Below are 57146 nucleotides of genomic sequence, written 5' to 3' on the forward strand. Positions count from 1 at the left end.
ATGTGCATACGCACCCCAGCCTGCCCGAGGCCATCCCCTACCGCACCAGCTACTACCAGCGCAGCTGGGGCTTCTGCGTGACGCAGGCCCAGGCCGAGGCCCTGGCCGCGGCGCCGGGCCCCCTGCATGTGCGCATCGCCAGCACGCTGCAGCCCGGCAGCATGAGCCTGGGCGAGCTGCTGCTGCCGGGGCGCCGCCGGCAGGAGATCCTGCTCTCTGCCTACATCTGCCATCCGTCCATGGCCAATGACAGCCTCAGCGGCGCCGTGCTGCTGGCCTTTCTCGGCCGCCATCTGTCCTCGCTGCCAGACCGGCAGTACAGCTACCGCCTGGTATGGGTGCCCGAGACCATAGGCGCCGTGGCCTACGCCGCCATGCACGCTGAGGCGATGAAGCAGGTCGAGATGGGCCTGGTCGTCACCACCGTGGGCGGGCCCGGGCCCCTGGGCTACAAGAAGAGCTTCGACGAGCGCCACCCGCTGAACCGCCTGATCGAGGCGGTGTTCCGCGAGCGCGGCGACGCCTTCAAGACCTATCCCTTCGACATCCACGGCAGCGACGAGCGTCAGTGGTCCTCGCCGGGCCTGCGCATTCCCACGGCCACGATCTGCAAGGACCGCTACTACGAGTACCCCGAGTACCACAGCTCCCTGGACGACCTGCGCCTGGTCACAGGCAGGCAGATGGCCGAGAGCCTCGATGCCTACGGCCGGCTGATCGACAAGCTGGAGTCGCGCGAGATCTACCGCAACACCGTCGGCGCGGGCGAGGTCATGCTGTCCAAGCACGAGCTCTACCCCAAGAGCGGCGGGGCGCAACTGCCCGAGCTGGGTGGGCGCAGTGAGCTGGATCTCATCCTCTGGCTGCTGTGGCATTGCGATGGCCGCACCAGCCTGCAGGACATCGCCGAGACCCTGGACCTGCCGCTGGAGCGCCTGCGGCCCCTGGCGCATCGCCTGAGCGAGAAAGGGGTGCTGGCCCATGTCTAAGCTGGACCTGCAGCCTTTCGAAGACCTGGCCGCCTGGGATGCGCTCGTGCAGCGCTCGCCCCAGGGCAGCCTGTTCTGCGAGAGCTGGTTCGCCGAGGCAGCCGGCGAGCCGGTGCAGCGCTGGGCGGTGATGCAGAAGGGCACGCTCAAGGCGGGCCTGTGCCTGCCGGTGTCTGCCGACGCCCGCCGGGTGATCGCCCCGGACCTCACCATCTACGCCGGCCTGCTCTACGACCTCGACCCTGACCGACAGCGCGTCAAGCGCAGGCACGACGAGTTCCAGATCGCCGAGTTCGTGGCCACCGAGCTGGCCGCGCGCTTCGACGGCATCGAGCTGCAGCTGGCCCCGCAGATCGAGGACCTTCGGCCCTGGCTGTGGCATGACTATCACGGCCCCGCCGGCAGCCGCTACCAGACCGATCTGCGCTACACCACCGTGCTGGACATCGGCAGCCTGCAGGGCCTGGGCGGCCAGGAGGACGCAGCCCAGCAGAGCGCCCTGTTCACCGAGATGGAAACCGTGCGCCGCTACAGCGTTCGCGAGGGTTGGAAGAAGGGCGGCCGCGTCGAGATCGTGCATGACAGCAGCGCCCTGCTGGCCTTCTACCGCGCCCTGATGAGCGCGCAAGGCCAGCCCCCCGAGGAATCCAAGCTGCAGGCCATGGCCGGCGTGATGCAGGGCTTGATCTCTCGGGGCCGGGGCGCCATCTTTCATGTGCTGGACGCCGACAGTGCGCTGCTCTATGCGGTGGCCTATGGCTGGGACGAACGACGCGCCTACTACCTGTACGGCGCCGGCAGCCCCGAGCGCAGCGCCCCCTGGCAGGGCACGCTGGCGCACTGGGTGGCCTTTCAGTACCTGGCCCAGGAACATGGACTCAGCGAGGTGGACCTCGAAGGCGTGAACAGCCCGCAGCGCGGCTGGTTCAAGCTGGGTTTCGGGGGTGATCTGGTGAGCTACTGCTGCGTACGCAGGGGAGAGGTGGCATGACGGATTCGAGCAGGCTGCAGCTGGAGCACCGGCTGGCGGAACTTCATCTGCGCGAGCATGCGGTGCTGGTGGGCAATGGCACCACGGGCCTGGCGCTGCTGGTGCGAGCCCTGGGGCTGCAGAACCGCGAGGTGGCGGTGCCTGACAGCGTCTGCCTCAATGTGCCGCTGGGCCTGCGCTTTGGCGGGGCTTGGCCGGAATACCTGGACAACCAATGGAATGACCTGGGCCTCGACACCCAGGCCTTGGCCGCGCCGCGTGCCGGGCGTGGCGCCATCCTTGCCGTGCATGGCTACGGCCAGATCAGCGAGATGGACCCGCTGCTGGCGGCGGCCCATCAGCAGGGCCTGCCCCTGATCGAGGACGCCTGCCTGGCCATGGGCGGCATCCACCACGGACGCCCGGTGGGCAGCTTTGGCCTGGCCTCGGTGATCAGCTTCGGCGCCGGCAAGCCGCTGAGCCTGGACCATGGCGGCGCCGTGCTGACCGATGACGCCGAGCTCGCCGCCGAACTCCGCACGCTCGACGCCGCCCTGCCTGCCTTCAGCGAATCGGCCCAGGCCCGCATCGATGCCCTGGGGTCGGCCCATACCCGGCTCTACAACCGCTGCTGGCCCGAGGGCCTGGCCGCCGAGGCCCCGGCCTTTGCGCAGGAGATGCTGGCGGCGTCCGACGCCTTTCTGCATCGCTTCGACCCACGCCGCCTGGCCCCGCTGCAGGCCTTGCTGCCGCGCCTGCAGACGGTGGTCCGGCAGCGCCGTGACAACTTCGAGCGCCTGAGCGCGCTGCTGCGCCCGCTGGCTGGCGACGCGCTGCAGCTGCTGCCCCTGACACCCGGTGCCGTGCCCTGGCGGCTCAACGTGCTGATGCAGAGCCGTCACGAGGCCATGCGGGCGCTGCATGCCCAGGGCCTGCATGCCAGCAGCTGGCATCCTCGCGCCTCGGGCTTCCTCCCCGGCACGGGCGCCGAGGCCGAGCATCCCGTCGCGCAGCGCCTCGGACGCGAGATCCTCAACCTCTGGGTCGACGAGCAGTCCACCGGCGCCTATGCGCAGGCCGTGCTGCGCACGCTCGAAGCCCATCTGCGGGCCAGGCAAGACCTGACCCTGACCGCCTGAGACACGGCCACGCAAGAAAATCTCCGGAGCAAGAAGACCATGGACAAGCTGCCCATCTCCGTCACCATCTGCACCTACAACGAGGAACAGGACATCGGCGACTGCCTGAAGAAGGTGTTCGCCAACCATCCGGCCGAGGTCATCGTCGTGGACGGCGGTTCCACGGACCGGACGGTGGAGATCGCCACCGCCGCCGGTGCCCGCGTGATCCAGCCTGGGGTCAAGGGCCTGTCCTCGCAGCGCCAGGCCGGCATTGACGCCGCCACCCAGCCCTATGTGGCCATCATCGACGGCGACGACCACGTCGAGCCCGACTTCCTCGCCACCCTGCTCAAGGAGATGCAGGACTATGGCTACGACGCCCTGCTGGGCCGCGAGGTCGCCTTCGAGCCCAAGACCTACTGGGAGAAGGCCATGGGCAGCACCAACTATGGCATCACCTTCACCGAGAAGCCGGTGGACACGAACATGGTGGGCCGGCCCTCGCTGTACCGGGCCGAGGCCATCAAGCACTGCGGCTTCGACAGCTTTTTCAACGGCGTGGGCGACGAGGACACCGACCTCTCCATCCGCATGGAGATCGCCGGCTTCCGCCAGGGCATAGGCACCGGGCTCACGCACCGCCAGCAGACGCCCAGCTTCCGTGGCATCGTCAAGAAGTTCGTCAAGTACGGGCGCGGGGATGCGCGCATCGTCTACAAGTACCCCTTCAAGGCCAAGAACCTGATCTACCACCTGGCCATCCGCTACCCCTTCGTGCGCGGCGGCAAGGCCATCGCCCGGGGCGACTGGAAGTACTGGCCCTTCTATGCCATGTATGGCTGGATCCGCTTCTTCACCATGCTGCCTGAGCTGGTGAAGCTGCTCTTCGTTCGTCCCAACCACGGGCCCTATCCCGCCAAGGTGCGCGGCTGATGTCGGCCTGGTGGGAAGGGCTGGAGCAGCGCGTCGCAGCCTGGCTGCCAGCGGTGCAGTCTCAGCAGCACGCGGGCTGCTACCGGCTGGCGCGGGAGGCCTTCCATCCGCGCTCCATCGACGCCACCTCGCTGGCCCTGGACCTGCGCCTGATGCTGGGCCAGCCGGCCGCGCTGCCCGGTGCACTGGACTTCTTCGACAGCTGCCAGGACCCGGTCACGGGCTTCTATCACGAGCCCCACCGCGAGGAGCTCGACGCCAGTGTGCCGCGCATCCACGAGATGTCCGGCACCTACTTCGGCTATCAGGTCGGCGCGGTGCTGCTGGCGCTGGGCCGGGCGCCGAGACATCCCTTTGCCTTCTACGAGGCACTGCGGCCTTCGGGGCGGCTGGAACGCTACATGGCCGAGAACATGCCCTGGGATCGCGCACCCATGGGGGCCGGCAATATGTGCGACCACGGCGCCACCATGATGCGGGCCAATGCGCGCTTCTTCGATTCCGCCTGGTCCGAGATGCTGCAGCGCATGCGCGACTGGCTGGACGCCCACCAGAACCCTGCCACCGGTTTGTGGGGTTCCGAAGCGCCCCAGGGCAAGAACGGCCTGGTGCAGGCCGGCTACCACCTGATGCGCGGCCTGCATTTCCACGACGATGCACCACCGGCCCGGTGTGAGCGCATCACCGACACCACGTTGGCCAGCCTGCAGGAGTGCGGCGTGTTCCAGGACGGGCAGGGCGAGGGCTGCCATGACATGGACCATTTCGTGGTGCTGGAGCGCATGCTGCGCTACACCAACGGCTACCGCGAGGCCGACATCCGCGCCGCCTGCGAGCGCCGTCTGCATCAGCTGCGTCATCTGCACCGGGAAGACGGGGCCTTTTCCTTCGAATCCCGGGGCAGCATCACCAACCATAATCGGCACGAGGTCACGGCCGGCCTGGCGCAGAGCGACCTGGTCGGCACCGTCTTCTTCATGGAGACCCTGCTGCGCCAGCTGCGCGTGCTGGGCCTGCCGGTGGCCTGGCGGAGTTCGGTCACGCATGGCGTCCCCCATTGACTTCAGGCCCCCATCACCCCCGAGGAATGCCATGAGCGATCTGGTCCAGCGTGCCTGCCCCGTCTGCGGATCCCGGCGGGCGCAGGAAGCCCACCGTCACCGCTTCAGCGCCCTGGCCGGCGTGGACCTGGACGGCTTCGAGCAGCGCCTGCTGCTCTGCGAGGACTGCGGTGCGCACTACGTGGGCGAGTACCTCTCGCCGGCCGCGCTGGCCCGCTACTACGCCCATTCGTCCAGCTACGAATACCTGGTCAGCGAGCAGTCCCTGCCGCGCGAGGAGGCCCAGCGCTCGCAGCAGCAGCACGCCTTCCTGCGGCCCTATCTGCAGCCCGGTGCGCGGGTGCTGGACGTGGGTTGCTCGACCGGCTACACGCTGTCCCTGTTCGCCGACGAGGGCCACCACGCCCATGGCATCGAGCCCTCGGCGGTGCTGAGCCAGATGGCCAGAGAGCGCTACGGCCTGGTGGTGGACACCTGCTTCGTCGAGCGCGCCGAGCAGCTGCCGCCGGGGCAGGACCTGGTCATGCTGTCCCATGTGCTGGAGCACCTGATGGACCCGGCGCAGATGCTGGCCGCCATCCGCAGCAGCCTGGCGCCCGGCGGGCGGCTGTTCATCGAGATCCCGGTGATCGAGCTCTTTGACGAGAGTGACCTCTTCCAGCTCTCCTTCGAGCACGTCAACTACTTCTCCCACGGCTCGCTGAGCAACCTGATGCACCGCTGCGGCTTTCGCGAGGTCGAGCATCAGGTCTTCGAGAACGACGACGGCACCTCGCCGCATTACCCGACCCTGGCCAGCCTCTGGGAGGCCACGGACGCCGTCTTCCCGCGGGCGCACCGCGGCCGCCATGACGGTGCCGTCGTGCGCCGTTACCTCCAGCTGGTGGCCCGCCACACCGAGCAGACGGACGCCGTGATCCGCCGTGTCATGGACGCCGGCCGCCGCGTGGCCATCTGGGGCGGCGGCACGCTGACGGCGCAGCTGCTGGCCAAGTCCGCGCTGGCCGGCTATCGCGAGCAGCTGCTGGGCATTCTGGATGTCGATCCCAAGAAGCATGGCCTGCAGATGCAGAACATGCCTGTCTGGCAACCGGACTCCGAGCAGGGGCAGGCCCTGCTCGCCGGGGCGGAGGCCGTGATCATCGGGTCCTGGTCCAGCCAGGAGGCCATCCATGCGGCGCTGCGCCAGCGCGGCGTGGCCGAGGGGCGCATCGTGCGCCTGTTCTCGACGCCGCATTGACCCTCTCTCCACGTCTTGTGCATGCAACACAGCATCCTCGTCAACCACCGCAGCGACTTCATGCTGGCCCAGCAACTGCTAGGTCAGTTGCCCGAGGCCGAGGTGCTGCTCTTCGACCCGCAGCTGCTGGAGCATGCCCGCAACCTGGGCCTGCCCCACGCGCGCCTGCAACGCTGGCCGGGCAATGACCTCAACTGGCGCGTCTACCGTGCCGTGCGCGAGGAAGCGGCGGCGCTGCAGGGCCGTGTGGACCATGCGCTGGCGGTCCTGGTGCCCGAGGCGCCCGGCTGCCAGTGGCACCACTACGGGCTCTTCTACCTGCTCTTCACCCTGCGGGGCTACACGGCCATCGGCGAGCAGTTGGCCGCGCAGAAGCCCGCTACGCGTTTGCATGTGCTGGGCCCTCAGCAGGCCTTCCGCTATGGCCAGCATTCCTTTGCGCCGGCCCTGGCGCTGATGCAGGCCTTCGGGCGCGCGGCGCTGTCCGGCCAGTTCTATTCCTATGAGCTGCCCGCACCGCCGGAAGACCAACTGCCGGACCTGCGCCAGGCCGCCGCCACGAGGCCTGACCTCCTGGTGCACCTGCCCACCTGCTTCTACGACCATGCCTACTTCGAGGGCGAGGTCCTGGCCTCGGGTCAGGCCGCCTTGAACCTGCCCTCTCCGTTCTACGACGTCGCCCTGCCGTCCCTGCCGGGCACGCCCCTGGAATCCCTGCTCGCGCTGGGGCAGCGCATCCCCGCGCAGATGCTGGATCGTGTCGAGGCCGTGCTCGCCACGCTGCGCCAGTTGCTCCACGAGGCCCTGGCGCCGCTGATGGCCAGCCCGGCCTTCCTGTCGATGCAACTGCAGGCCTTGCTGGAGGCCTACCGCCGGCAGCTGTTCTTCTTCGTGGCCCTGGAGCAGGCTTTCGAGGCGCGGCCGGCCCAGCAGCTGCTGATCTCCAACCACGACGCCGGCCTGCACGGCCCGCTGCTGAGCCATGCCCAGCGGCATCGCATGAAGGTGCTGCTGGTGCCGCATGCCAAGTTCTTCAATGCACCCGCGCCCGAGCTGCCCAATGCCCTGTGTCTCAGCCATGCCCTGCAGGGCACGGCGGTGGCCGGCCTCAGCGGCAAGCCGGTGGCCAGCGCCACGCTGGCCTTCCCGGAGCGTCTGAGCCTGCCCGAGACCCTGCCGCGCCCGCTCAAGGTCCTGGGCGTGCTGCTGGCCGGCGTGTCCTACAACAGCATGTGTGCGGCGGACATGGATGCCTATCTCGACGGCCTGCGCCGCCTGCAGCGGTGGTGCGATGCCCGCGGCATCGAATGCCGCCTGCGCTGCAAGCCGACCGACGGCTTTGCCAGCCAGATCGCCGAGCACCTGGGTCTGGACGTGCAGCAGATCCTGCGCCAGTTCCAGGGCAGCCTGGCGGACTTCGGCGGCGCCTGCGACCTCTGCCTGGGCTATGACGTGCCCACCAGCGGCGCCATCGAGCTGCTGCGCCAGGGCACGCCCATGCTGCATGCCCAGCTGCGGCCGCTGCTGCCCGAGGAGCTGTCTCTGCTCAACGGCCGCATCGTGCCCTTGCGCATGCTGGACGAGACCCTGGCCCAGTTGCAGCAATGGCAGCAGGACCCCAGCGCACTGTGGCGCTTCCGTCGCCAGCAGCATGCGGCCTACCTGAACCTGCAGGCCGAGGCCCGGCCCCTGCGAGACTTTCTGAGCTGAACAGGGCGGCTGACAGGGGGCAGTTCGCCGTCTTGTCCAGGCTGGATCGGCTTTAGCATGGGCACCTCACGACTGCAGGAAGCCGGACCTTGAATCCCACCGACTTGCCGGATGTCTTCATCCACAGCCACGCCCTGGTCGAATCGCCCTTCATTGGCCCGGGCAGCTGTATTGGTGCCTTCGCCCACGTGCTGCCCGGTGCCCGCCTGGGCGAGGACGCCGAGATCGGCGACCACGCTCTGATCGACGGGCAGGTGCAGTTGGGCTCGCGTGTGCGGGTTCGGCCGGGCGCGCAGCTCTGGGCGCCGTTGGTGGTCGAGGACGACGCCTGCATAGGCCCCAACACCGTGTTCAGCGGCAGCGCGGAAGCAGGAGGCCCGAGCAGGGTCGGCGCCGGTGCCGTCATCGGCGCCAATGCCACCATCCGCAGTGGCCTGAGCATAGGCCCGCGCGCCCAGGTGCAGGACGGCGCCGTGGTGACGCGCGACGTGCCTCCGCATGCCATCGTCAGTGGCAATCCGGCCCATATCGTGGGCTATGTGGACACGCCGCATCTGGACCTGCCGGCCACGCCGCGCGCGGCCAGCCAGCTCGACGCGCCGCCGGCTCTGCACGTGGCCGCCGCCCGCCTGGTGGCCTTGCCCAAGATCGTGGACCTGCGCGGTGCTCTGAGCTTCGGCGAGATCGGCGTTCACCTGCCTTTCACGCCGCAGCGCTTCTTCATGGTCTACGACGTGCCCAGCAAGGAAGTACGCGGCGAGCATGCCCACAAGGCCTGCCACCAGTTCCTGGTCTGCGTGAAGGGCAGCGTCAGCGTCGTGCTGGACGACGGCCAGGCCCGCGACGAAGTCACCCTGGACAGTGCCCGCATGGGCCTGCACATCCCGCCCATGGTCTGGGGAATCCAGTACCAGTTCTCGCCGGACGCCGTTTTGCTGGTGCTGGCGTCGGACACCTACGCCGCGGATGACTACATTCGCGAGTACGAGGACTTCCTCGCCGCCCTGGGCCGCCCCGGGGCTTGAGCATTCGAGGCCCGGAGCCTGCCCTCCGGCAAGGAGCATGTGTGATGGCTGAATCCAGCCTGCCTTTTCTCAATCTCCAACCGAGCTACGCGGCCAGCCAGCCCGCCATCGACGCGGCCCTGCTGCGCGTGGCCCGCAGCGGCTGGTTCTTGCTGGGCCAGGAGCTGGCGGCCTTCGAGGAGGCCTTTGCGCAGTCCGTGGGCGCCGGCCACTGTGCGGGCGTGGCCAATGGGCTGGATGCGCTGACCCTGGGCCTGCGCGCCCTGGGCGTGCGGGAAGGGGACGAGGTCATCGTGCCCTCCAACACCTATATCGCCACCTGGCTGGCCGTCAGCCAGTGCGGGGCCAGGCCGGTGCCGGTGGAGCCAGATCCGCGCACTTTCAACATCGATCCCGCCCGGGTCGAGGCGGCCATCACGGCGCGCACGCGGGTCATCCTGCCGGTGCATCTCTACGGCTTGCCGGCGGACATGGGCCCGCTGATGGACATCGCCCGGCGCAACGGGCTCAAGGTGCTGGATGACTGCGCGCAGGCCCATGCCGCGCGTTACCACGGCCGGCCGGTGGGCAGTCTGGCGGATGTGTCGGCCTGGAGCTTCTATCCGGGCAAGAACCTGGGTGCCATGGGCGACGGCGGCGGTGTGACCACCGACCTCGCTGCGGTGGACGAGCAAGTGCGCGTGCTGCGCAACTACGGCTCGCGTCAGAAGTACCACAACGAATGCAAGGGCGTGAACTCGCGCCTGGACGAAATCCAGGCCGCGGTGCTGTCGGCCAAGCTGCCCCAGCTGGAGGCCGCCACCCGCGAGCGCCGCCGCCTGGCCGCCAGCCTGCTCGAAGGCCTGGCCGGCGTGCCGCTGGAGCTGCCCCAGGTGCCGCAGGGCCTGGAGCCAGCCTGGCATCTCTTCGTGGTCCGCCACGAGGCCCGCGACCGCCTTCAGGCCGCACTGGCCCAGCAAGGCATCGGCACGCTGATCCACTATCCCGTGCCGCCGCACCTGCAGCCGGCCTATGCCGAGCTGGGTTACCGCGCGGGTGACTTCCCCATCGCCGAGGCCATGCACAAGCAGGTGCTGAGCCTACCCCTGTGGCCGGGCATGAGCGAGCAGCAGGTGGACCAACTGGTGCAGGCGGTGCGGCGCAGCGCCTGAGTGCGGTTCAGCGGCTCGGTGCCGGGCCTCTTGAGCGGGCCGGGTTGCCCACCCACAGCTCCCCCGCTGGCACGTCGCGCGTGACCACGCTGCCGGCGCCGATCAGCGCGCCTTCGCCGATGGTGATGCCACCCAGGATGGTGGCATTGGCGCCGATGGAGGCGCCGCGCTCGATGCGCGTGGTCTGGAAACTGGCCGGGTACTGCTTGGACCGGGGCGTGGGGTCGTTGGTGAAGGTGGCGTTGGGGCCGATGAAGACGTCGTCCGCCACCCGCAGGCCGTCCCACAGCTGTACGCCGCTCTTGACGGTGACGCGGTCGCCCAGCACCACATCGTTCTCGATCAGCACCTGGGCGTTGATGTTGCAATCCGCGCCGATGCGAGCGCCGGGGAGGATCACGCAGAACTGCCACACCCGGGTGCCAGGGCCGATGGCGCAGCTCTGGACGTCGGAGAGCGGGTGGATCTGGGGTGGAACGGCGTCGGTGGGCATGCGGCAAGCATACGCGAGCCCGGCGCCGGACGTCGCGTTCAGCCGCTGATTGAAATCGCGTCCAGCAACTCCCCCTCGATCTGTAGCTGCAGCTTGTTCTGCTGCAGCGCCGGGCCGTCGATGAGGAAGGTGTCTTCCACCCGCTCGCCCAGGGTCGAGATCTTGGCCAGCTGCAGATTGATGTGGTGGCGGGCCAGCACGCGGGCGATGGCGTAGAGCAGGCCGGCGCGGTCGCTGGTGCTGATGGACAGCAGCCAGCGCTGGGCGCGCTCGTCCGGGCGCAGGGAGATGCGCGGCGTATAAGGGAAGCTCTTGACCCGCCGCGAGAGGCGGCCGCGGCGCGGCTCGGGCAGCGGCCCCTCGGCCATCAGCGCGGCCAGCAGGCGGGTCTCGACCAGCGAGACCAGATCGCGGTGGTGCATGTCCAGGTCCGGGGCGATGACCTGGAAGGTGTCCAGCGCATAGCCCGTGCGTGTGGTGTGGACCTTGGCGTCCAGGATGTTGAAGCCCGCGCCATCGAAATAGCCGCAGATGCGGGCAAAGAGGTCGGCCCGGTCGGGCGAGTACACCAGCACCTGCAGGCCCTCGCCCACGGGGGAAGGGCGGGCGCGCACCACGGGCTCGGGGGTCTGCACATAACGCCACAGCGCGCGCGCGTGCCAGGCCAGCTCGCCGGCCTCCTGACGGGCGAAATAGCTGACATCCAGCGTCTTCCACAGCGGCTCCTCGGTACCGGGCAGCTGGGAGTGCAGGGCCAGGTCTTGCCTGGCTTCCTGCTTGCGGGCCTCGATCTCGGCCTCGCGGTTGATCTGTGTGCCGCCCAGGCGCCGCAGGGTGAGGCGGTAGCAGTCCTCCAGCAGCTTGCCCTTCCAGGCGTTCCAGACCTTGGGGCTGGTGCCGCGGATGTCGGCCACGGTGAGCAGGTACAGGGCCGTCAGGTGGCGCTCGTCGCCCACCAGCGTGGCGAAGGCCTCCACGACCTCGGGGTCGGAGAGGTCCTCCTTCTGCGCCACGCGGGAGAGGGTCAGGTGTTGCTGCACCAGGAAGGCCACCAGCTCGGCATCCGCCTTGGGCAGCTTGTGCGCACGGCAGAAGCGCCGCACTTCCTCGCCGCCGAGCTCGCTGTGGTCCCCGCCGCGGCCCTTGGCCACGTCGTGGAAAAGGGCGGCGACATAGAGCACATAAGGCCGCTCGAACTGCGCGGCCAACTGGGAGCAGAAGGGGTACTCGTGGGCGTGCTCGGGGATGAAGAAGCGCCGCACATTGCGCAGCACCATCAGGATGTGCTGGTCCACGGTGTAGACGTGGAACAGGTCATGCTGCATCTGGCCCACGATGGCCCGGAACACCCAGAGGTAGCGTCCCAGCACCGAGGTCTGGTTCATCAGCCGGAAGGCGTGGGTCTGGCCCTTGCCTTCCTGGAGGATGCGAATGAAGGTCTGGCGGTTGACGGGGTCGCTGCGGAACTTGCCATCCATCAGGCCGCGGGCGTTGTAGAGCGCGCGCAGGGTGCGGGCCGAGAGACCCTTGATGCCCGGTGCCTGCTGATAGACGAGAAAGGTCTCCAGGATGGCATGGGGATCACGCTGGTAGAGATCGTCGCTGGCCACCTCCAGCATGCCGCCGCGGTCCAGGAAGCGATCGTTGATGGGGTGCATGGCGGCGTCCTGCGAGCCGTTGATGCGCTCCTCCAGGTTGAGCATCAGGATCTGGTGCAGCTGGGTCACGGCCTTGGCGGCCCAGTAGTAGCGCCGCATCAGCACCTCGGAGGCGCGCTGGCCCTTGCTGCCTTCGTAGCCGAAGCTCTGGGCAACGGCGGTCTGCAGGTCGAAGACCAGGCGGTCCTCGCGCCGGCCGGCCACCACGTGCAGCCGGGCGCGGATCAGCTTCAGCACGCCCTCGTTGCGCTGCAGCTGGCGGCTCTCGAAGGGCGTGATCAGGCCCTTGGCGGCCAGCTGGGGCCAGGTCTTGCCCAGGCCGGCGGCGCGGGCCACCCAGATCAGCACCTGCAGGTCGCGCAGGCCGCCGGGGCTTTCCTTGCAGTTGGGCTCCAGGGCGTAGGGTGTGTCGTCGTACTTGATGTGGCGCTGGCGCGCCTCAAGCTGCTTGGCGCGCAGGAAGGCGCGCGCGTCCAGGGCCTGCAGGATCTGCTGCTCGAAGCGTTTGAAGAGGCTGCGCTCGCCCGCCAGGCAGCGGGCTTCCAGCAAGGAGGTCTGGATGGTGATGTCGCCCGCAGCCTCGCTCAGGCATTCCTCCAGCGTGCGCACCGAGGAACCGATCTCGAGGCCCACGTCCCAGCAGGCGGTGATGAAGCCCTCAATGGCGCTCTTGAGCGGCCCGGGCTGGTAGGCGTCCAGCCCCTCGGGCAGGAGCAGGAGGACGTCGATGTCGGAGTATGGGAAAAGCTCGCCCCGGCCATAGCCGCCCACTGCCAGCAGGGCGGCGCCGGGCGGGAGGCCGGCCTGGGACCACAGCATGGCCAGGGTGCGGTCCACATGCCCGGCCAGCTGGCGCATCAGGCGGCTGGCGGCCGCCACGGTGGGCTCCGCGGCGCGAAAGGCCTCCAGCAGGCTCTGTTTGCCGGACTTGAAATGTTGGCGCAGCTCAGCCACGCCCAGGACGGGCAGATCGCTCATGCGTGAGACTCCGGGCGCATGGGACGCAGAGGGCGCGCAGGATGGGGCCTGCGCAGGAGGGTCAGGCGCCGATGAAGGCGGGCGGCGGCGGGCTGCCGGCCGAAACGGTGAGCACCTCATAGCCGGTGTCAGTCACGGCGATGGTGTGCTCCCACTGGGCGGACAGGGAGCGGTCCTTGGTGACGATGGTCCAGCCGTCGCCCATTTCCTTGATCTCGCGTCGGCCGGCGTTGATCATGGGCTCGATGGTGAAGACCATGCCCGGCACCAGTTCCTCCAGCGTGCCAGGGCGGCCGTAGTGCAGGACCTGCGGCTCCTCGTGAAACTTCTGGCCGATGCCGTGGCCGCAGAACTCGCGCACGATGGAGAAACCGGCGTTCTCGGCAAAGGTCTGGATGGCATGGGCGATGTCACCCAGGCGCGCGCCGGGGCGTACCTTGGCGATGCCCTTCCACATGGCCTCGTAGGTGAAGTTGCACAGGCGCTTGGCGGCGATGGAACCCTCGCCGACCACGAACATGCGGCTGGTGTCGCCGTGCCAGCCGTCCTTGATGACGGTGACGTCGATGTTGACGATGTCCCCGTTCTTCAGCGGTCGTTCATTGGGAATGCCGTGGCACACCTGATGGTTGATCGAGGTGCAGATGGACTTGGGGTAGGGCGTGTAGCCCGGCGGGCAGTAGTTCAGCGGCGCGGGCACTGCCTGCTGGACGTTGACGATGTAGTCGTGGGCCAGCTGATCCAGCTGCTCGGTGCTGACGCCGGGCTTCACATGCGGTGTCAGGTAGTCCAGCACCTCCGAGGCCAGGCGGCCGGCGATGCGCATGGCGGCGATGTCGGCCGCGCTCTTGATGGTGATCGTCATGGGGCGAAATTATGGCCGAGTCGCCCCGGCCCTGCAGGACGCAGGGCCGAAGGCCGGGCGATGGCGGTGCTCAGTCAGCCCAGGTCACCACGCCGGTCCAGGCGGTGGCCAGCACCACCAGGCCGAAGGCGATGCGGTACCAGGCGAAGGGGACGAAGCTGTGGCTGGAGATGTAGCGCAGCAACCAGCGCACGCAGATCCAGGCCGACAGGAAGGAGAACACCAGGCCAACGGCGAACAGCGGCAGGTCTGCCACCGACAGCAGGGCCCGCTCCTTGTAGAGGCTGTACAGGCCTGCGCCGATCAGGGTGGGGATGGCCAGGAAGAAGCTGAAGTCCGTGGCGGCCTTGCGCGACAGGCCCAGCAGCATGCCGCCGATGATGGTGGCACCCGAGCGGCTGGTTCCCGGGATCATGGCCAGGCACTGGACCAGGCCCACCTGCAGGGCATGCAGAGGGCTCATGTCGTCCACGTCCTTCACCCTGACGGTGCTGGCTGGGCGGCGCTCGGCCCACAAGATGATGAATCCGCCGACGATGAAGCTGCTGGCCACGATCACCGGCGTGAAGAGATGGGCCTTGATGGCCTTGCCGAACAGCAGGCCCAGAACCACCGCAGGCAGGAAGCCGATGGCGACATTGAGCACGAAGCGCCGGGCCCGTGCATCGTGCCCCAAGCTGGCCGCCGTGTCGCGCAGGCGCTGCCAGTAGACCAGGATGACGGCGAAGATGGCGCCGGTCTGGATGGCCACGTCGAAAACCTTGCTCTTGTCGTCCGTCATGCCCAGCAGCGAGCCGGTGAGGATCAGGTGGCCCGTGGAGGAAATGGGCAGGAATTCGGTCAGGCCTTCCACGATCCCCATGATCGCGGCCTTGATGAGCAGGAGAAGATCCAAGACGGGCTCCGTCGGTTCGGGCGGGAAAAGAAGCGGCGGATGATAAGCGCTCCACCCGGCAGTCTCGGGCCGGGGCACGCAAGGACTGTAAATGCCAGGTAAAACCGGGGCGTGCCTGCCTTGACCCCCGCCGGGGCAGTGCATACAGTACTGACCGGTCAGTCAGTACACCATGAGCCCTCGCAAGAACGCCACCACTGTTGCATCGCCCGCTGCGTCGTCCACCAAGGGCGGCCCGGCCCGCACGGCTCCCGCCCCCAGGCAGCGGCGCAAGGAGGCGCGTCCGCAGGAGCTGCTGGCGGCCGCGCTGGAGCTTTTCGTGGAGAAGGGCTTTGCCGCCACGCGCTCCGAGGAAGTCGCGCAACGGGCTGGCGTGTCCAAGGGCACGCTGTATCTCTACTACCCGTCCAAGGAAGAGCTTTTCAAGGCCATGGTGCGCGAGAGCCTGTCTTCCCGCATTGCCGAGGCCAGTGTGCTGATCGCGCAGTACGAGGGCCCGACGCCGGACCTGCTGCACCGCGTGATGCACATGTGGTGGACCGAGGTGGGCTTGAGCCCGGCCGGAGGCATCACCAAGATCATGATGGCGGAGGCTCGCAATTTCCCCGAGCTGGCCAGTTTTTTCCACGAGGAAGTGATTGCGCCCACCCAGGCCCTGCTGGCCCAGGTGATCCAGCGTGGCATCGACCGCGGTGAGTTCCGCCCGGTGTCCCCGATGATGACGGTGCAGGTCCTGATCGGGCCCATGCTGCACCTCGTGCTGTTCCAGCATTCCTTCGGCGCCTGCGCCCTGCACCTGCCCTGTGAGAACCCGACGGATGTGCTGGCTCTGGAAATCGACCTGCTGCTGCACGGGCTGTGTCCACGGCCTGGCGCGGGCTGAGACGCCCGCCGTCCCTGCGAACGTTCGCTCCACCCCCCTTTACGCCCCGAGTGCCATGCCCCAGTCCCGCCTGAACTGTTCTCGCCCGCAGCGCTTCCAGCAGGGGCGCCTGCACTGGTCTGTGTGGCTGCTGGTGCTGCTGGCCGCGCTGATCGCGGCTGGCGTCTATCGCGCGCGTGCGGCGCGTCAGGCGGCCCTGCCTGCAGCGGCGCCCGCCACGCCCCAACTGCGTCTGGCCGCATCAGACCTGCTGCAGGTCCAGTCCGGCCGGCTGGCTCGTTCGGTGGATGTGTCCGGGGGGCTGCGGGCCGTGGATTCGGCCGTGGTGAAGGCCAAGGTCGCGGCGGAACTCAAGTCCCTGCTCGTGCGCGAGGGCGATGCCGTCAAGGCCGGCCAGTTGCTGGGCCAACTGGACCCTGCCGAGTACGAGATGCGGCTGCGTCAGGCCGAACAGACCGCCGCCGCGGCCAAGGCTCAGTTGGACATCGCCCGTCGCAATCTGGAGAACAGTCGCGGCCTGGTGAGCCAGGGTTTCGTGTCGTCGACGGCGCTGGAGAGCGCGGTGGCCACCGAGGCCTCGGCCGCTGCCAACTGGCAGGCTTCCAGCGCCGCGGTGGACCTGGCGCGCAAGGCACTGGCGGACACCCGCCTGATCGCGCCCATCGGCGGTCAGGTGTCTCAGCGCCTGGCCCAGCCTGGCGAGCGCGTGGCCCTCGATGGCCGCATCCTGGAGATCGTCGACCTCCGTCAACTGGAGCTGGAAGCCGCCATCCCCTCCGAGAAGGCTGCCGGTCTGGCCGTGGGCCAGACCGCTCAGCTGACGGTGGACGGCCTGGCTGAGCCGGTGACGGCCCTGGTGCAGCGCATCAACCCGGCCGCCCAGAGCGGCTCGCGCGCCGTGCTGGCCTATCTGCGTCTGCCTGCTTCGCTCCCCGGGCTTCGCGCCGGGTTGTTCGCGCGCGGCAGCGTGCTGATGGACGAGCGCGAGACACTCAGCGTGCCGCTCAGTGCCGTGCGCGTGGACCGCAGCGAGCCCTATGTGATCAAGATCGTCCAAGGCAAGGAAGGGCCTGAGGCGCAGTGGCAGACGGTGGTCCTGGGCGTGCAGGGTCAGGTCTTGCGCCATGGGCGCCTGCAGGCTGCGGTGGAGCTGAAGTCGGGCGTGCAGGCCGGTGATCGCCTGCTGTCCGGCACGGCGGGCACGGTGGCGGCGGGCACGCGACTGGTGCTGCCGGGCTCGGCCCCGGCATCGGCAGCAGCTTCCACGGCCTCGCACTGAGCACGGGAGCGCCCCATGTGGTTCACCCGCGTCTCCATCCAGAACCCAGTCATGGCCACCATGGTCATGCTGGCTTTTGTCGTGCTGGGCCTGTTCAGCTACCAGCGCCTGTCGGTCGACCAGTTCCCCAATGTCGACTTCCCCACCGTGGTGATCAGCATGGACTATCCGGGCGCCTCGCCCGAGATCGTCGAGGCCGAGGTGACGAAGAAGGTGGAGGAAGCCGTCAACACAGTGGCAGGCATCAACTCGCTGTACTCGCGTTCCTACGAGGGCACCTCGGTGGTCATCGTGGAGTTCAACCTTGACATCGATGGGCGCAAGGCCGCCGATGACGTGCGCGAGAAGGTCGCCCTGATCCGCCCCAGCCTGCGCGAGGAGGTCAAGGAGCCGCGCATCTCGCGCTTTGACCCGCAGTCCGTGCCCATCTTCAACGTGGCCCTGCTGTCTGACGACGGCCGCCAGAGCCCGCAGGCGCTGACCACCTGGGCCACCCAGGTGCTGCAGAAGAAGCTGGAGAACGTGCGCGGCGTGGGCTCGGTCGCCGTGGTCGGTGGCCTGCAGCGCCAGATCCGCGTCGAGCTGCAGCCGGCGGCCATGGAGTCCCTCGGCGTGGGCGTGGACCAGATCCTTGCCGCCGTGAAGAGCGAGAACCAGGAGCTGCCCATGGGCGCCCTGCGCTCGGCCGAGCAGGAGCGGGTGGTGCAGGTCAATGCCCGCATGAAGCGGCCGGAGGACTTCGAGGCCATCGTGGTCGCGCGCAAGAACGGCTCGCCGGTCAAGCTGGCCCAGGTCGCCCGCGTGGTCGACGGCCCGCAGGAGCTGGACAGTCTGGCGCTCTACAACGGCCAGCGCACGGTGCTGCTGTCCGTGCAGAAGAGCCAGGGAGAGAACACCATCGCCGTGGTCGACGGCCTCATGGAAGCACTCAAGGAAGCGCGCAAGCTCACGCCGCCTGGCGTGCGCCTGGAGGTCAACCGCGACAACTCGCGCGGCATCCGCGTCTCGGTAGCCAACGTCAAGCGCACGCTGATCGAGGGCGCGGCGCTGACGGTGCTGATCGTCTTCCTCTTCCTGAATTCCTGGCGCTCCACGGTCATCACTGGCCTGACCCTGCCCATCGCGCTGATCGGCACCTTCCTGTTCATGTATGCCTTCGGCTTCACGATCAACACCATCACCATGATGGCGCTGAGCCTGTGCGTGGGCCTGCTGATCGACGACGCCATCGTGGTGCGGGAAAACATCGTGCGCCACGTAGCCATGGGCGTGAACCCTCGCCAGGCCGCGCTGGATGGCACGGCCGAGATCGGCCTGGCCGTGCTGGCCACCACCTTCTCCATCGTTGCGGTGTTCCTGCCCATCGGCTTCATGGGCGGCATCGTGGGCAAGTTCTTCCATGAGTTCGGCATCACCATCGTCGCGGCGGTGCTGATCTCCATGTTCGTCAGCTTCACGCTGGACCCCATGCTGTCCAGCGTCTGGCACGACCCGGCCATCCACGGCCACGGGGCAGGGCAGGACGAGCCGAAGACGTTCTACGACAAGACCCTGGGCCGCATCACCGGTGCCTTCGACCGCTTCACCGAATGGCTGTCCGATGGCTACCAGACCATCCTGGGCTGGGCCCTGCAGCACAAGGGCAAGACCCTGGCCCTGGCCCTGGCCTGCTTCCTGGGCGGCTGCACGCTGTTCGGCGTGATGGGCAAGGAGTTCGTGCCCAAGGCGGACCTCTCCGAGACCCAGGTCAACTTCTACACGCCTGTGGGCTCCTCGCTGGAGCTGACCGAGGCCCGCGCCCGCCAGGTGGACGAGGCCCTTCGCAGCCTGCCGGAGGTGCTCTACACCGTCACGACCATCAACAGCGGCTTCGCGGCTGGCAAAAATTACGGCGCCATCTATGTGCGCCTGGTCGACCGCAAGGACCGTCAGCGCAGCGTGGTCGAGATGGCCACGCCCCTGCGCCGGAAGCTGGAGCAGATCCCGGGCATCACCGTCACCAACATCGGCCAGACGGACCTGGGCGGCAGCAAGAGCCTGCAGTTCTCGCTGCAGGGGCCGGACCTGAAGGAACTGGAGCGCATCGCCAATGGCGTGATGGCCCAGATGCGCAAGATCCCCGGCCTGGTGGACCTGGACAGCACGCTCAAGGCCAACAAGCCTACGGCCTCGGTGGAGCTCAAGCGTGAAGCGCTGGCGGATGCGGGGCTCAACGTCAACGCCGTGGCCACCAGCTTGCGAACCCTGCTGGCCGGAACCACGGTGGGCAACTGGCGCGCGCCCGATGGTGAGAACTACGACGTGGTGGTGCGCCTCCCCTTGGCCCTGCGCGACAACATGGAGCAGCTCGCCGGGCTGCCGCTGAACATCGCCGCCGCGCCCGATGGCGGCAGCCGCGTGGTGCGCCTGGGTCAGGTCGCAGTCCTGAGCGAGTCCTTCGGCGCGAACCAGATCAACCGCCGCGACATGAACCGCGAGATCAACATCGACGCCAATGCCCTGGGCCGCAGCGCCGGCGAGATCTCGGCCGACATTCAGAAGATCCTGCAGGCCACGCCCATGCCGCCCGGCTACCGCTACAGCTTTGGCGGCTCGACCAAGAACATGACCGAGTCCTTCCAGTACGCCGTGGGCGCCCTGGCCCTGGCCATCGTGTTCATCTACATGATCCTGGCCAGCCAGTTCAAGAGCTTTCTGCAGCCCCTGGCGCTGATGACCTCGCTGCCGCTGACGCTGATCGGCGTGGCCGTGGCCCTGATCAGCTTCAACTCCACGCTGAACATGTTTTCGGTGATCGGCATTGTGATGCTCATGGGCCTGGTGACCAAGAATGCCATCCTGCTGATTGACTTCGCCATCCGCTCCCGCGAGGGCGTGCATGCGCATGGCGTGGATGCCGAGCCCATGACGCGCGAGCAGGCCCTGCTGCACGCCGCGCGCGTGCGACTGCGCCCCATCCTGATGACGACGCTGGCCATGGTCTTCGGCATGGTGCCGCTGGCCTTTGCCATGTCCGAGGGCTCGGAGCAGCGCGCGCCCATGGGGCAGGCGGTGATAGGGGGGGTCATCACGTCCTCGCTGCTGACCCTGGTGGTGGTGCCTGTGGTCTATTGCCTGCTCGATGACCTGGCGCAATGGGCGCGGCGCCGCTGGCGTGGTGCCTCGGCCTCAAGCCCAGAGGTCACCCCCTCGTCCGGGAAATAGAATGCCCGGGTCGCGCCGGAAGCCCCGGCGCCCCTTCCTGATGAAACGCCGAGCATTGCCATGAATTTCGAACAAGCCCGCTTCAACATGATCGAACAGCAGATCCGCCCCTGGGATGTGCTGGACGCGAGCGTCCTGGCCCTGCTGAGCAGCGTCCGGCGCGAGGACTTCGTGCCTGCCGAGCTGCGCACCCTGGCCTTCACTGATACCGAATTGCCTCTGGGCGGCGCGCGCCGTGCGCTGGCGCCCCGCGTAGAGGCCCGCCTGCTGCAGGAAATGCAGCTGCAGCGCAGCGACAAGGTGCTGGAGATTGGCACAGGCATGGCTTACCTGACCGCCATGATGGGCCATAAGGCTCAGGCCGTGGTGAGTCTGGAATCGGATGCAGGCCTCGCCCGTGCAGCCGCCGAGAAGCTGCGCCGCGCCGGCCTGAGCAATGTGCAGGTGCGTGAGGCCGACGGCCGCCAGGGCGCCCCTGGCGAGGCACCGTTTGACGTCATCGTGCTGTCCGGCTCCGTGGCCGAGCTGCCGCAGACCCTGCTGGCCCAGCTCAAGGTGGGTGGACGCCTGCTGGGCATTGTTGGCGAGGAACCCATGATGCGCGCCGTGCTGGTGCGCCGCCTGGGTGAGCAGGAATTCCAGACCACCGAGCTGTTCGATACCGTGGCCCAGCGTCTGCCAGGCTTCGAGTCGCGCCCGGCCTTCTCCTTCTGAGTGGCATGGCCTGGCAACTCCCCCCCACGGAATTCTCGGCCTGGCTGGCCGAGGTGGCGCCTCAAGGGCGCCCGTTGCTGCTGGACGTCCGCGAGGACTGGGAGGTGTCGCAGGTCGCCCTGCAGCAGGAGGGGATGGACTGGCTGCACATCCCCATGAATGAGGTGCCGACCCGCCTGGGGGAGCTGGAGGCCGGGCGGGCCATCGTCTGTTATTGCCATCACGGGGTGCGAAGTCTGCAGGTCGTCGCATTTCTATCGGCCAGGGGCTTCGATTCCGTCTATAACCTCGCCGGCGGCATCGACGCCTGGTCCGTGCAGGTGGACCCCTCGTTGCCTCGATACTGATTTCCTACCGAACAACCATCAAAACCATTGCTGCAAGGAAGCTTCATGGCTGCTGATCATCGACTCTCTTCCTCTTTGCGTCCGCGCGCCAGCGTCCTGGCCGCCACCCTGGGCCTGTTGTTCGGTGGGGTGTCGATGGCCCAGGCCCAGAGCCTGCAGGAGCTCTATGACGCAGCCCGCGCCTATGACGCCACCTACCTGGCCGCGCGCGCCCAGGCCGAGTCGGCCGAATTCAAGGCCGGGCAGGCTGATGCGCTGGGCCGGCCCACGCTCGGTGCCGGCGCCAGCATCCACCAGACGCAGACCCGCACCCCCAGCTATGGCACGTTGACGGCCGCTGGCCCGGCGACGGTGCCGGCCGCCACGCAGAACTCCACGGCCACGCAACTTGGGCTCAGCGCCAAGTACGCGGTCTACAACCGCGGCAATGCCGTCACCATCGAGCAGGCCCAGCGCGGCCTGGGCGTGGCCCGCGCTGATCTTGAATCCGCCGAGCAGGACCTGATCGTCCGCGTGGCGCAGGCCTATTTCGATGTGCTGAACGCCCGCGACACCCTGGCCACCGCCCAGGGCAACAAGAAGGCCGTGGCCGAGCAATTGGCCTCGGCCAAGCGGAACTTCGAGGTGGGTACCGCCACCATCACCGACACCCGCGAGGCCCAGGCCCGCTATGACCTGGCCACGGCTCAGGAGCTGGCCGCAGACAACGATCTGCGCGTCAAGCAGGTGACGCTGGATCAGATCGTCGGCCGCGTGGGCGTCGACCCCAAGCCCATGGCCCAGCCCGTGGCCCTGCCGGCCCTGCCGTCTGACCAGGTCGAAACCTGGGTGAGTCAGTCCGAACAGCATCCGGTGATCCGCAAGGCCCAGCTCGGCCTGGAGGTCGCCCGCCTGGAGATCGAGAAGGCCAAGGCCGCCAACGGCCCGACGGTGGAAGCCAATGGCTCGCTGGGCGTGATCAACAATCGCGGTGACACGCCGATCCCCGGCAGCACCCGCCAGGCCAAGGTGGGGCTGGAGCTCAACATCCCGCTGTACACCGGTGGCTACAACGACAACCGCATCAAGGAAACGCTGAAGCTGGAAGAGAAGTCGCGTAACGATCTCGACTTCGCCCGCCGCAGCATTGCCGAGGCCACCAAGCGTGCCTTCTTCGGCGTGCAGTCTCTGCGCGCCCAGGTCAAGGCCTATGAAGCGGCCGAGGCCTCCACCAAGCTGGCCCTGGAAGCGACGCAACTGGGCTACAAGCTGGGCGTGCGGGTCAACCTGGACGTGCTGAACGCCCAGACCCAGCTCTTCTCCACCCAGCGCGACCTGGCCAAGGCCCGCTACGACGTGGTGCTCAACAGCCTCAAGCTTCGCCAGGCTTCGGGCCAGCTGCGACCGGAGGACCTGGCCACCGTCAACGCCCTGCTGGCCAAGTAATCGTCACGGGCGCAGCCCGGCAGCATCACCCAGGGCCCGCTGTCTTGCGCAGCGGGCCTTGTCATTGGCACTGCGACACAATGAGGGGCATCACCTGACCCCGCCTGAACGCCCACCGATCCATGCTGTTCCTGCTATCGCCTGCGAAATCCCTGGACTACGACAGCCCGGTCTCGCCGGCCGTTGACGCCCTGGCCACCGAGCCACAGTTCATCCCTGATTCCATTGCCCTGATCGAGGTGCTGCGCCGACAGTCGCAGGCGGACATCGCGCGGCTGATGGATCTCTCTGACGCGCTGTCTGCCCTCAACGTGGCGCGCTACCAGGCCTGGGCGCCGCGCTTCACGCCCCAGAACAGCAAGCCGGCCCTGCTGGCCTTCAACGGCGATGTCTACGACGGCCTGGATGCCAAGAGCCTGAGCTTGAATCAGTTGCGCTGGGCACAGGACCATGTACTGATTCTTTCCGGCCTTTACGGCGTGCTGAGGCCCCTGGATCGCATGCAGGCCTACCGCCTGGAAATGGGCACCCGCCTGGCCACGTCACGGGGGCGTAACCTGTACGCCTTCTGGGGTGACCGCATCGCCGAGCACCTCAATGCCCGGGCCGCTGCCTCGCATGTGCCGGTGATCGTCAATCTGGCTTCGCAGGAATACTTCAAGGCCGCGGATCGCAAGGTGCTGCATCCGCGTGTGATCGACTGCCAGTTCGAGGACTGGAAGGGCAATGGCTACAAGATCATCAGCTTCTTCGCCAAGCGCGCTCGAGGCCTGATGGCCCGCTTCTGCATCGAGCAGGGCGTGGATCGCCCCGAGGGGCTGAAGGATTTTGCCGTGGACGACTATGCCTTCGCCGCCGAGGCCTCCTCGCCGGAGTGCCTGGTGTTCCGCCGCAGGCGCTGAATCAAGGGGAGCAAGGAGAGGACGATGGGGCAGGCAGCATCTCCCGAGTTGTGCCGCTGGATCACCGAGCAGATCCGCGCCGGCGTGTCCGGCGACAAGATCCTGCAGGCCATGGTGCAGAGCGGCTGGGACGAGAAGGTGGCGAAGACGGCGTTCGCGCAGGTCTTTCAGGCCCATCAGAAGGAGGAAGCCCGGCGCGCCGGCAAACCCTTCAGCGATGCCTTGCCCGAACCGGACCTGGCGGGGCAGCCCACGGTGATCCGCGCCCTGGACCGTGATGTCAAAGTGCTGCTGACCCTGGCCCATCCCCGCGTCGTGCTGTTCGGCGAGCTGCTCTCGCATGAAGAGTGCGACGCGCTGGTCGCCTTCAGCCGTGACCGTCTCAGCCGCTCGGAGACGGTGGCGGTGAAGGTCGATGGCAGCGAGGTCAACACCGCGCGCACCAGCGACGGCATGTTCTTCGAGCGCGGAGAGAACGAGCTGTGCACCCGCATCGAGGCCCGCATCGCCGCCCTGCTGAACTGGCCGGTGGAGAACGGCGAAGGCCTGCAGGTGCTGCGCTACAAGCCGGGTGCCGAGTACCTGCCGCACTACGACTACTTCGACCCCTACCACGCCAGCACGCCCTCCATCCTGCAGCGGGGTGGGCAGCGCGTGGGCACCCTCGTGATGTATCTCAATACGCCGCGCCGCGGCGGTGGCACTATCTTTCCGGACAGTCACCTGGAAGTGGCACCAGTGAAGGGCAATGCCGTGTTCTTCAGCTACGGTCAGCCCGATCCCTCGACCCTCACCTTGCACGGCGGCTCGCCGGTGCTGGAAGGGGAGAAATGGGTGGCAACAAAATGGCTGCGTCAAGGCGTGTTCGAATGAAGAGCACGGCTTAGACTTCGCAGCAGTCCCTCGATTGGAATCCCGCACATGAAAAGCATCCTGACCCTCAGTCTTGCCAGCCTGCTGGCGCTGCCGGCCCTGGCTCAGCAAGCCCAGGGCATCGTGCAGCCAGCAGCCCCCTTGGTGACGCCGCAGCCGGCCGTGGCCCCTGCCGTGGCCGGCCAGCCCCTTCAGCAGCAGGCCGTTCAGCCGCCCGTGGTGAAGACCAAGAAGGCTCACAAGAAGTCGGCTGCCGCCGGCAAGAAGTCCAGCAAGAAGGTCAGCAAGAAGACCGCTGGCAAGCCACACAAGGCTGGCGCGCACGCCAAGGTGAAGGCCAGCCACAAGCGCGGCAAGTCCATGCATTGAAGCCCGCCCGGCGCGCACCGCGCCGCGCCCGACATCAACCGCCGATCCGCACCCGGGTCAGGCGGTTTTTTCTTGCATGCGCCCAGGCCCGTTCAGCGCTGCAGCGGCAAGTGGCTTTGCTTCAACTGCCGCAGCACGAAGCTGGACTTGCTGTGCCGGATGCCGGGGATCTTGTAGAGCCGCTCACGCAGCAGGCGTTCGTAGTCCCGCGTATCGGCCACGGCGATGCGCACGTAGTAGTCGTAGTCGCCCGAGACCAGGAAGGCTTCCAGCACCTCGGGGATCTGCTCCAGAGCCCGGCCAAATTCGAAGAGGGCTTCGTCCGAGTGACTGTCCAGGGTCACGTGCACGATGACCGTATCCCCCAGGCCCACGGCTGCTGGGTTCACCCGCACAGCATAGCCCTCGATCACGCCGGCCTGCTCCATGCGCTTGATCCGTGTCCAGCAGGGCGAGGTGCTGAGACCCACAGCCTGGCTGATGTCCTGCAGGCTCTTGCGGGCGTCCTTCTGCAGTTCGGAGAGGATGGCGATATCGAATTTGTCCAGCTTCATTCTTAAATTCTCTCTTCTGGAAGAAAGATTTGCTGAATATAGCCTTTGATGGCAAAAATTCAGAAAGTATTCCCGGGGGCCCTGTCCGACACTGGCAGCATGAATGCTCCGCTCGCCTCTGCCTGCCTCCTGCCTGCTGCCGCGCCTGCGCCTGCGCCTGCGCCAATCCCTGCCTTCAATGGTGCGGCGGCTCTGATCGAGACCCTGTTGAGCCTGGGTGTGGACACCGTCTTCGGCTATCCGGGCGGCGCCGTCCTGCCGCTCTACGACGCCCTGCACGCCCAGCCTCGCCTGCGCCATGTGCTGGTGCGTCACGAGCAGGCCGCCGTGCACGCGGCCGAGGGCTATGCGCGCACGACAGGGCGGGTGGGCGTGGTCTTTGTGACCTCGGGCCCCGGCATGAGCAACACCACGACGGGGCTGCTGGACGCGCTGTGCGACTCCATCCCCGTGCTGTGTATCAGTGGCCAGGTGGCCACCACCGCCATCGGCACCGATGCCTTCCAGGAGTGCGATGCCCTTGGCATCTCGCGCTCGGTCACCAAGTGGAACCACCAGATCCGCAGCGCCGAGGCCATCAGTGCGGCGGTGGTGAAGGCGCATGCCGTGGCCCTGGGTGGTCGGCCCGGCCCCGTGCTGCTGGACTTCCCCAAGGACGTGCAGCTGACGCCGCTACCGCACTGGCTCGGGCCGGCCCGCAGTGCCCTGTGGCGACCAGAGCAAGCGCCTGCGCAGCCTCTGGCACCGGTTGACCCGGCCGAGGTGCAGGCCGCGCTGGACCTGCTGCTGGAGGCTCGGCGCCCCGTCTTTTACGGTGGCGGGGGGCTGATCAATGCTGGTCCGGCCGCCTGCGATCGCTTTGCTGCGCTGGTGCGTGCCACAGCGGCGCCGTGCACGCTGACCCTGCTGGGCCTGGGCGCCTTCCCGGCCCAGGACCCGCAGAGTCTTGGCATGCTGGGCATGCACGGCACCCTGGAGGCCAATCTGGCCATGCATGAGTCGGACCTGGTGGTGTGCGTGGGCGCCCGTTTCGATGACCGCGTCACTGGCCGCCTGCAGGGCTTTTGCCCGCAGGCGCGCATCGTGCACCTGGACATCGACCCGCGCTCGCTCAACAAGGTTGTCAAGGCCGATGTGGCCCTGCTGGGTGACTGTGGCGAGAGCCTGGATCTGCTGCTGCAGGGCTGGCTCACGCGTCAGCCGGGAAGCCCTGAGACCCGGCGGGAGCGCCTTGCGCCCTGGTGGGCCCGCATCGCTCGCTGGCAGGCCCGGCAGTGCCTGAATTTCGAGGACAGGTCGGACGCCATCCTGCCCCAGGCCTTGATGCAAACCCTGCAGCGGCAGTTGCGCGCGCAGGCAACTGCCCGGGGGCGTGAACCCATCGTTGCGACGGATGTGGGCCAGCACCAGATGTGGGCCGCGCAATACCTGGCCCCGGCCGCGCCGGGCCGTTGGCTCAGCTCCGGCGGGGCGGGCACCATGGGCTTCGGCTTGCCGGCGGCCATCGGGGCGCAGGTGGCGCATCCGCAGGCGCTGGTGGTGTGCGTCAGCGGCGATGCCTCGGTGCTGATGAACATCCAGGAGCTGTCCACCGCGGTGCAGCACCGCACGCCGGTCAAGCTGGTGCTGTCCAACAATGGCTATATGGGCATGGTGAGGCAGTGGCAGCAACTGATCCACGGCAACCGCCTGAGCCACAGCTACACCGAGGCGCTGCCCGACTTCGTGGCCCTGGCGCGAGCCTTTGGCTGGCAGGCGCGCCGCGTCACCGAGCGGGCGGAGCTGGACGAGGCGCTGGCCGAATGTCTGACCTCGGACGGCCCCTTCTTCCTGGACGTGGCGGTGGCGGCGCAGGAGAACTGCTTCCCCATGATCCCGGCTGGCGCCGCCCACAACGAGATCTGGCTGGGGGAGGGGCGGCGCTGGGATGAGCCCACGAACTGCTGACCCCGCCTGCATCAAGCCAGGGCAGGGGCGCTTGACTTACCATTGCGCCCCATGACGATCAATGCCGACCCCCAAGAGCTGGCCAAATTCGGCGAGCTGGCCCATCGCTGGTGGGACCCAGAGAGCGAATTCAAGCCGCTGCACCAGATCAACCCCCTGCGCCTGGCCTGGATTGACAGCCTCTGCCCCCTGGCAGGACTCAAGGTGCTGGACGTGGGCTGCGGCGGCGGCATCCTGACGGATTCCCTGGCGCGCAAGGGCGCCGAGGCCCTGGGCATCGACCTGGCGACCAAGGCCCTGCGCGTGGCCCAACTGCATGCCATGGAAGCCGGCACGCCCAATGTCAGCTACCAGGAGATCGCCGTCGAGGAGCTGGCCGCGCAGCGTCCGGGCGAATTTGATGCCGTCACCTGCATGGAGATGCTTGAGCACGTGCCCGATCCAGCCTCGGTGGTCCGGGCCCTGTCCACCTTGGTGAAGCCGGGCGGTTGGGTGTTCATGTCCACCCTGAATCGCAACTTCAAGAGCTTTTTGCTGGCCATCGTGGGCGCGGAGTACGTGCTCAAGATGCTGCCCGCCGGCACCCATGAGTACGCCCGTTTCATCAAGCCCGCCGAGCTGGCCCGCATGGCCCGTGAAGCTGGCCTGGAGCTGCACAGCAGCAAGGGCCTGAGCTACAACCCCTTCACCCAGCGCTACAGCTTGGGCAGCGACACCGACGTGAACTACCTGTTCGCGTTGCGCCGTCCGGCGTGAGCGACCAGGCCATGGACAGTTGCAGGAGCCCCGACCTGGGCGCCGCGCTGCAGACCCGTCTGGCCGGCCTGCGCGCCGTGCTGTTCGATCTGGACGGCACGCTGATCGACAGCGCTCCCGACCTGGCTGGCGCCGCCAACGAACTGCGTGCCGCCCGCGGCCTGCCGCCGCTGGACTACGCCCTGCTGCGCCCCATGGTGGGCGCCGGTGCGCGCGGCATGTTGGCCGTCTCCCTGCAGGTGACGCCGACGCATGTGGAGTTTGAGCCCTTGCGCGCCGATTTCCTGGCGCGCTACGAGGCCCGCATGCTGCAGGAGACGGCGGTCTTTGAGCAGATCCACCCCTTGCTGGAGGCGCTGGAGCAGGCCGCCATGCCCTGGGGCATCGTGACCAACAAGGCCGAGCGTTTTGCGCTGCCGGTGACCGAGGGCCTGGGCCTGGCGGCCCGTGCGGGCACCGTGATCGGCGGAGACACCACGCCGCACGCCAAGCCGCATCCGGCGCCTCTGCTGGAAGCCGCCCGCCGTTTGGGTGTGGCGCCCGAGCAGTGCGCCTATGTGGGCGACGACGAACGAGACATCGTGGCTGGCCGCGCCGCAGGCATGATCACCGTTGCCGTGGCCTGGGGCTATCTCGGGCAGGGCGAGCCCATCGAGGCCTGGGGTGCAGATTTCATCGTTCAGACGCCGGATGCCCTCTTGAAGTCTCTGCAACTGGCATAATCTGAAGTTCTGAAAGGGGCCGACCTGGTTTCGACGTGGGTGCGGATCCGGAGTAGGGCATGCCGAGCACCAGTTCGCTCGTAAATCCACTGGAAAAAACTACCTGCAAACGACGAAAAGTTTGCCCTCGCTGCTTAATTAGCACGAGGCTCCGCAACAGTTGGCCTATGGGCTGGGGTGGCAACACCTGCGGAGTCATTCACATAGGCTGGTCGCCGGTTGGGCTGTACGGCAGGCGACGAGATCATTCAGCTGGCGGCGTCCAAAGCGTGCTCCTGCGCGTTGGCACCGTGAGAATCAAATCAGAGAGCTAAGCATGTAGAACTGCCCGGTGATGGCTTGCGGACGCGGGTTCAATTCCCGCCGGCTCCACCAACACAGCGTTCAGCGAAGTTCGCTGAGGCACAAAAGGCCCAAGTAAATCAACGACTTGGGCCTTTTTCTTTGTCCGCCGCAGTGCAAGAACTTCCACCGTCATCCGGTGGCTGACTGCAAGAACTTCTGCAAGAACCCTATGATCCAGGTTCTTGCAGGCAAAAGTTCTTGCACCCCGGGAGGTTCTCGCAGTGGCCAAATACCTGATTCCTTCAGACAAGACGCTCAAGGCCATCAAGCCTGGCGACGAGCGCAAGCGCATCAACGACGGGGAGGGGCTCTACCTCCAGCTGTTCGTCAAGGGAGGCTCGCACGGCTGGCGCTTCGCCTACAGCCTGGCCGGCCGGCGCAACATCCTGAGCCTGGGCACCTACCCGGACACCAGCCTGGCCCTGGCGCGGCAGAAGGCTGACGACGCCCGCCGCATGGTGGCGGAGGGCCAGGACCCCAGCGCGGCCCGGCAGGAGGCCAAGGCCGAGGTGCAGCGCAAGCGCCGGGCTGAGCGCCTGGCGGATGCTGGGTTGCCCCCTGAGGGGTCGTTTGAGGCGGTTGCCAGGGAATGGCTGAGCCAGGTGCATCAAGTCAAGGTGAGCCCAGGCCATGCGGAGCGCACCCGCATCCGCCTGGAGCAGGATGCCTTCCCGTGGATCGGGCGTCGGCCCATCGGCGAGATTGAGTCGCCCGAGTTGCTACAGGTCCTGCGGCGTGTGGAAGGGCGGGGCGCCATTGAGACGGCCCACCGCATCAAGGATGCCTGCGGGCAGGTCTTCCGCTACGGCATCGCCACGGGCGCCTGTGCTCGGAATCCGGCTGCCGATCTGAGGGACGCCCTGCGGCCGGTGCAGACCAAGCACCATGCGGCCATCACCGAGCCGGTGCAGGTGGCCAAGCTGCTGCGGGACATGCACGACTACCAAGGCAGCGCCGTCACGCGGGCGGCCCTGGCGCTGTCGGCGCTTCTGTTGCTGCGGCCGGGGGAGCTGCGCCACATGGAATGGGCCTGGGTGGATCTGGAGGCCGCCATGCTGACCGTGCCGGCTGAGGCCATGAAGCGCAAGAAGGCAGACAAGGCCGATGGGCCTCCGCATCACGTGCCCTTGGCCGCTCAGGCCGTTGCCGTGCTTCAGGAGCTGCAGCCGCTCACGGGGTCCGGCCGCTACGTCTTCCCGGCGCTGACAAGCAAGCAGCGGTGCATGAGCGAGAACACGGTGCGCAGCGCGCTGCGGCGTCTGGGCTATGGCAATGACGACATGACCGCGCACGGCTTCCGAGCCACCGCCCGGACCATGATTGCCGAGCGCCTGGGCGTGCTCCCAGAAATCATCGAGGCTCAGTTGGCCCATGCGGTGGGTGATGCGCTTGGGCGCGCCTACAACCGCACCCAGTTCGCCGATCAGCGGCGCAGCATGATGCAGGCGTGGGCGGACTATCTGGACAAGCTGCGCAAGGGGGCGGATGTCGTGCCGATCAATGGCAAGGCGGCATAGCGCGGATTCCGGTCTCACTGGCCGCCCGTGCCGGTCGGCTATGACCACCTCATTGCAGCGGGCCGGTCGGGTTCTGACAACTGGAAGATGCCTGCTCTAGGGTGCTCGGAGGCATTCGCCGCCGATAGTCAGAGCGACCGCTTCCGCTCTTACCGGTCAAGCGATGGGCGGGGCAAGTTTGACCGCTGCACAGCAAGACAGAGCAATCAATGCACGTGGGCCAGCGGTTCATTTCTTATTGTTCGCGTGTGACTAAACTGCTCCCGCACAAGACAGATACGAACAGTGGAGGGCGAGTTGGCCTATTACGATCTGAATCGACGTTTTGTCGAGCGCGAGAGCTACGACCAGGACGAACTTGTCGCTGCGCAAATGCGTGGCAAACAGGTGGCGTGGGCCAAGGTGCTCAAGAACCGCAGCAGCGTCATCGTTGCAGCGGCGAACTTCGGCAAGACCACCGAAATGCGCCAGCAGGCGGCGCAACTGCGTGCACATGGCGAGACCGCCGTGTTCGTCGCGCTGCGCCAACTCGCGGATCGCGGCAGTCTCGACAAGGCATTGACTGGCGCTGACCGCGACGCCTATCGCGCGTGGAAGGCTGCTCCAATCAGCCCCATCACGTTATTTGTCGACTCGTTGGATGAGGCCGCGGCCGGCGGCAAGGACGAAAGCATCAGCCACCTCGTTGGAGACGTTGCCGACGAAATGTGCTGGCCGAACGAGCATGTTCGGTGGGTGATTTCGACTCGGCCGGCTGTCCTCACTGCAGGCGTCTTCGAGAAGCTCTCGGAGCTGCTTTCCAAGCCGGCCCCGAAAACTATCGGGCGCCCGGGTGGATCGGGGGGGCTAGGCGCTGGCGGTGCGGCAAGCGTAGCAGCGGAAGCTGAGGCGCCGGAGCCGGTGCGCCTGTTCTCCATGGCCCCTCTGGAAGACCACCAGGCTGCGGTGTACCTCACGGGGCGCTACCCAGCACTGGATGCCAAGCAACTGATCGAGATTGCCAGTGAGCGTGGCTTGTCGGGCTTCGTCGGCAGCCCGGGTGGACTGGACGTCCTTGCTCGCATCGACATGGTGGCCAGCCCGCCGGAATCCTTGACCGAGGTGTTCGAGCGCGTTGTGAACGCCATTGGCACCCTGCGTGGGGCTGACCATCGGCTCGCTGCCGCCGGCAGCCCTGCACAGGAGGTCCTGACCGGTGCGGTTCAGCGCCTGGCCTCAGCATCGGTTGTGTGCCAGCTGGTGAACATCGAGATGCCCGAGGCGACCCTGGCGATTCCTGAAACGGCCTTGTCAGCCCGGTTAATTGCGTCGCCGATGCTTCACGAGGCGGGCATCAAGGCGCTGTTGAACTCCCAGCTCTTCATCGACGCCGGCTTCCATCAGGTCAAGGTCTATCCCGATGAGCTCGCGCCGTTCCTCGCGGCCAAACGCCTCGCCGGTTTGGTGGCCTCGCCGGATCAGGCAGAGCGGCTCCTTGAGAACTTCACCTGGGCTGCGACCAGCGGCGAGCAAGGCGTGCAGCGCGCCTTCTTGCCCATGTTGGGATGGCTCGCCACGCTGAACGCGCATTGCCGCGAGGTCATCCTGCAGAAGGACCCTCAGGCGTTGGCGTTCTTCGGTGACCTGCGCAATCCGGCCGTCCCGACCAAGGCGGCGCAGGACGCTTTGACGGAGAGCATCAAGCGCTTGGTGGAAAAGGGCGACCACATCGGCCGCACCATGTTCCGGCTGACGTCTGAGAACTTCTGGCAGGCGGGGCCCGACCGATTGGCTGGGACCATCGCGAGCCTTTACGACCAGTACCAGGACAACTACTCGGCGCGAGACGTCCTGCTCGATATTGCTACCGCGTGCAAGATCGAGCCTTTGCGGGCAAAGCTTCTCAAGCGTCACGGTTCGAAGTTTGACCGCGTCCTTTCTGACAGCAGTGACGTTGCCTACTTCCTTGCATTGCGTCGGCCCGCCGATCTTTCCGCTCTCGCCGCCGCTGCGGTGGTGAGCACCCCTGTCCGCGAAGGCGTCATCAGTCTCCTGTTGCGAGAGCTGGGATGGAGCTATTTCTCGCCCCGTGATGTCGCCGTGATGGTCGACAACCAGTTCCTGGCTGGTCCGCGTGGATTCCAGCTCTCCTATTCCCTCGAGAAGGGAAGCATGCTGGCCGATGCAACGGATGGCCAGCTGTATCAACTGGCGCGCGGGCTCGTTGTGCGCATGGTGAAGAGGGAGCTGACTCACAAGCGAAATCGAGAGGATCAGCAGTACGTCGACCTCGTTGCCACGGTTCTCGAAGCCTTGGTCGTGCGAACGGATGGCGCCCAGGCGGTCAAGGTCGCTCGCCTGTACCTCGTCTTGACCCGGGACATCCACGACCGCTATCTGCAGAGCAGCGCAATCGAGGAGCTGAGGTCAGCGGTAGAGGCAAATGCCGCCGTGCGCCTGGCAGTGCTACGGGCCACCCTCGATAGGCAGCTCAATGACGACGATCTGCTTCTCGCGGTTGTTGGCTTTCGCCGGCCCACCACGTACACGCCAGAGGACTTGGTTCAAGTGAACGACGCGCAGCTCACCCGCGTGTACGCAGAATGGCAATCTCAACGCGCGAGAGCCATCGCACAGCAGCCGGCGCCTAAGCCAGTCAAGCCAAAGAGCGAGAAGCTCACTGTCGACGCCAAGGTGAAGCGGCAGCTTACCAAGCGCTTGAGCGCACTGGCTAACGGAACGGATACCCGGGCGCTCGAGTGGATCGCCGGGTGGCTGCTTCAGACGAATCGCACCTCAAGATATGGCGAGGTCGACTTCGAGGCGTTCGAGAAGGCCGTCGGCGCAAAGATCGCTGTGGCTACCCGACAGGGCATGAGTCGCCTGTGGCGCGACCAGGCCCCGACCTTCAAAGAGAGCGAGCCGAACTCGACTTTCCACATCACTGCGGCCGGCCTGCAGGGTCTCAAGCTTGAACTTGCGGACGGGACGGCGCTTCCAGTCCTCACTGATCCTGAGGTGCGCCGGGCCCTGCGTTACGCTCTCTTCGAAATCAACGGCTATCCGAAGTGGTTCTGGGCCCTCGTCAAGGCATATCCGGCCGTTTCGGTTCCTGAGTTGGTATCAATCGCCGGTGAGGCAGGGAACGGCGCTACGTCCAGGGAGCATGCCGAAGAGCTGCTGGCATCCATTCCAGACGCACCTGCACCGGTCCAAGAAGCACTCGCAGGCCTCGCATGGACGCACCTGCTAAGCGTGAATCCATCCCGCGACTACGTCGTGAATCGGTTGCTGAAGGCGGCCCTGTCGGTGCCAGGCAAGGTCCCGCAAGATGACTTCGAGCGCTTGGCGCTTCACAAGATGAAGGTCGCCTACTGCTCGCCGCTGGATGACCCAGTCGACGAGGCCCTGCGCGCGCAGCGCGAACTTGCACTGACCTGGGCCACCCGCTGGTTCATTCAGAGTCCGTTGCGGTGGCGCAATGCCGTCAACGCCTGGGGGCCGTTGGACCCGCTGGCCGTCAAGACTTTCATCTTCGACCTTGCCGCTGCGTTCGGTCGTGACCGCGAGGGCATCGCGGGGCGAATTGCCATTGAGAGCGACCATGGCATCATGGCGCTGGAGGACCTGTACCTGTGGACGAGGTGGGCAGTCGACCCGAAGGATGATGTGGACAGGCCGCAGGGCGTTTCCTATAGCCCGGGACCTCGGGACAACGCAGAGCGATTCCGCGGCGTAATCATCAGTGGGATCGCTGCTGCTACGTCTCAAGCGGCGTACAGCGCGCTGGAGCGAATCCGGCTGGCGCTACCCGCAGGCGACTTCACCATCGAGTACATCAAGAAGACGCAGTTCGAACTTCGTGAGCGGCAGCTCACCCGGGAGCCCCTTGCGCAAGTGAACTACCCGAAGTTCGAGGAGAACTTCCGTGGAGATGTCACCGGTACGACCTCGTTCGCTATGGCCGTGCATGCTGACCTTCGTGCCGTTCAGTACGACGTCGAACGCGGTGAGCACAGCCTGCGCAGCTTCTTTAGCGAGGTCGACTTCACGCGAGTCAACAAGCAGGGAGAGGAAGGCGACAAGGCGGGCTTGGCGCTGGAAGCGCACTTCCAGAAGCTCCTAGCCAGCGAGCTGAACCATCATGCGCGCGCGCGGTACTCCGTGACTGTCGAATCCCACACCGCCGAGGCGAAGCGCAGGGACATCTTGTGCAGCAAGGATGAATGGCGAGCCTCCATCGAATTGAAGATGTCCGTGCGCTGGACGTTGGCCGACTACCTGGTCGCGCTGGAAAACCAGCTGGTTGGCCAGTACATGCGCCACCGAAAGGCGACCACCGGCTTCCTGGTGCTGGTCTTGCAAACCAAGGGGCGCGAGTGGACTGACCCGAAAACAGGGAAGACGCTGAACTTTCAACAGGTCCTGGCGATCCTGACGGAAAAGGCGCAGGAGCTCGAGGCCAAGGACCGAACGCGCTACCTGCGCGTCATCGGCATTGATGCGACAACGCCTGAAGATTTCCGAGCAGCCACCAAGAAAGGCCGTGCGAAAAAGACTGCTGCGACTAAGACCAACAAGAAGACAAAGTGATTGCAACCGCTCGGAACAGACCACTCAGGGACTCCCGCGTCGAGGGCCCATACATTTTGATTACTGCGGCTGTAGCGTTTTGCACAACGACCGAGCGAACAAGCACGCAGCGGTCGAGCGCGATGACCGCTTTGTCTCAGACAGCGCCAGTTTGACCAGCGGACATGAGCGACCGCAACCGCTGCATTTCCGTCGTTATCGGCGCAAGGCAGGCTTGAGGAAGCCGATGATTTGCTCCTCGGTGAATCTGCTCTTCTTCATGTTCGTCATTCTCCTGGCTGACGGACTTCACTACCTTTGCATTGGTATGGCTGGGAGGGGGCCGGTCAGCGTGAACAGCTATCGCGAAAGCAGCGCGTAGTGGCCCTGTTCAACCGGTGCTCTTGAAGACGCGGCGCACGCTGTTGGAAGGTCAACCCAGTTCGAGACCGCGAAGCTGTTGCGTCGTCACGGGGCTCCACACATAGTCGTTGAGAGGTTCTCCAAGCAGCGCGACGAGGAGCCGACTGATAAGGCCTTCCATCTCCAGCGTTATGTTCTGGTTCGAGTCAACGCCATGCAGCGCGAATCCAAGCGGCTGATCCATGAACAAAGCCTCGTGCACGGTGCCATTGCGAATGGAAGCGACCTCGGCGCCACCCGGCCGCGACGGGTCGGCCCAGTCCGGCAGCGGCATGCCGAACCGGCTGCACATCCATTCCACCCGTTTCCCATGGCCGATTACCTGCGCTGGCGGCTCAAGGGATTTGCAAAGCGCAAAGCATGCGTCGATGGCTGCATAGAGGAAGGTAAACCTTTCGAACTGCAGGCGCTGGGGATCCTTTCCCAGGAAGAGAGCATGGACCGTGGCGCCAACCAGCCGTGCGCGCTCCGGAACGGCGCGGTGGGTGTGCCAGAACGCCTCGGCGAGCGATAGCGCACGGCCGAGACCTTGGCCCACCAACACGAAGTCGGCCAGCGTCCCTGGCTTGATGGGCGTCGAGTCAATGAAGCCAGCTTCCGTCCCGGTGAGCCGCATGCCGGTGAAGAACGAAAGGCACCACAGGTGGAACGCCAAGTGGTCGTCTCCCTCGGAGGAAGCGTGTTCAAAAACGTGGGTCTTTGGCAGGCCGAACACTCGACTCGCATATGGCTTCTGAAACGTCTTGCCGCTGAAGTCGTGCACCAACTGCGGTGGGGCGTAGATCCAGTCCCCGTCAACGCCCATGTTGCTTTGCACCTTGAGCTTCGTTGTCTCCCGGTCGGATAGCGAGGAGATCGTGATCGGACCGGAGGTCAGGTCGAGAGGGGCGGGGTAGTACCCAAACTGAAGCTGCTGATTCATGGGCTCAGGGTACTCCTTTGCGAGACTTTCGCGGGGCAGGCGGTATGCGCCTCGACGAGGGCTTTGTGCGTTCGCCAGAGCAAGCCCGGCCGGCGCCCGGATGACCGGAAGACGCAGAGGGCCGGTCGCATGAAGCCCGGCGCCGACCGACCGAGATCGCTGCAAAACGGTAGGCCGGTTGAGGTCAACACCCGCGCCTCGCTCAACCCAAACCGGCAATGCAGTCAACTGCGACCAGCACCAGCACATAGCGCCTGAGGATGCTGCAGTGGGGCCAGTTGGCCTTTTTTCTTCTGGCCGCGTGGGGGCGGTGGCGCCGGGGCTTTCTATCGCGCTGCTGTTATTGGGTGCTGCTGCGCCAGCAGAAGACATGGCTTGCGCTTCTCCGGTATGTGACGCCTTAGCTCCCCAAGGTGCGAGCAAAAGAGAAAGCGCCGAAGTCGGCGTGGCGGGAACGCGGGAACGGATGCGCGTGCGATGGGTTGATCGGGGCTGAAACGCATGCGCTAGCGGTCTTGTCGGCAGTGGCAGGCTGCATCCGCTTAATGGGAACAGGGCGGGAACGAGGCGGGAGCACGGGAACAGGGATGGGATTGAAGATATCTAGTCTTTTCTCTTCCTCCATGAATGGCCGTAGTGCTCGCCATTGCGGATGGCCCCAGGTCGGACGGGCTATACCGGTCCGGGTGGCGAGGCGCGGCCTAGCCGGTGCTGAGTTGTCTGGGTCCCTCCTGGGCTTTTGCCACGTGGGGTCATTCGGGCCACGTCGCAAATGCCTTGGCTGCTCTCAGCACTTGGTTGACGGGATGGGGCCGCTCCATGGTTGACGGTGAACCATTTTGAATGGTGCAGCCAGTTGCCAGCAGGTTGCGGGCTGGTGCTGAACTGTGCTGGCGGTTGGTGGCAAATGGGCGCGAAAGGTTGCCCCGCGCCCGCACCCCAGGCGGGATCGGGCACAAAGGGCTCAAGCTGCCATGCCGGCGGCTGCATGCTCGCTATCTGACCGTCAACCGTGTATGCCGACGATTCATCAGATCGTGCCAGGGACAATCCCCGCGCTACTCCGCTGTGGCGCCTTCATGGCTGGCCGTCATTTCAGACATCTGGCTTTGCCCCTGCGGTTTGCCTACTAGGAATCAAAGGACCAGCATGAGTCTCAACAATAAGAAGGGTGCGGTGAGGGTTGACTGCAAAGCTGCCGAGGACACGGGGGCTTTGGGTGCAGACCCCATTGTTCACTCAGCACGGCAGCTGAATCGCCCCAAGGCGGCCAAAGATGAGAGCCTGTGGCTTCGCGTCCTGTCGGCATCACCGCAGGCCTGCAAGGTGTTTGGCAAGCGGAGGCGCGATGGCGGCTCGCACAGCAAAGCGCTGGCCGACGTTCGCCGACTCGTCGCGTTGTGTGACAACGGCGAGACTGCGGAACTGGAGGCTACGTTGTCGCGCGTAAGCCAAGAGGACTTTGCAAAGCTGTTCTGCTTGGCGGTTGCTCATGCTAGGGCCAACCTAGCACCTTCAGAGGCCAACGAGGCGAAGAGAACCCGCGCCCGCGAACTACGGGGGCAGGGATGGAGTAATGCCGCCATCTCTAAGCACCTCGGTATCTCCACGACGCGGCTGCACCAGCTCATCGGGCCGAAGACGTCGAAGTCGTCACGCGCCTCGCAAAGTCTGGCCGATGCGGGCTGAGTTCTGACCATGGATGCGCTTGACCGTCAGGGGCCTGACGGCTTTCTGATTGAGTCTACGGGGACTGCATTGGGCGTCCCTGACTCAGGTGGAAACTCAAATGCAAGCACATCACTTGGACGGCCAGACTCGCACTGGCCAAGCGCTTCCTTTCTCTGCACCGCCCCCGCGAGCGGTGCCCCTCGCGGCTCCTGCTGTTCGTCCGGTACTTTTGAGGCTGCCTGATGTCCTGGCCCGTACGGGCCTGGGAAAGTCCATGGTCTACGCCCTGATGGCAAAGGGCGACTTCCCCTCCAGCGTGAAGATCGGCCCGCGCGTAACGGCTTGGCTGGAAGGCGAAGTTGATGCCTGGGTGGCCGACCGCGTTGCCGCCGCTCGCGGAGGCAAGCTGTGAGCCGGGGGCCCTCGATGCCATTGGGGCTGGGCTCCGTCTACTCTCCCGCGCAGGCGGTAGCGCTGCGCTCGGAGACGCTGAGCGCCGACGAAGCTGCCTCGCTCGCTGGGCACGCCCGCGTGACCGTCGCCGTCAGGTGGACGTGCAGCTTGCACGTCCGTGAGTTCGAGCATATGGGCCTTGCCTACCTCACGAGCCTGCAGGTTGCCGCAGAGGCCCAGGGTGTGTGCATGCGCCTGGTGGTCCTTGATCGCCAGAGTCTGGCCGTCGTGACCAGATCCGTGCCTCTTCCCTGGGAAGACTTGAGACAAGCGAGCGAGGCGGACGACTCGCCATGCATCCTGGCGCGGGCTGCCTGGCATGCCTCCGCAGGTCTGCCAACTATTGCCAGCCAGATTCACGATATGGGAGCAAAGGCGATGGCCATGCCACGCCGCCAGCAGCTGCACTCCCTCTGCCTTATGGAGCATGGGCAAAGCGGCCTGTATGGCATTGAGCTGCTCAGCAATGGCGAAGACGCGGTGCGCCTGGCAGTGCTGCGCTATGACAGCGCTGGGGCGGGCTCCGCTGTGATTCAACTGCTGTCGCCCTGGTTCCCCTTGCGGAGCATTGAAGCAGGGGACTACGCCAGCATCGCGCCGGCCATGGCAAAGCCACGCATGCTAAATTCGTCGCCGGTGCTTGAAAACACCAAAGGTTCCGCGTTCGGCCGCCACGACAGTGCGGCATTGTCATGCCCAGACTTCAAGGTTTTGGGCGGGATGGGCCTACCCGTAAGGCTGGCCGCATGGCGGAATCCGTGTTTTCAACATCCCGCCCACCCCCCGCGCTTGAGAACGCAGGGAGGTGGTTCCCAGTCGCTCATTCCGGAGCCTGTGACCATGAACCGAACCTACACCCGCGGCCTCTTCACCGTCTCTCTGCCCGCCTCGGGCCGACCCCTCTCTACCGTGCTGCTCGGCGCTGCTCGCCGCCTCGTCCTTCGTGCAGCCTTGCAGGGCTCCATCCAGTGGACGACCGCGATTGCCACGATGGCGAAGCTGGATTCGCTCTCGCCCCTGCCGAGTTCTCAGCCTGCAATGAGTGATGCCGAGCGCAATGCGCTGTCCCAGCTGGAAGGAGCCGCAGCATGAATGATCGACTGAACCTGACGGCAGGCGCCGCTCCCGCTCCGGCTTTCGAGGCCTTCTCCTGGGTCAGCCCAGAGGCTGCCGCTGCGAATGATCAAGAGTTGCTGGAAGCGGTGTGCGCCGCTAGGGACGTTGCCCACGGTGCCGCACTTGTGCTGGCGATGCTGGAACGCGAGGAGATCGACGCCAGCGGCGCCGACGAGGAAGGCCGGCCTTTGCCCAAACTGTTCTCCAGCGTCGAACGAGGGAACCTGCAGCGCTTCGCAATTGCGAGCCTGCAGCTTCTAGGTGAACGCGCCGATGCCATCATCGATCGCGTCAACGCCAGAGCAGGAAAGCAAGCCGAGACATGACCACAGCCCGCCCCAGCAAGTCTGCCGGGGTGGTGCCAGTTCAGCGAGTCATCACGCCCGCATTGGTGCGTGATGCGCTGTCCTGCGTCCCTCCGGACATTGATCGTGAAATCTGGGTGCGCCTCGCCATGGCCATCAAGGCTGAACTTGGCGCCGATGGCTTCGAGCTGTGGGACAGCTGGAGCCAAGCCGGCGCAGGCTACAGCGCCGCTGACGCCAAGGATACGTGGCGCAGCATCAAGGCTGGCGGCCGGGTGACGGTCGGCACGCTCTTCGGCATTGCCAAGGATCACGGCTTCCGATTTCCCGATGTGGGCGAGGGCAGCGTTGCCCCCAGCCCCGAAGCGCTCGCTGAAGCGGCCCGCTTGGCCGAGCGCAAGCAGCAGCAGCGCGATGCGGAGGCCGCCGAGTACCGCGAACGCGCTGAGCGTGCGGCGCGGGATGCCCAGGCGCTATGGGCCGAAGCGAGTGAGCAGGGTTCCAGCCCCTATCTCGCCAGGAAGGGCGTGAAGGCCTACGGTGTGAGGTTCATGCATGACGGCACCTTGCTTCTCCCGATGCGCAATGCCGCTGGCGAGCTGCACAACGTCCAACGCATCGCTCCTGCAAAGCCGTCCGTCGAGCAAGAGGCGCGAGGCATGCGCGAGAAGCGCTTTCTGGCCGGCGGCCGGAAGTCCGGTCTGCTGCATTGGCTGGGCGATCCTCAAGGGGCGGCCGTGCTTTGCCTGGCCGAAGGCTACGCCACGGCGGCCAGCGTGCATGAGGCGACCGCTCTGCCAGTGGCCGTGTGTTTCGACGCCGGCAATCTGGCCCATGTGGCCAAGGAGCTGCTGCCGTTTTTCCCTGGCGCTGCCTTCCTCGTTTGCGGTGATGACGACACCAGCACCGCCGAGCGAACCGGCAAGAACCCTGGCCGTCTCGCTGCTGCCCAAGTGCTGCGCGCGGTGCGCCGCTCCGGCGTCTTGGCCGGTGAGGTGTTCACCGATGCTGCGGCCACGGGTTGCAATGACTTCAATGACCTGGCGTTGGCACAGGGCCTTGCTTCAGTGTCCGCACTGGTAGGCGCCGCCGCGGCTTCGCTCATGGGAGGCAAGGCGGTTCCTCCAGCAGAGAAGAGCGAGCGCACGCAAGAGGCTGGGGCCTCGGCAGTTGCCGCGCCCCAGGCTGAAAAGGCCAAGACTCCCGTGGTTCAAGATTCTTTAGATCCCTTCTTCGTGACCGATGGCAGCGAGTCCTTCCTACCTGGCGTGTACTTCGTGGCCCGTGATGCTGATGGGAACGAGCGCAAGCCCGAATGGGTGTGCGCTCCTTTGCGAGTGACCGCAAGGACCCGCACCGAGGGCGCCGAAGCCTGGGGCTTCCTGCTGGAATTCACCGACCCGGACGGCAATGCCAAGACCTGGGCCATGCCGGCCCAGATGCTGGCAGGCGAGGGCAGTGAGTGGGCAGGCTATCTGCGGGCCATGGGCCTGCAGATGGCGCCCGGCACTAAGGCCCGCAATCTGCTGGCGCGGTATGTCGATACCCGGCGGGTGCAGGCCCGCGCCATCTGCACGGATCGCGTGGGCTGGCATGGCAGCGTCTACGTGCTCCCCTCGGGCAGCATCGGCCAGGCTTCGGATCTGCGCTACGTGTTCCAGAGTGAGGGCGGCATTGATGACCAGTACAAGCAGCGCGGGGATCTGAACACCTGGCGGGCCGAGGTGGCTGCTCTTGCGGCCGGCAACTCTCGGCTGATGTTTGCGCTGTGCTGTGCATTTGCCGGGCCGCTGCTGCGACTGGCCGGCGTGGAGAGCGGCGGCTTTCAGTTCCGAGGCGACTCCAGCGGCGGCAAGACGACTGCGCTCAAGGTGGCCGCGTCTGTCTTTGGTCCGCCTGGCTACATGCAGCGCTGGCGCACCACGGACAACGCCCTGGAGGCCACGGCGGTCCAACACAGCGACTCTCTGCTGATCCTCGATGAGTTCGGACAGCTTGACCCCAAGGTGGCGGGGGAGTGCGCCTACATGCTGGCGAACGAGCAGGAGAAGGGCCGGGCCACCCGAGGCGGCTTGGCCAAGCGGCGGCGCACCTGGCGCCTGCTCTTCCTGTCATCTGGCGAGCTGGGGCTGGCGGACCACATGCGCCAGGCCGGCAAAGAGATTCGTGCTGGCCAGGAGGTCCGCTTTGTGGACATCCCTCTGGATGCTGGCGTCGGTATGGGTGGTCTGGAGTGCCTGCATTCCTTTGATACGCCTCAGGCGCTCGCAGAGGGCGTGACGCAGCGCGCGGCTCAGCACTACGGCACGGCGGGTCGGGCCTGGGTTGAGTGGCTGTCTGAGCGCTTCGACACCTTGCCGGCTGAGCTGGGGGCCGACATCGAGCGGGCGAAAGCGAGCATGGTGCCGGAGGCTGCCGCGCAGCAGGTCTTCCGGGTGGGCAATCGCTTTGCAGTAGTGGCCGTTGCGGGAGAGCTGGCCACGCGGGCGGGCATTACGGGTTGGCGGGCTGGTGCAGCTACTGCAGCCGTTCGATCATGCTTCAACGCCTGGCTGGGTGCTCGCGGGCACATGGACAACGGCGAGGAGGCCACCATGCTGCGTCAGGTGAAGGCGTGGCTGGAGAAGAACGGGGACGCGCTGTTCACGTGGAGCCATCGGGCGCTGGACGATCACCGAGGCAATACGCCATACCGAGCGGGGTTCAAGCGATTGGTGGACGAGAACGGGAAGCCTTTGAAGTTCGACGCGGCGGCTGACTACATCGAGAGGCGCAGCACGCCTGAGTCCAGCGAGAGGCTGGCGGCTTCGATTGAGTACATGCTGCTGCCGGAAGCGTTTCGCCAGGAGGTGGCGAAGGGGTTCGACGCGGGAGCCGTTGCTTCTTTGCTTAAGCGGCGAGGACACCTGATTCATGAGAAGGACAGGATGACTAGTAAGCAGCGATTGCCTGGTATCGGCCTTGCACCGATCTATCACATCAAACCCAGCATCTTCGCAGACGACCTGTAGGGCATTACTGTCCTTGCTTTAAACCACGATTCCAATTGCAAGGAAAGCTTCCCAGTTGGGGCGCAACAACTGTCGCTGCTGTTCGCTCGGCACCAGCTTGGCACGACGCGGCCAAAATCTGGGAGGGCGCTCAGTGCGACTGTACTTTCGATGCTGGATACCTAACTGATGCGATTTGCGCGGACAGGCTAGCTAGCTTGCCACTCAGTTTCGCCTGACACTGTCGCCTGGGCTCTATCCAACATCCGCTGCATAGTCATCACGGTGTTGACGTATGCCCAACTTCGTAACCCAGAGGATTCGGCTCTCTACATCGGGCCGGGCACATGGTCGGTTGTAGCTGCGCAGTCGGCAGCGGAGCCACATTGCCAAGCCAGCTTGCCAAAGCTGTCCTTGAGTCAGGAACATAGGGCTTTCGAGGGCTCCCAGGGTGAGATGTGTCACCCGTTGAGACATGCCGCGAAGCGCAGTCACAATTGGCAGCATTGCAAAAAAAGTGCGCTGGTTGCAAATTGCGCGTTATGAGTGAATTTTCGATCTTATTAATAAGTATTAAATAATGACTAGGCTATTGCGCAAAAGATTTGAAGAATTGGTGGTTCAAGGTGATGAAGTTGCCAAAACTAGATCAGTGAATCAGGGTATCAATGGCGGCGTTGAGGAAAATGTTCACCGAGAGCAGTACCTCGCTTGGCGTGTCAAGGTTAGAAATCTTTTGGTCTTAGCCTGCGGTCCTGACTCTGTCCACTTTAAGGCGTTTGAAGAGGCGGAAAATAGAGCCAATTGGTCAGGTAGCTTTCGAAATTTCCTGAGTGCCCAAGCAGTTTTCGGTGCGGCCAAGGAGGATTTTGATGGGGGCTATCTGGTCTCTATGAAATATCTTCTGCAAGCTGAATTGTTTGAAACAGAGTTGGAGCAGGCGAAGGAGCTTTTGGCGGCTGGTTATCATCCTGCAGCAGCAGTTATTGCCGGAGTGGTGCTGGAGACTTCGCTCAGGCAACTGTGTGTTGAACTCGGTCTGCCAATCGGAAAACTTGAAAGAATGAACGCCGATCTAACTAAAGCTGGTCGATACAACTCACTAGTTCAAAAGCGAGTCACGGCACTTGCCGCTATTCGTAACAGTGCGGCGCATGGAGATCACCTAGCCTTTAGTAAGGCCGATGTCGTGGCGATGGTGGAGGATGTCGGGCGCTTGGTGGGGGAATGGCTATCGCAAGGCCGAAGTTGATTGAAATCGTGGTTTCTTGATCCGTGCTGGGTATTGATGAACGGTAGGCCGGTGGCGAAGAGATGGTGCAACTCGCTATCGAGACAGATTTATGGAGCCAATGAATGTCGTATCAAGTATTGCTGACTATATTTTCTTCATGCTTTGGTTTTGTGTCCGCGCTTTGGTTTGGTATTGGTGCGTTGCTAATGGGGCCATCAAAAATCATCAAAACGTCTGACGATTCATGGGATGCAAATCCTGGGATGGCGGAGGCTCTCATTTCTCAGTCGGCGGAATACCTTGCGGGCGGAGCGCTTCTTGCGCTCTCATTTGTTTTTCAGATTTTGTCGACGCAAGCCTCTATAGATGTAATTCGCTGCGGTGGTCCATTCCTGGGTTCGCCATGGGTGATTGCCCTGGTTGGTATATTTTTTGGCTTTGTCATTTCATACCCGATCTTTCTTTTGCGTAGAAGCAATCTTCGCCGACGTGTAAGTGCGCAGAAGCCTGGAACCTCGCTGGTTTAGGCGCCCAGTAGTCCTTGGTAGGATTGGTGTCTGTCGAGTTGAACAGCATTCTTGGAGGTGGATTAAATGATTGAGAGACAGCTGGCAAGCTACAAAAAAGCGGATAGAGATGTGACTGCATTGGGTTGTGTGGTTGCTCTATTTCTCGCTCTGCTTGTTGGGTATGCTATGTGGCTGGGCTTTGAGCGCAAATATGATGAGTTATTGAAGCTGATGCCGCAGGCGATTCCGCTATTATCTGTTTTGGTGGTTGTCAGGGTCGCCAATAGGGCGTTGTTGAATGCTGACATTATTCGGATTGATGATCGGCGGCAAGAGATTGTGCGCACTACGCATCACTTAATTGCAATTGCAACGGACCTTAAGGAACGAGTGGGTTACGCCAAGGCGATGTTTATAGAGGGAGGTAGGCCAATTATTGCTTTTGTGCAAATATCAAAGTCCATTGAGGATCGATATGAAGCGCTATTGGATCGCGATGCCTATAAATATCTTCCAGGGCCTTGTGTTGATCTGATATCAAAGATGTCTGCAGATATTTTTGGAATAAGTACCCTGGCCGGATTGGTTGGGCTGAAAATTTCTGAAAAATCAGAGTTGGCGACCAGTCTGATGCCGGCGAACATCGCTCCTGAAGTGTCTTTGAGGTTCGACTCCTTGTTGGCGGAAATTGCAGAAGTTATTGGCCATTTGTTTGCGCTCAGATCCTCTATTGAGCCGGCGAAGAATAGATAAAAGCCATCAAATGGATTTTTTGGGGCGGACTGCGCCGGTCCCGGGTTCAGAGGTTGAATGTTAAAGTTGCGTAAACGTATCGTCGTGGATAGTCCGAGCGTAAGTTGGATGGCTTTCATGCAGAAAAATTAGCCTGGGTACGAAGCATCATCGTTCCAGTGACGCGGGTATTGGTGATGTTCCCGCTGTATTCGGACGGGAACATGCGGAAGTCACCAATGGGAACGGGAAAGTTCTTTACCGACAATGGCTTAGGGTTGCTGTTCCCGTTTTCACGTTGTGCCCGTGGCTTCATCATTCGGTGGAGGTAAGTTCGATGCCTGCTCTAGTTCACAGGCTCGGCAAAAGAACGCTTAGGCTTTGACGGCGCAACTTGCGATGTAACTCGCAGGGCAAGTTTGCAAACGAGGGGGATTTCGATTGGCAGTTGTTTCGCTGACGTCGTTAGGTGCCATCGGCCGACATCGCTAAATCTGATGGCAGCAAGGCGCTCCGCGCTGCGAGAACTGGGAGCCTAGTCCTCGCTTGATTGGAAAGCCTAGAGGTGGTTTGGCACCGTCTGATTGCCTACAGGCTATCTCCCCGATGCTATGCAACTTCAGCTGCAAGAACTTTTGCAAGAACTTGTGCTGGTGGAAACCAAAGAACCAAGCATCCATGCGGCTTCCCAGCCACAGTTCAAGTGACGCCGGCTCCCAAAATACCCGAGTGCGCTGCACTCGGGTATTTTTTTGCCCGTACCAGCACCCCGCCTCCAGTGGCTCACGCCCTGAGCCACCCGCCGTAGAGCATGGCGTCCATGAAGCAAATCCAATTCTGGCAATGGACCCTGCGCGACCCTGTGACCCGACGCGTGGGACGCACCCAGCGCAAGATGTGCGCCGAGGAGGCGCGGGCGTTGGATGCGATGGCGCAGCGGGTGGATGGCACGCTGGAGTGGCGCCTGGACGGCAGCACTCCAGACCCAGGCGGCGGCGCCGATCAGCCCGTGGCGCGTGAACGGCGGCGTAGCGTGGCCGGCATCAGCAAGCCCATGGCGCCCAATCCGCCCAGGGTCAGCCAGAGCGAGGCTGGCTCAGGCACCTCGGAGCAGCCCGGGGTGCTGGCAGTGCAGGCGAGCTGCGCGGCGCGGCCCATGAAAATCTGCTCGTAGCCGTTGTTGAGGTCGCGGCCGAAGGGCACTCCGCCCTTGAGGTCGCCCGTGCAGTTGCCGGGCGTGGTGGCCGCATCGCAACCCAGGCGGATGTCGGCGTGGAAGGTGTACTTGGCCAGGTCGGTGTCCAGCACGGTGCTGAACAGGCTGTTCATCTGCGCGTTCAGCTCGGGGAAGAGGATGGCGTAGGCCGTCTCGTTGGCGCCCAGGTTGTGGTCCACCGGCTTGTTGCTGGTGGTGCTGCAGGAGACGGGAATGCCAAAGTTGTTGCGGCAGATGGCGCCGCCCGAGAGCACGTAGTCGGTGGCGCTGTTGTCGCCCGCCAGCGGCCCGCCGCCACCTGAGGTGTAGCTGCCCACGTCACCCATGAAGGTGCCGCCGCCGCCCTCTGTGAACAGGGCATAGCGGCCACCGCGGTTGGTGAAATCGTAGTAGCCGAGGTTGGCGCCCTGGTCGTCGGTGATCCACACGCGGGCCCAGGCGGCCAGGCTCTCGGTGGCGGTGCCGCCGCTCTTGGTCTGGTTGTTGTTGAAGAAAAAGACCATCTGATCCGAGCCCAGGAAGGACTTCAGGGAACTCAGTGAGGCATCCCAGGTGTTGGTCAGATTGCCGGTGATGGCGCCCTGCGAGCCCCGGGAATTGCTGGCGTCTGGGCGAAAGAAGGGCGCGCCGCCCGCGCCATCCGGCGTGCGGTAGGCGTTGTCCATGCCCAGGAAGTTGGTGGTGGTGGGGCCGTTCTCGGTGCCTGTGGCCAGGACCACCAGGTTGTCGATCTGCCCCGGCGCGGAGGGCAGGTAGTACTGGCAACCAGCCTTGGTGCCGCCGCATTGGTCAATGACGGCAAAGGGGAGTGAGTAGGACTGTCCGTCTCCGTATTGCACGTACTGGACGCTGCTCAGATTCATGGCGGGGCCGGCCCATGCCGAGGGGCACAGGGCCAGGCAGGCAAGCGCAGCGGAGGACAGCTTCGAAACCAGGTGAAGACGGCGGCCCATGGCAACTCCATGATGTCTTCCCGTCCATGACTGTGCTGTGCGGGCGGAGGTCAACTGACGGACCTGTCCTGCCTGCGCGACGAATCATGCCGATCCATCCTCGTCAGGCAGGGGCATGCATAGGCCATGCCCGGCCCCAAATGCGCGCCTGAATCAAGTATTTACCAGCAGGGGCCGATCGCATGGCGAACGCTGCAGGCAGCGATTGTCAAGAATGCCGACAGCAGGTGCCGGGCCCATGCTGGCTATGCGGCAGACGGACCCGCGGAATGGCTGCCTGTGTCCCGGAGGGGCCGGCGGGCTTGCGTCGGGCACTACCATGGGCGACATGAGTGAACACGAGAGCAAGCCCTGTACCGCTGTTGCCCCCCGGATTCTGGCTGAAGGTCTGTGCTGGCAGCCAGGCACGGAGGCCGGCGCACCGACGCCGCTGCTGGACACGCTGGGCTTTGCAATGGGCCCAGGCCTGCACCTGGTCCAGGGCGGCGAAGGGCGGGGCAAGACGGCTCTGCTGAGCCTGCTGGCGGGGGCGCTCCGTCCAGTCGCGGGGCGGCTGGAGCGCCGGCTGGCGACCCTGGCCTGGCCCGAGCCGCTGGATGCTGCTCTGGATGGTCAACTGGCCCGGGATTGGCTGGCATCCGAACAGGGTCGCCACCCCAGATGGAATGCCGAAGTGGCAGCCCTTCTGCTGCGGGCCTGGGCCCTGGAGCCGCACTTGACCAAGCAGCTGCACATGCTTTCGGCCGGTAGCCGACGCAAGCTGGGCCTGGTGGCTGCGGCCGCTAGCGGGGCCGATCTGGTGCTGTTGGACCTGCCTTTCGCGGCGCTGGACGGCAGCTCTCGGCGCGTGCTCCTGGAAGTGCTGGAGGAGGCCGCCAAGCAGCGCCAGCAGATCTGGGTGATGGCCGACTACGCTGCGCCCGCCGGGCTGGATGCCTCTGTGTTCGCTTCGCGCATCGATCTCGGGGACTGAGGGCGTCCAGCCCGGCCCACATGGGCTAGCCTCGCGGCATTGACAGCTGCCTGGGCCAGGCCCGGAAACTCCATGAACCAGCGTTTGCGCCTGCTGGGACGATCGTCCTCCATCAATGTCCGCAAGGTCCTCTGGACGCTTGACGAAACCGGGCTGCCGCACGAACACGAGCCCTGGGGCGAAGGGGCGCTGTCGCTCCAGAGCCCGGAGTTTCTGGCCCTCAATCCGCTGGGCATGGTGCCGGTGCTGATCGACGGCGATCTGGTCTTGCGGGAATCCAACACCCTGTGCCGTTACCTGGCCCTACGCGCCGCACGCAAGGACCTCCTGCCGGACGATGCCAGGGGGCGCGCCCAGGTCGAGCAGTGGATGGACTGGCAGGCCACAGAGCTCAACAACAGCTGGCGCTATGCCTTCATGGGCCTGGTTCGCAAGAGCCCGGTTCATCAGGATGCGGCCCTGATCGCCCAGGGCCTGCAGGGCTGGAATGCCCAGATGGCCGTGCTGGAGGCTCAGCTCCAGCATACCGGCGCCTATGCGGCCGGGCCGCGCTTCACGCTGGCGGATGTGGTGCTGGGCCTGTCGGTGGAACGCTGGCTGCGCACGCCGCAGGCGCAGCGGCCAGACTTTCCCGCCATCGCGGCCTATCACGCGAGCCTGTGCGAGCGTCCGGCCTTTCTGCGCCATGGGGCCAATGGCCTGCCCTGAGGCCATGGACGGGCACAGGACCTTGGGCGGTCTTGTCGGCGCTTGACGACCCGCGGGCCGGCCGCGACAGTCGTCGCATGGCATTCGACACTTGGCTTCTGTACCTGCTGGCCGCCACCGGCCTGTCCCTCTCCCCCGGCCCCAACGGCCTGCTCGCGCTGACCCATGGTGCCCTGCATGGCCGGCAGCGGGCGCTATGGACCATCCTGGGCGGTGCCCTGGGCTTCGTGGGCGTGATCGCGCTCTCGCTGTTCGGCATTGGCGCCTTGTTGAAGAGCTCGCTGCTGTGGCTCACGGTGCTGAAGTGGGTGGGCGGGGCCTATCTGTTCTGGCTGGGCGTGCAGGTCTGGCGCTCGCCGCCCATCGGGGTGGAGCTGCCCGAGACGGCGGCGCCACGCAGCGGCTGGTCGCTGTTCCGCCAGGGGGCCTTGTCGGCCCTGACCAATCCCAAGGGCCTGCTCTTCTTCGCGGCCTTCCTGCCGCAGTTCATCGACCCATCGCGCAGCCTTTGGCTCCAGTTCGCCATCCTGGCCGGCACTTTTGCCGTGGTGGAGTTCCTCACCGAGTGGGGGTTGGCCAGCGCGGCGCATCGCATCAGCCCCTGGCTGAAGCGGGTGGGGCGGCGCTTCAACAAGGGCTGCGGCGGGATCTTCATGGCCCTGGGGGCAGCGCTGCCCTTGCGCGGCTGAAGGCGCCGCCGCCAAAGAAAAAACGGACGCCGAGGCGTCCGTTTCTCTTGGGGAGCGCGGGCTCAGTCCTTGATGGTCTGCAGCCGGCGGTTCACGCGCAGGGCCAGCAGCGTGGCCGCCACGCCCGAGAGCAGGTAGAGGCTGACCGAGATCAGGCCGAACTCCGCCGACAGGCCCAGGGCCACCAGCGGTGCAAAGGCGGCGCCCAGCAGCCAGGCCAGGTCGGCCGTCAGCGCGGCGCCGGTGTAGCGGAACTGGGGCAGGAAGTTGGAGGTCACCGTGCCGGCGGCCTGGCCATAGGACAGGCCCAGCAGGATGAAGCCCACCAGGATGAACATGTCCTGGCCCAGGGCGCCGCCCTTGAGCAGGGCTGGCGTCGCCAGGGCGAAGAGGCCGATGGCGATGGCCACGGAGCCCAGGGTGCGGCGGCGGCCGAAGGTGTCTGCCAGCAGGCCGGACAGCGGCATGGCCGCGGCGGCGAGCAGGGCGCCTACCACCTGGACCACCAGGAAATCGCCCACGTCCTGCTTGGCGAACAGCAGGATCCAGGACAGCGGGAAGACCGTGACGATGTGGAAGAGGGCATAGCTGGACAGCGAGGCGAAGGCGCCGATCAGCACGTTGTGGCCCTGCTTGCGCATCAGCTCGGCTTCGTTGCAGGGCTCCAGCTCGTGGGCCTCCAGTTCGCGCTCGTACTCGTGCGTCACCACCAGGCGCAGCCGGGCGAAGAGGGCCACGACGTTGATGGCGAAGGCCGCGAAGAAGGGATAGCGCCAGCCCCAGGAAAGGAAGTCCGCGCTGCTGAGGTGCGTCCAGAGGTAGGCGAAGAGCCCGCTGGCCACGAAGAAGCCCAGGGGCGCGCCCAGCTGGCCCAGCATGGCGTACCAGCCGCGCTTGTGCTCGGGGGCGTTCAGGGCCAGCAGGGAGGGCAGGCCGTCCCAGGAGCCACCCAGGGCCAGGCCTTGCCCGAGGCGGAAGGCGGCCAGCAGCCAGATGGCCGTGGACCCCAGGCTGGCATAGCCCGGCAGCATGGCCATGCCCGCGGTGGATGCGCCCAGCAGGAAGAGGGCGACGGTGAGCTTGACGCTGCGGCCCCAGCGGCGCTGGATGGCCATGCTCAGCAGCGAGCCGATGGGGCGCACCACGAAGGCCAGGGCGAAGAGGGCGAAGGCGTAGAGCGTGCCCGTGAGGCGGTCCGCGAAGGGGAAGAACAGCGCCGGGAAGACCAGCACCGAGGCGATGCCGTAGACGAAGAAGTCGAAATACTCCGACGCCCGACCGATCACGACCCCCACGGCGATGTCGCCCGGGGCGACGTTCTGCTGCTCTGAATCGGCCCCGTTCGGGCTGATTGGGCTCAAGGAATTCAGGGGCAGGGCACTGCTGGTAACCATGGGGCCTGGGACAAAATGTCCAATCGTTGACATGGGTCAATCAGGATACATTCGCGCCCGAAACGCAAGCTCGTTAACCCGGCGCTGGTTATCCCGATGTATAGAAAACCCCTGTTGTCCCTGGCCACCCTGGCCCCCGTCTTCGGCCGCTCCTTGCTGGCCCTGGCGCTCCTGCCCCTGGCCGCCTGCAATACCGTGGTGATGAACCCCTCGGGGGACATCGCCCGCCAGCAGGCCGACCTGGTCACTACCTCGACGCTGCTGATGCTGCTGATCATCGTTCCGGTGATCCTGCTGACCCTGCTGTTCGCCTGGCGCTACCGCCAGTCCAACAAGAGCGCGACCTACACGCCCGACTGGGACCACAGCACCAAGCTGGAGCTCATCATCTGGGGAGCGCCGCTGATGATCATCATCGCCCTGGGCGCCATCACCTGGATCAGCACCCACAAGCTGGACCCCTACCGCCCGCTGGAGCGCCTGGACGAGTCCCGCCCCCTGCCCGAAGGCGTCAAGCCGCTGGAGGTGGAAGTGGTGGCCCTGGACTGGAAGTGGCTGTTCGTCTACCCCGAGCAGGGCATTGCCACGGTCAATGAGCTGGCCGCGCCGGTGGACCGCCCCATCCGCTTCAAGATCACTGCCTCCACGGTGATGAACGCCTTCTACATCCCCGCGCTGGCCGGCCAGATCTACGCCATGCCGGGCATGCAGACCCAGCTGCACGCCGTGATCAACAAGGCTGGCGAGTACGAGGGCTTCTCGTCCAACTTCAGCGGCGACGGCTTCTCGCACATGCGCTTCCAGTTCCACGGCCTCTCCGACGCCGATTTCCAGGCCTGGGTCGCGAAGAACAAGAGCGAAGGCGGCGAGCTGAGCCGCGCCACCTACCTGCAGCTGGAACAGCCCAGCGAGAAGGAGCCCGTGCGCCGCTACGCCCGCGTGGCCGACGGCCTCTACGACGCCATCCTGAACCGCTGCGTGGACAGCGCCAAGATGTGCATGGGCCAGATGATGGCCATCGACGCCGCTGGCGGCCAGGGCAAGGGCGGCGTGGACGGTGTGTCCCGCAAGCGCTGGGGCCAGGGCGAGAAGTCCTTCGTGACTGCCCAGTGCACGCCGGCCAACGCTGACCAGTTCCTCCCCGCGCCCGCCGCGGCCCGCCAAGATTGACCCGCTGAAGTACCAAGATGTCTGACGCTCAAGACCTCAGCCGCCTCGTGTTCGGGCGGCTCTCGTGGGACGCGATCCCCCTGCATGAACCCATCCTGCTCGCCACCTTCGCCGGTGTCGTGCTGGGCGGGCTGGCCATGCTCTTCCTGCTGACCAAGTACCGCCTGTGGGGCGTGCTGTGGCGCGACTGGATCACCAGCATCGACCACAAGAAGATCGGCATCATGTACATCATCCTGGGCCTGGTGATGCTGCTGCGCGGCTTCGCCGACGCACTGATGATGCGGGCCCAGCAGGCCATCTCCTTCGGGGACCAGGTCGGCTTCCTGCCGCCGCACCACTACGACCAGATCTTCACCGCCCACGGCGTGATCATGATCTTCTTCGTGGCCATGCCCCTGGTGACGGGCTTCATGAACTACGTGGTGCCGCTGCAGATCGGCGCCCGTGACGTGGCCTTCCCCTTCCTGAACAACTTCAGCTTCTGGATGACGGCCAGCGGCGCCGTCCTGATCATGATGTCGCTGTTCGTGGGCGAGTTCGCCCGCACCGGCTGGCTGGCCTACCCGCCGCTGTCCGGCATCCTGGCGAGCCCGGGCGTGGGGGTGGACTACTACATCTGGTCCCTGCAGATCGCGGGTGTGGGCACCACGCTCTCGGGCATCAACCTGATCGCGACCATCATCAAGATGCGCGCGCCGGGCATGACGATGATGAAGATGCCCGTCTTCACCTGGACCAGCCTGTGCACCAACGTGCTGATCGTGGCCGCCTTCCCGGTGCTGACCGCCGTGCTGGTGCTGCTCTCGCTGGACCGCTACATCGGCACCAACTTCTTCACGACGGACCTCGGCGGCAACGCCATGGTCTACGTGAACCTGATCTGGATCTGGGGCCACCCCGAGGTCTACATCCTGGTGCTGCCGGTCTTCGGCATCTTCTCGGAAGTCGTGGCCACCTTCAGCCGCAAGAAGCTCTTCGGCTACGCCTCCATGGTCTACGCGACGGTGGTGATCACCATCCTGTCGTACCTGGTGTGGCTGCACCACTTCTTCACCATGGGCTCGGGCGCCAGCGTGAATTCCTTCTTCGGGATCACGACCATGATCATCTCCATCCCAACGGGGGCGAAGATCTTCAACTGGCTGTTCACCATGTACCGCGGCCGCATCCAGTTCGAGGTGCCCATGCTGTGGACGGTGGGCTTCATGGTCACCTTCGTGATCGGCGGCATGACCGGCGTGCTGCTGGCCGTGCCCCCGGCGGACTTCGTGCTGCACAACAGCCTCTTCCTGATTGCCCACTTCCACAACGTCATCATCGGCGGCGTGCTGTTCGGCCTGATGGCGGGCATCACCTTCTGGTTCCCCAAGGCCTTTGGCTACAAGCTCGATCCGTTCTGGGGCAAGTGCAGCTTCTGGTTCTGGTTCGTGGGCTTCTACCTGGCCTTCATGCCGCTGTACGTCCTGGGCCTGATGGGCGTGACCCGCCGCATGAGTCACTTCGAGGACCCGTCGCTGCAGATCTGGTTCCAGATCGCGGCCCTGGGCGCCGTGCTGATTGCCCTGGGCATCGGCAGTTTCCTGATCCAGTTGGTGGTGAGCTATCTGCGCCGCGAGCAGCTGCGTGACGAGACCGGCGACCCCTGGGATGCCCGCACCCTGGAGTGGTCCACCGCCTCGCCGCCGCCCGACTACAACTTTGCTTTCACACCTGTCGTGCACGAGCTGGACGCCTGGCACCACATGAAGAAGCTGGGCGTGAAGCGCCCGACCAGCGGCTTCGTGGACATCCACATGCCCGCCAACACCGCCGCAGGCGTGGTGATTGCCGGCCTGTCCACGCTGTTCGGCTTCGCGATGATCTGGCACATGTGGCTGGTGGCCGGCCTGAGCTTCCTCGTGACGCTGGTGGCCATCCTGGTCCACACCTTCAACTACAAGCGCGACTACTACATCCAGGCCGATGCCGTGAAGCGTAGCGAGGACGCCCGCACCGCCCATCTGGCTGCGCTGGCGGCCCGCTGAAAAGCCTGGAGGATCGAACCATGAGTCACACGATTTCCCTGACCGAAGCGGACCGCACGCCGCGCTTCTACGACCTCAAGGGCGAGCACCACCCGCAGCAGGGCACCCTGCTGGGCTTCTGGCTCTACCTGATGAGCGACTGCCTCATCTTCGCCGTGCTGTTCGCGGTGTTCGCGGTGCTGGGCAAGTCCTACGCGGCCGGCCCCTCGGGCGCCGATCTCTTCGACCTGCCCCTGGTGGCGGTGAACACGGGCTTCCTGCTGTTCTCCTCCATCACCTACGGCATGGCGATGATCGCCATGAACCACGGCAAGAAGCAGCATCTGCTGGGCTGGCTGGCGGTGACGGGGCTTTTCGGCGCGGCCTTCCTGGGCCTGGAGTTGTACGAGTTCGCGCACCTGATCCATGAAGGTGCCGGCCCGCAGCGCAGCGCCTTCCTGTCGGCCTTCTTCACCCTGGTCGGCACGCACGGCCTGCACGTCACTTTCGGCATCATCTGGCTGGTCACGCTGATGATCCAGGTCGGCAAGCATGGGCTGATCAAGGAGAACAAGCGCCGCCTGATCTGCCTGTCCATGTTCTGGCACTTCCTGGACGTGGTGTGGATTGGCGTCTTCACCTTCGTGTACCTCATGGGCTCGATGTAAGCCCGGCCTGAGATTGATTGAGGAACTGAGATGAGCGAACACAACCACGATCACCACGCGGATCACGCCGACGACGACCTGGCCTACCACGCCACGGTCAAGGGCTATGTGGTCGGCTTCCTGCTGTCCGTCGTGCTGACGGCGATCCCCTTCTGGCTGGTGATGGGCCAGGTGCTGCCCAGCAAGAACACCACGGCGCTGGTGATCCTCGCCTTCGCGGCCGTGCAGATGGTCGTCCACATGATTTATTTCCTGCACATGAACAGCAAGGTCGAGGGCGGCTGGTCCCTGCTGGCCCTGATCTTCACTGCGGCACTGGTGCTGATCATGCTGGCGGGCTCCATCTGGGTCATGTACCACATGAACGCCAACATGATGCCCGTGCACGACATGCGCAATCTGCCCTGATGAAGGACGATCGATGCCCGCCATCGATCCCCCTGCCATGAACACGCCGCCCAGCCTCGCTGCCTCGCACCGCCCCTCCTGGCGACTGCTGGCCGTGACGCTGGGCGGCCTTGTCCTGATCGGCGTCTTTCTCGCCCTGGGCATCTGGCAGGTCCAGCGCCTGGCCTGGAAGCAGGCCCTGATCGCGCGCATCGAGGCCAGCCAGGCCGGCGAGCCGCAGGCCCTGCCCGCGATGCAGCACTGGCCACAGCTGCGGCGCGACACGCACGAGTACCAGCGCCTGCGCCTGCAGGGCCGATTCGACCATGGCCGCGAGACCCTGGTCCAGGCCAGCACCGTGCTGGGCGCCGGCTGGTGGGTGATGACGCCGCTGCAGACGGCAGAGGGGCCGTGGGTGCTGGTCAACCGCGGCTTCGTCGATGCCGTGCACCGCGATCCTTCGACGCGCGCAGCACCCACGGGCGAGACGACGCTCCAGGGCCTGCTTCGCATCACCGAGCCCGAGGGCCGGCTCTGGCAGCGCAACGATGCGGGGGCAGGGCGCTGGTACTCGCGCGACGTCACCGCCATCGCCGCGGCCCACCAGCTCGGCGGTGCGGTGGCGCCGTTCTTCGTCGACGCCAGCGAAGGCCGGGACGGTCAATGGCCGCGTGCCGGCCTGACCGTCCTGTCTTTCAGCAACAATCACCTCATGTACGCCCTGACCTGGTTTGCCCTGGCGGCCATGGTGTGTGGGGCGCTGGTGTTCGTGTGGCGCTTCGAGAGGCGCCGAGTCCCTGGAGCAGCTGCTGGTGAACCCGACGCTTGAAGCGCAGGAGCAGGCCGAGGTGGCCCACCTCGGCGCGGCCGGCCGTGCCTCGGAGACCCTGGCCGGGCGCCGCAATCTGCTGCAGCTGATCCAGCTGCGCTGGCTGGCAGTGGCGGGGCAGCTGGCCACCATCCTGGCCGTGCACTTCCTGCTGGCCATCCGCCTGCCTCTGGCCGAGATGCTGACCCTGCTGGGCGCGCTGGCCCTCTTCAATGTGGCCAGTTGGCTGCACAGCCGCAGCGGGCGGGACGTCAGCAACGGCGCGCTCTTCGGCGGCGTGCTGATCGACGTGGCCGTGCTCAGCGGCCAGCTCTACTACAG

The 57146-nt window shown here is 65.6% G+C and carries 48 protein-coding genes, 1 other RNA gene and 1 pseudogene (2 of these 50 cut by a window edge); 42 read left to right on the top strand and 8 right to left on the bottom strand.

The window, feature by feature from the left end:
• The 9 genes from ACS5PK_RS08115 to ACS5PK_RS08155 form a co-directional block, all read left to right on the top strand.
• A protein-coding gene (locus tag ACS5PK_RS08115; RefSeq protein WP_439439730.1) for a DUF4910 domain-containing protein crosses the window boundary here: on the top strand, window positions 1-989 show its 3' portion. The gene continues 340 nt to the left of window position 1, outside the view; 989 of the gene's 1329 nt are visible here — the last part of the coding sequence; its start codon lies beyond the left edge, outside the window; it ends in the stop codon at window positions 987-989.
• Window positions 982-1980: a hypothetical protein gene (locus ACS5PK_RS08120; protein WP_439439731.1), complete on the top strand. Its 999-nt coding sequence runs from the start codon at window positions 982-984 to the stop codon at window positions 1978-1980. Before ACS5PK_RS08115 ends, ACS5PK_RS08120 begins: the two co-directional genes overlap by 8 nt.
• Window positions 1977-3098: a DegT/DnrJ/EryC1/StrS family aminotransferase gene (locus ACS5PK_RS08125; protein WP_439439732.1), complete on the top strand. Its 1122-nt coding sequence runs from the start codon at window positions 1977-1979 to the stop codon at window positions 3096-3098. The genes ACS5PK_RS08120 and ACS5PK_RS08125 overlap by 4 nt, the downstream gene beginning before the upstream one ends.
• Before the next feature lie 39 nt (window positions 3099-3137).
• The gene (locus tag ACS5PK_RS08130; RefSeq protein WP_439439733.1) at window positions 3138-4013 is read left to right on the top strand and encodes a glycosyltransferase family 2 protein; all 876 of its coding nucleotides are present in this window, start codon (window positions 3138-3140) and stop codon (window positions 4011-4013) included.
• Window positions 4013-5074 carry a hypothetical protein gene (locus tag ACS5PK_RS08135; protein ID WP_439439734.1) on the top strand — a complete coding sequence of 354 codons (1062 nt, stop codon included), beginning with the start codon at window positions 4013-4015 and terminating at the stop codon, window positions 5072-5074. The genes ACS5PK_RS08130 and ACS5PK_RS08135 overlap by 1 nt, the downstream gene beginning before the upstream one ends.
• A gap of 31 nt (window positions 5075-5105) precedes the next feature.
• Window positions 5106-6314 (top strand): methyltransferase domain-containing protein, encoded by a 1209-nt coding sequence (locus ACS5PK_RS08140; protein WP_439439735.1) that lies wholly within the window; start codon window positions 5106-5108, stop codon window positions 6312-6314.
• Between the two features lie 21 nt (window positions 6315-6335).
• Window positions 6336-8024 (top strand): hypothetical protein, encoded by a 1689-nt coding sequence (locus ACS5PK_RS08145; protein ID WP_439439736.1) that lies wholly within the window; start codon window positions 6336-6338, stop codon window positions 8022-8024.
• A gap of 89 nt (window positions 8025-8113) precedes the next feature.
• Window positions 8114-9049, top strand: a complete 936-nt coding sequence (locus tag ACS5PK_RS08150) for a WxcM-like domain-containing protein (RefSeq protein ID WP_439439737.1) — start codon at window positions 8114-8116, stop codon at window positions 9047-9049.
• A 44-nt stretch (window positions 9050-9093) separates the two neighbouring features.
• The gene (locus ACS5PK_RS08155) at window positions 9094-10200 is read left to right on the top strand and encodes a DegT/DnrJ/EryC1/StrS family aminotransferase (RefSeq protein WP_439439738.1); all 1107 of its coding nucleotides are present in this window, start codon (window positions 9094-9096) and stop codon (window positions 10198-10200) included.
• A 7-nt stretch (window positions 10201-10207) separates the two neighbouring features.
• Here ACS5PK_RS08155 and ACS5PK_RS08160 read toward each other — a convergent pair whose 3' ends face one another.
• The 4 genes from ACS5PK_RS08160 to ACS5PK_RS08175 all read right to left on the bottom strand — a co-directional run bounded on the left by ACS5PK_RS08160 (window position 10208) and on the right by ACS5PK_RS08175 (window position 15089).
• Complete coding sequence (locus ACS5PK_RS08160) at window positions 10208-10693, bottom strand: acyltransferase (protein ID WP_439439739.1); 486 nt, start codon at window positions 10691-10693, stop codon at window positions 10208-10210.
• 38 nt (window positions 10694-10731) lie between these two features.
• Complete coding sequence (locus ACS5PK_RS08165; protein WP_439439740.1) at window positions 10732-13329, bottom strand: [protein-PII] uridylyltransferase; 2598 nt, start codon at window positions 13327-13329, stop codon at window positions 10732-10734.
• 61 nt (window positions 13330-13390) lie between these two features.
• On the bottom strand, window positions 13391-14194 hold the full coding sequence (gene map, locus ACS5PK_RS08170; protein ID WP_439439741.1) for a type I methionyl aminopeptidase: 804 nt from the start codon (window positions 14192-14194) through the stop codon (window positions 13391-13393).
• Window positions 14195-14264: 70 nt separating this feature from the next.
• Window positions 14265-15089: an undecaprenyl-diphosphate phosphatase gene (locus ACS5PK_RS08175; RefSeq protein WP_439439742.1), complete on the bottom strand. Its 825-nt coding sequence runs from the start codon at window positions 15087-15089 to the stop codon at window positions 14265-14267.
• A 172-nt stretch (window positions 15090-15261) separates the two neighbouring features.
• On the opposite strand from ACS5PK_RS08175, the gene ACS5PK_RS08180 reads away from it, so the two are divergent.
• From ACS5PK_RS08180 to ACS5PK_RS08220, 9 genes are all read left to right on the top strand, one after another.
• Window positions 15262-15972, top strand: a complete 711-nt coding sequence (locus ACS5PK_RS08180; protein WP_439439743.1) for a TetR/AcrR family transcriptional regulator — start codon at window positions 15262-15264, stop codon at window positions 15970-15972.
• Window positions 15973-16027: 55 nt separating this feature from the next.
• A complete protein-coding gene (locus ACS5PK_RS08185; RefSeq protein ID WP_439439744.1) occupies window positions 16028-17251 on the top strand; it encodes an efflux RND transporter periplasmic adaptor subunit in 1224 nt (407 codons plus the stop codon).
• A gap of 15 nt (window positions 17252-17266) precedes the next feature.
• Window positions 17267-20455 carry an efflux RND transporter permease subunit gene (locus ACS5PK_RS08190; protein ID WP_439439745.1) on the top strand — a complete coding sequence of 1063 codons (3189 nt, stop codon included), beginning with the start codon at window positions 17267-17269 and terminating at the stop codon, window positions 20453-20455.
• Between the two features lie 60 nt (window positions 20456-20515).
• Entirely contained in the window at window positions 20516-21169 is a 654-nt protein-coding gene (locus ACS5PK_RS08195) for a protein-L-isoaspartate O-methyltransferase family protein (protein WP_439439746.1), read from the top strand.
• A gap of 5 nt (window positions 21170-21174) precedes the next feature.
• Window positions 21175-21516, top strand: coding sequence for a rhodanese-like domain-containing protein (locus ACS5PK_RS08200; RefSeq protein WP_439439747.1), 342 nt, complete (start codon window positions 21175-21177; stop codon window positions 21514-21516).
• A 45-nt stretch (window positions 21517-21561) separates the two neighbouring features.
• Window positions 21562-22941: a TolC family outer membrane protein gene (locus ACS5PK_RS08205; protein WP_439439748.1), complete on the top strand. Its 1380-nt coding sequence runs from the start codon at window positions 21562-21564 to the stop codon at window positions 22939-22941.
• 122 nt (window positions 22942-23063) lie between these two features.
• Entirely contained in the window at window positions 23064-23843 is a 780-nt protein-coding gene (yaaA, locus tag ACS5PK_RS08210; protein ID WP_439439749.1) for a peroxide stress protein YaaA, read from the top strand.
• Window positions 23844-23867: 24 nt separating this feature from the next.
• Window positions 23868-24716, top strand: a complete 849-nt coding sequence (locus tag ACS5PK_RS08215; RefSeq protein ID WP_439439750.1) for a 2OG-Fe(II) oxygenase — start codon at window positions 23868-23870, stop codon at window positions 24714-24716.
• Between the two features lie 48 nt (window positions 24717-24764).
• Entirely contained in the window at window positions 24765-25085 is a 321-nt protein-coding gene (locus tag ACS5PK_RS08220) for a hypothetical protein (protein ID WP_439439751.1), read from the top strand.
• Window positions 25086-25177: 92 nt separating this feature from the next.
• Here ACS5PK_RS08220 and ACS5PK_RS08225 read toward each other — a convergent pair whose 3' ends face one another.
• Window positions 25178-25639 (bottom strand): Lrp/AsnC family transcriptional regulator, encoded by a 462-nt coding sequence (locus ACS5PK_RS08225; RefSeq protein WP_439439752.1) that lies wholly within the window; start codon window positions 25637-25639, stop codon window positions 25178-25180.
• A gap of 99 nt (window positions 25640-25738) precedes the next feature.
• Here ACS5PK_RS08225 and ilvB point away from each other — a divergent pair, with 99 nt between their 5' ends.
• The 6 genes from ilvB to ACS5PK_RS08255 all read left to right on the top strand — a co-directional run bounded on the left by ilvB (window position 25739) and on the right by ACS5PK_RS08255 (window position 35498).
• Window positions 25739-27586, top strand: a complete 1848-nt coding sequence (gene ilvB / locus ACS5PK_RS08230; protein WP_439439753.1) for a biosynthetic-type acetolactate synthase large subunit — start codon at window positions 25739-25741, stop codon at window positions 27584-27586.
• Window positions 27587-27637: 51 nt separating this feature from the next.
• Window positions 27638-28342 (top strand): bifunctional 2-polyprenyl-6-hydroxyphenol methylase/3-demethylubiquinol 3-O-methyltransferase UbiG, encoded by a 705-nt coding sequence (ubiG, locus tag ACS5PK_RS08235; RefSeq protein WP_439439754.1) that lies wholly within the window; start codon window positions 27638-27640, stop codon window positions 28340-28342.
• 11 nt (window positions 28343-28353) lie between these two features.
• Window positions 28354-29064: a phosphoglycolate phosphatase gene (gene gph, locus ACS5PK_RS08240; RefSeq protein WP_439439755.1), complete on the top strand. Its 711-nt coding sequence runs from the start codon at window positions 28354-28356 to the stop codon at window positions 29062-29064.
• Between the two features lie 15 nt (window positions 29065-29079).
• Window positions 29080-29439, top strand: a transfer-messenger RNA (tmRNA) gene (gene ssrA / locus ACS5PK_RS08245).
• A 191-nt stretch (window positions 29440-29630) separates the two neighbouring features.
• A complete protein-coding gene (locus ACS5PK_RS08250) occupies window positions 29631-30926 on the top strand; it encodes a tyrosine-type recombinase/integrase (RefSeq protein ID WP_439439756.1) in 1296 nt (431 codons plus the stop codon).
• Between the two features lie 297 nt (window positions 30927-31223).
• Window positions 31224-35498, top strand: coding sequence for a hypothetical protein (locus ACS5PK_RS08255; protein ID WP_439439757.1), 4275 nt, complete (start codon window positions 31224-31226; stop codon window positions 35496-35498).
• Window positions 35499-35910: 412 nt separating this feature from the next.
• Here the strand turns inward: ACS5PK_RS08255 and ACS5PK_RS08260 are convergent, their stop codons facing one another.
• Window positions 35911-36822, bottom strand: coding sequence for a hypothetical protein (locus ACS5PK_RS08260; protein WP_439439758.1), 912 nt, complete (start codon window positions 36820-36822; stop codon window positions 35911-35913).
• Between the two features lie 1149 nt (window positions 36823-37971).
• On the opposite strand from ACS5PK_RS08260, the gene ACS5PK_RS08265 reads away from it, so the two are divergent.
• The 9 genes and pseudogenes from ACS5PK_RS08265 to ACS5PK_RS08305 all read left to right on the top strand — a co-directional run bounded on the left by ACS5PK_RS08265 (window position 37972) and on the right by ACS5PK_RS08305 (window position 45853).
• The gene (locus ACS5PK_RS08265; RefSeq protein ID WP_439439759.1) at window positions 37972-38511 is read left to right on the top strand and encodes a hypothetical protein; all 540 of its coding nucleotides are present in this window, start codon (window positions 37972-37974) and stop codon (window positions 38509-38511) included.
• A 100-nt stretch (window positions 38512-38611) separates the two neighbouring features.
• Complete coding sequence (locus tag ACS5PK_RS08270; protein WP_439439760.1) at window positions 38612-38905, top strand: helix-turn-helix transcriptional regulator; 294 nt, start codon at window positions 38612-38614, stop codon at window positions 38903-38905.
• 149 nt (window positions 38906-39054) lie between these two features.
• A complete protein-coding gene (locus tag ACS5PK_RS08275; protein ID WP_439439761.1) occupies window positions 39055-40038 on the top strand; it encodes a hypothetical protein in 984 nt (327 codons plus the stop codon).
• Window positions 40035-40388: a hypothetical protein gene (locus ACS5PK_RS08280; RefSeq protein WP_439439762.1), complete on the top strand. Its 354-nt coding sequence runs from the start codon at window positions 40035-40037 to the stop codon at window positions 40386-40388. Before ACS5PK_RS08275 ends, ACS5PK_RS08280 begins: the two co-directional genes overlap by 4 nt.
• Window positions 40385-40660: pseudogene (locus ACS5PK_RS08285) on the top strand (PriCT-2 domain-containing protein); the annotation flags it as partial. The gene ACS5PK_RS08280 and the pseudogene ACS5PK_RS08285, both read left to right, overlap by 4 nt.
• 366 nt (window positions 40661-41026) lie before the next feature.
• Window positions 41027-43378 (top strand): DUF927 domain-containing protein, encoded by a 2352-nt coding sequence (locus tag ACS5PK_RS08290; protein ID WP_439439996.1) that lies wholly within the window; start codon window positions 41027-41029, stop codon window positions 43376-43378.
• Window positions 43379-43937: 559 nt separating this feature from the next.
• On the top strand, window positions 43938-44609 hold the full coding sequence (locus tag ACS5PK_RS08295) for a DUF4145 domain-containing protein (RefSeq protein ID WP_439439763.1): 672 nt from the start codon (window positions 43938-43940) through the stop codon (window positions 44607-44609).
• A 104-nt stretch (window positions 44610-44713) separates the two neighbouring features.
• On the top strand, window positions 44714-45118 hold the full coding sequence (locus ACS5PK_RS08300) for a hypothetical protein (protein ID WP_439439764.1): 405 nt from the start codon (window positions 44714-44716) through the stop codon (window positions 45116-45118).
• Between the two features lie 66 nt (window positions 45119-45184).
• A complete protein-coding gene (locus ACS5PK_RS08305; RefSeq protein ID WP_439439765.1) occupies window positions 45185-45853 on the top strand; it encodes a hypothetical protein in 669 nt (222 codons plus the stop codon).
• 981 nt (window positions 45854-46834) lie between these two features.
• Here the strand turns inward: ACS5PK_RS08305 and ACS5PK_RS08310 are convergent.
• Entirely contained in the window at window positions 46835-48001 is a 1167-nt protein-coding gene (locus ACS5PK_RS08310) for a hypothetical protein (RefSeq protein WP_439439766.1), read from the bottom strand.
• Window positions 48002-48329: 328 nt separating this feature from the next.
• On the opposite strand from ACS5PK_RS08310, the gene ACS5PK_RS08315 reads away from it, so the two are divergent.
• The 3 genes from ACS5PK_RS08315 to ACS5PK_RS08325 all read left to right on the top strand — a co-directional run bounded on the left by ACS5PK_RS08315 (window position 48330) and on the right by ACS5PK_RS08325 (window position 50371).
• Window positions 48330-48974 carry an ATP-binding cassette domain-containing protein gene (locus ACS5PK_RS08315; RefSeq protein ID WP_439439767.1) on the top strand — a complete coding sequence of 215 codons (645 nt, stop codon included), beginning with the start codon at window positions 48330-48332 and terminating at the stop codon, window positions 48972-48974.
• Between the two features lie 72 nt (window positions 48975-49046).
• A complete protein-coding gene (locus tag ACS5PK_RS08320) occupies window positions 49047-49682 on the top strand; it encodes a glutathione S-transferase family protein (RefSeq protein WP_439439768.1) in 636 nt (211 codons plus the stop codon).
• 77 nt (window positions 49683-49759) lie between these two features.
• A complete protein-coding gene (locus ACS5PK_RS08325) occupies window positions 49760-50371 on the top strand; it encodes a LysE family translocator (protein WP_439439769.1) in 612 nt (203 codons plus the stop codon).
• Window positions 50372-50433: 62 nt separating this feature from the next.
• Here ACS5PK_RS08325 and ACS5PK_RS08330 read toward each other — a convergent pair whose 3' ends face one another.
• Window positions 50434-51765, bottom strand: a complete 1332-nt coding sequence (locus tag ACS5PK_RS08330) for an MFS transporter (protein WP_439439770.1) — start codon at window positions 51763-51765, stop codon at window positions 50434-50436.
• A 96-nt stretch (window positions 51766-51861) separates the two neighbouring features.
• Between ACS5PK_RS08330 and cyoA the strand changes: the two genes are divergently transcribed.
• The 6 genes in view from cyoA to ACS5PK_RS08360 are tightly spaced (at most 30 nt apart) and all read left to right on the top strand, a layout consistent with a single transcriptional unit that may run on beyond the window.
• Complete coding sequence (gene cyoA / locus ACS5PK_RS08335) at window positions 51862-52935, top strand: ubiquinol oxidase subunit II (RefSeq protein ID WP_439439771.1); 1074 nt, start codon at window positions 51862-51864, stop codon at window positions 52933-52935.
• Between the two features lie 17 nt (window positions 52936-52952).
• On the top strand, window positions 52953-54962 hold the full coding sequence (gene cyoB, locus ACS5PK_RS08340; RefSeq protein ID WP_439439772.1) for a cytochrome o ubiquinol oxidase subunit I: 2010 nt from the start codon (window positions 52953-52955) through the stop codon (window positions 54960-54962).
• A 20-nt stretch (window positions 54963-54982) separates the two neighbouring features.
• Entirely contained in the window at window positions 54983-55609 is a 627-nt protein-coding gene (gene cyoC / locus ACS5PK_RS08345) for a cytochrome o ubiquinol oxidase subunit III (RefSeq protein ID WP_439439773.1), read from the top strand.
• Window positions 55610-55639: 30 nt separating this feature from the next.
• Window positions 55640-56017, top strand: a complete 378-nt coding sequence (gene cyoD, locus ACS5PK_RS08350) for a cytochrome o ubiquinol oxidase subunit IV (protein ID WP_439439774.1) — start codon at window positions 55640-55642, stop codon at window positions 56015-56017.
• Between the two features lie 13 nt (window positions 56018-56030).
• Window positions 56031-56825 carry an SURF1 family protein gene (locus ACS5PK_RS08355; RefSeq protein WP_439439775.1) on the top strand — a complete coding sequence of 265 codons (795 nt, stop codon included), beginning with the start codon at window positions 56031-56033 and terminating at the stop codon, window positions 56823-56825.
• Window positions 56809-57146 carry the start of an ATP-binding protein gene (locus ACS5PK_RS08360; RefSeq protein WP_439439776.1) on the top strand. The gene runs 1033 nt beyond the window's last position, so 338 of the gene's 1371 nt are visible here — the first part of the coding sequence; the start codon lies at window positions 56809-56811; its stop codon lies off the right edge, out of view. Before ACS5PK_RS08355 ends, ACS5PK_RS08360 begins: the two co-directional genes overlap by 17 nt.

The organism is Roseateles sp. DB2 (assembly GCF_051857535.1).
In the GTDB taxonomy this organism is placed as follows: domain Bacteria; phylum Pseudomonadota; class Gammaproteobacteria; order Burkholderiales; family Burkholderiaceae_C; genus Roseateles_B.

Coding starts and splice junctions, on each gene's coding strand:
- ACS5PK_RS08120 (WP_439439731.1), top strand. CDS start 982: ATGTCTAAGCTGGACCTGCAGCCTTTCGAAGACCTGGCCGCCTGGGAT.
- ACS5PK_RS08125 (WP_439439732.1), top strand. CDS start 1,977: ATGACGGATTCGAGCAGGCTGCAGCTGGAGCACCGGCTGGCGGAACTT.
- ACS5PK_RS08130 (WP_439439733.1), top strand. CDS start 3,138: ATGGACAAGCTGCCCATCTCCGTCACCATCTGCACCTACAACGAGGAA.
- ACS5PK_RS08135 (WP_439439734.1), top strand. CDS start 4,013: ATGTCGGCCTGGTGGGAAGGGCTGGAGCAGCGCGTCGCAGCCTGGCTG.
- ACS5PK_RS08140 (WP_439439735.1), top strand. CDS start 5,106: ATGAGCGATCTGGTCCAGCGTGCCTGCCCCGTCTGCGGATCCCGGCGG.
- ACS5PK_RS08145 (WP_439439736.1), top strand. CDS start 6,336: ATGCAACACAGCATCCTCGTCAACCACCGCAGCGACTTCATGCTGGCC.
- ACS5PK_RS08155 (WP_439439738.1), top strand. CDS start 9,094: ATGGCTGAATCCAGCCTGCCTTTTCTCAATCTCCAACCGAGCTACGCG.
- ACS5PK_RS08160 (WP_439439739.1), bottom strand. CDS start 10,693: ATGCCCACCGACGCCGTTCCACCCCAGATCCACCCGCTCTCCGACGTC.
- ACS5PK_RS08165 (WP_439439740.1), bottom strand. CDS start 13,329: ATGAGCGATCTGCCCGTCCTGGGCGTGGCTGAGCTGCGCCAACATTTC.
- map (WP_439439741.1), bottom strand. CDS start 14,194: ATGACGATCACCATCAAGAGCGCGGCCGACATCGCCGCCATGCGCATC.
- ACS5PK_RS08180 (WP_439439743.1), top strand. CDS start 15,262: ATGAGCCCTCGCAAGAACGCCACCACTGTTGCATCGCCCGCTGCGTCG.
- ACS5PK_RS08185 (WP_439439744.1), top strand. CDS start 16,028: ATGCCCCAGTCCCGCCTGAACTGTTCTCGCCCGCAGCGCTTCCAGCAG.
- ACS5PK_RS08190 (WP_439439745.1), top strand. CDS start 17,267: ATGTGGTTCACCCGCGTCTCCATCCAGAACCCAGTCATGGCCACCATG.
- ACS5PK_RS08195 (WP_439439746.1), top strand. CDS start 20,516: ATGAATTTCGAACAAGCCCGCTTCAACATGATCGAACAGCAGATCCGC.
- ACS5PK_RS08200 (WP_439439747.1), top strand. CDS start 21,175: ATGGCCTGGCAACTCCCCCCCACGGAATTCTCGGCCTGGCTGGCCGAG.
- ACS5PK_RS08205 (WP_439439748.1), top strand. CDS start 21,562: ATGGCTGCTGATCATCGACTCTCTTCCTCTTTGCGTCCGCGCGCCAGC.
- yaaA (WP_439439749.1), top strand. CDS start 23,064: ATGCTGTTCCTGCTATCGCCTGCGAAATCCCTGGACTACGACAGCCCG.
- ACS5PK_RS08215 (WP_439439750.1), top strand. CDS start 23,868: ATGGGGCAGGCAGCATCTCCCGAGTTGTGCCGCTGGATCACCGAGCAG.
- ACS5PK_RS08220 (WP_439439751.1), top strand. CDS start 24,765: ATGAAAAGCATCCTGACCCTCAGTCTTGCCAGCCTGCTGGCGCTGCCG.
- ACS5PK_RS08225 (WP_439439752.1), bottom strand. CDS start 25,639: ATGAAGCTGGACAAATTCGATATCGCCATCCTCTCCGAACTGCAGAAG.
- ilvB (WP_439439753.1), top strand. CDS start 25,739: ATGAATGCTCCGCTCGCCTCTGCCTGCCTCCTGCCTGCTGCCGCGCCT.
- ubiG (WP_439439754.1), top strand. CDS start 27,638: ATGACGATCAATGCCGACCCCCAAGAGCTGGCCAAATTCGGCGAGCTG.
- gph (WP_439439755.1), top strand. CDS start 28,354: ATGGACAGTTGCAGGAGCCCCGACCTGGGCGCCGCGCTGCAGACCCGT.
- ACS5PK_RS08260 (WP_439439758.1), bottom strand. CDS start 36,822: ATGAATCAGCAGCTTCAGTTTGGGTACTACCCCGCCCCTCTCGACCTG.
- ACS5PK_RS08265 (WP_439439759.1), top strand. CDS start 37,972: ATGAGTCTCAACAATAAGAAGGGTGCGGTGAGGGTTGACTGCAAAGCT.
- ACS5PK_RS08270 (WP_439439760.1), top strand. CDS start 38,612: ATGCAAGCACATCACTTGGACGGCCAGACTCGCACTGGCCAAGCGCTT.
- ACS5PK_RS08280 (WP_439439762.1), top strand. CDS start 40,035: ATGAATGATCGACTGAACCTGACGGCAGGCGCCGCTCCCGCTCCGGCT.
- ACS5PK_RS08290 (WP_439439996.1), top strand. CDS start 41,027: ATGCGCGAGAAGCGCTTTCTGGCCGGCGGCCGGAAGTCCGGTCTGCTG.
- ACS5PK_RS08295 (WP_439439763.1), top strand. CDS start 43,938: ATGACTAGGCTATTGCGCAAAAGATTTGAAGAATTGGTGGTTCAAGGT.
- ACS5PK_RS08300 (WP_439439764.1), top strand. CDS start 44,714: ATGTCGTATCAAGTATTGCTGACTATATTTTCTTCATGCTTTGGTTTT.
- ACS5PK_RS08305 (WP_439439765.1), top strand. CDS start 45,185: ATGATTGAGAGACAGCTGGCAAGCTACAAAAAAGCGGATAGAGATGTG.
- ACS5PK_RS08310 (WP_439439766.1), bottom strand. CDS start 48,001: ATGGGCCGCCGTCTTCACCTGGTTTCGAAGCTGTCCTCCGCTGCGCTT.
- ACS5PK_RS08315 (WP_439439767.1), top strand. CDS start 48,330: ATGAGTGAACACGAGAGCAAGCCCTGTACCGCTGTTGCCCCCCGGATT.
- ACS5PK_RS08320 (WP_439439768.1), top strand. CDS start 49,047: ATGAACCAGCGTTTGCGCCTGCTGGGACGATCGTCCTCCATCAATGTC.
- ACS5PK_RS08325 (WP_439439769.1), top strand. CDS start 49,760: ATGGCATTCGACACTTGGCTTCTGTACCTGCTGGCCGCCACCGGCCTG.
- ACS5PK_RS08330 (WP_439439770.1), bottom strand. CDS start 51,765: ATGGTTACCAGCAGTGCCCTGCCCCTGAATTCCTTGAGCCCAATCAGC.
- cyoA (WP_439439771.1), top strand. CDS start 51,862: ATGTATAGAAAACCCCTGTTGTCCCTGGCCACCCTGGCCCCCGTCTTC.
- cyoB (WP_439439772.1), top strand. CDS start 52,953: ATGTCTGACGCTCAAGACCTCAGCCGCCTCGTGTTCGGGCGGCTCTCG.
- cyoC (WP_439439773.1), top strand. CDS start 54,983: ATGAGTCACACGATTTCCCTGACCGAAGCGGACCGCACGCCGCGCTTC.
- cyoD (WP_439439774.1), top strand. CDS start 55,640: ATGAGCGAACACAACCACGATCACCACGCGGATCACGCCGACGACGAC.
- ACS5PK_RS08355 (WP_439439775.1), top strand. CDS start 56,031: ATGCCCGCCATCGATCCCCCTGCCATGAACACGCCGCCCAGCCTCGCT.